This window comes from Acinetobacter sp. YH12126 (assembly GCF_013418745.1).
GTDB lineage: Bacteria > Pseudomonadota > Gammaproteobacteria > Pseudomonadales > Moraxellaceae > Acinetobacter > Acinetobacter amyesii.
In genome coordinates, this window is sequence record NZ_VPBM01000022.1 from 1 (window position 1) to 57,671 (window position 57,671).

Consider the following 57,671-nt stretch of genomic DNA (forward strand, 5'->3'; position numbering starts at 1 on the left):
AAAACTTTCAAAATCCTTGCCGAGCGATATCGTAATCGAGGAAAAAGACTGGGCTTAAGATTCAATTTAATTGCAGGAATCTATAATTTAGAGCTGAGCAAAAAATGAATTATGAAAGAAGTCTAATGTAAATTAGCTAAATATAAACTAGAGTCTGAAATTCAAGTGGGAAAAAAACTTTGTGCAAATAAAGAGTACATCGAACTCGTTTACAAAACCCTTTTTGAAATTCCCGTCAAATTAACTCAAGTACTATGGAGAAAACAATTTCCAAAAGATATTGAAAAAGCAGATGACAGCTTAAGTGATATTGCATACGAACTATTAATTAGTGAAGAATATGAACTAGCGTCACTTTTATTAGACTTTGCATGTAATGTATTAAAAAAATGGAGTTCTGAGGGACAACGACTAGTTTTTGTTATAAATAGAGCTATTTCTTATAAATTTAGTGGCAAAGATTTTAATAAAATTCTTGATACTGAAGATTGGTCCGCATGTAAAACTTCATATCAATTATGCGTAGCTGTACTTAAAGAGGATTTTAAATTAGCAAAAAGATATATGATCAAAGTTGGTAAATCTGAAGAAGTTGGTGAAGTTTCTTTCCTAGAGTGGCCATGTTTCAGAAATTTCCGTGAAACTGATTATTTCAATGAAGCCTTTATTGAGATTTTTGGTAAAGAACCATCTTATATTGAAAGTATAAATACAGAAACAGAAACAGAAACAGAAACAGAAACAGAAACAGAAACAGAAACAGAAACAGAAACAGAAACAGAAACAGAAACAGAAACAGAAAATTGTAACTTGGCTCCACCAATTGAAAAGTATGCTTAAATCCCTCCTAACCTCCCTTTAAAAAAGGGAGGAACTACGCGAATCCACAATCATAATAATATTCGCGTGAAGTCCCCCTTTGAAAAAGGGGGATTTAGGGGGATTCATCAACCAACTGATCCAAACAACATTAGTAAACGACTTCTACCACATCATCAATCCCCCCCATCACCTGCCCATTATCAAATCTCAACACCTTTAACCAAAGCTGAGCCAAAGCTTCATCTCGAATTCGATCTGCCTCTAATTCTTCAGGCGAAAAGTGCTGACTACCATCGCACTAAAGCCTACATTCAAGCCCTCACCCCAGCCCTCTCCCAAAGGGAGAGGGAGCACCATCTAATTTAATAATCAGGTTAATTCAATAGTGAAAGTTCCCTCTCCTCTCAGGAGAGGGTTAGGGAGAGGTAAATCAGTCATGTTATTGCGTAAATCACGCGAGGCTTGTTTTAAATTTTTATTGTAGGGTTTCATTTTATTCTTCTATTTTAATATTTTTAATCCCTCCTAACCTCCCTTTAAAAAAGGGAGGGATTATCACGTAATTCATTTAATCACATGAAAAAGTCCCCCTTTGCAAAAGGTGAGAAGCGTAGCTTCGCAAGAGGGGGATTCTATCGAAGAATATATACAACTGAGACGTCAATTTTCCACCACACTCATCGATCAACTGCCCTTTTTTACACTTTTATGTCAGCAAACATTATGTTTTTCGATAATAATAAACTTTTTTACATTCTCCCCTATAAATACAGATTGGTACATCCATGAAAAAACTCATGAACGGTGCAGAAAACATCGTAATTGAAATGTGCAAAGGCTTCGTTCTTGCGCATCCTGAACTCGCATTTAACGAGTCACACAAAATCATTTCACGTAAAGAAAAACACAATAACGTGGCACTTATCAGTGGTGGTGGTAGCGGTCACGAACCTGCCCATGCAGGCTTTGTAGGCACAGGCATGTTAGACGCTGCCGTATGTGGTGATGTATTTGCATCTCCATCGCAAATTCAGGTCTATAAAGCCTTACAGCAAGTCGCAACTGACAAAGGCGTGCTGATGATCATCAAAAACTATTCTGGCGATATGATGAATTTCCAGAATGGCGCAGCCCTTGCAACTGAAGACGGCATTAAAGTTGACTATGTCAAAGTGGCAGATGACATTGCGGTTAAAGACAGCCTATATACAGTCGGTCGTCGTGGTGTTGCAGGTACAGTGTTTGTACATAAGATTGCAGGTGCAGCAGCATCAAAAGGTTTAGAACTTGCAGACGTAAAAGCGATTGTTCAAAAAGCTGCGGACAACGTCATTAGCCTTGGTTTTGCTTATAGCTCATGTACTGTTCCAGCCAAAGGCACGCCAACGTTTACTTTGGCTGATGACGAAATGGAATATGGCGTCGGCATTCACGGTGAACCCGGCATCCGTCGTGAAAAAATCTTGCCATCCAAAAAAATGGCACAGCGCATCGTGGATGACCTGTTCCTTGACCGTCCAGACATGAAAGAAGTTGCAGTCTTGGTCAATGGCTTTGGTAGCACACCGCTGCAAGAGTTGTATGTCTTTAACCATGATGTATGCGAACACCTTGCACGTAAAGGCATCAAAATTTACCGCACATTTGTCGGCAACTATATGACCAGTATCGACATGAATGGTGCATCTGTGTCCTTGCTTGCTGTCGATGATGAATTGAAAACCTACCTCGATGCAGCAGCCAATACCCCTGCATTTAAAATGGATGGTTCAGCAGCACAGCCTTTAACTTTTGTATCCAAAGATGCTTCAGCCGAAGCTGTAGTAAACACCCAAGTTGAAACACAGCCTGAACATGCGGTGATTAGCAATGAACAATTCACCATCGAAAACATGCGCTATGTGGTCGATGTCATGTCTGCCTGCATCATTAGAAATGAAGTGCCATTCTGTGAACTGGACGCGCATGCAGGTGACGGCGACTTCGGTATGAGCGTGGCGAAAGGCTTTAAGCAATTAAAACGTGAATGGCAAAGTCTGATTCAAGCGCAGCAGATGGATGAATTCATGCTGAACTGCTCAATGATCATTATGGAACATTGTGGTGGCGCGTCTGGCCCAATCTGGGGTTCAGCATTCCGGGCGGCAGCAAAATCAATTCAAGGCAAATCAGTTTTAACTGTCGCTGATTTTGCCGAGATGCTGCAAGCAGCGGTCAAAGACATTCAAACCACAGGTGAACGTTCATTTGGACGTGGCGCAGTGGTGGGTGATAAAACCCTAATTGATGCCCTAGTACCATGCGCAGATTCATGGTCTACCCATACCGACAAATCGTTTAAAGAAAACTTTGTCCTTGGTGCAAAAGCGGCGGTTCAAGGCGCTGAAAATACCAAAGAGATCGTAGCGCGTATGGGACGTGCCGGAACTGTAGGCGACCGTAGTCTTGGCTATCCAGATGCTGGCGCACATGGTTTAGGTGTAATCTTTACGGATATTGCAGAACATATTAAATAACTGAGCATCTTTAAAAATTGCCAGACCACATCAAAAGCATCGATTCGTCGGTGCTTTTTTTATGGCTATTTTAAAGCACTTTTTTTCATCAAATATCTCATGCATACAATACCGTTAGCATGAAATCCATTTTCAAATAATGCTTAAAAATTAACACAATTGAGCTGCTTTATCGCCTAGCGCTTTGCTAAGTTAAAACATATAACGATAAAAAAGGATGAGACATGGATTTAGCCCAAATATTCATCCATGACACCACATGGACTTTTGCTGCCGAAGTGATTTTGCGTAGCGTCATTATGTTCGTTTTAATCATCGTATTCTTACGCCTAACGGGCAAACGCAGTGTGCGACAGTTATCCATCTTTGAAGTTGCCATACTCCTTGCTTTGGGTTCTATTGCAGGCGACCCAATGTTTGAGGAGGAACTCCCCCTCTTACAAGCGCTTATTGTGATGACGGTGGTAATTGGTTTATACCGAGTTATCACTTGGCTCATGATGAAATACCAACCTTTTGAAGATTTAATTGAAGGCAAAGCCCTCTACATTGTGGAAGATGGTGAATTGGTCTTAGAAAAGATTAAGCAAGGTAAAATGTCACATGATGAATTCTTCTCTGAAATGCGTCAGCAAAATGTTGAACATCTAGGACAAGTTCGAGTTGGCTTATTAGAAAGTGATGGCAAATTTAGTATTTTGTTTTACCCACCTGAACAAGTGCGTTATGGACTGCCACTATTTCCGAAACCCTATAAAGCGGTTCGAGATATCAAAATGCATCAGCTGTATGCCTGTACGCACTGTGGCAAAACCATGTACATTCACGGTGCTCAGGATACCTGCCCGCGCTGCGGATGTTGTGACTGGGCTGAAGCGATTAATACACAGCGTTTAGCTTAAGCATTCAAGGCTAAAACTTTAAAATTCTTTGCCGCTTCAATTAAACACGTCATCAAAATACAGTAAGATCCAACGACCATCACCACAGACCCACCCTTCAATGTTTTATTCGCCATCTAAAAGTGCAGCAGCAGAGATTTCATTGGTTAATATCTGTGCATCATTTCAGTTCAGGCAAGACATCCAGCTTTCATCTTTTGAAGACCACAAGATGCTCAGACAAACTCCCAAAAATGTATCATGAGGAAATTTTCAGTTTTATTCTCGCACTAACATCTATCAATCAGATAAAAATACAAAATAATGAATTGCCCTGAATTAACTCAGAAATGGCGCTATTTGTTTTTCATTTTTTAAACAGATTCTAAAAACATAGTTTTTCACTTAATAATCATCCATTTAATTTTGTCATTGCAAATCATCATTGCACTATTTTAGTGCATTATCATCATACTCAAGCAAGTCTTTGCTTTATATCGAGTCTTCTACATTTTTTAGTTTTTTTAATCAAAATTTCCCTCTCTCACTCCTCTTTTCGAAATTATTCCGCTCGATATACTGAACTTCTTTTTGTGAACTAGCGCACTAAACTGGAACACCTTATGCAAAATATAGATCTCCTCTTTCTCCTTCTTGGTGCAGTCTTGGTTCTTGCCATGCATGCTGGCTTTGCATTTTTAGAATTAGGTACAGTACGACATAAAAATCAGGTCAATGCGCTGAGTAAAATTTTGACTGACTTTTCTATTTCCGCAATTGCATACTTTTTTGTGGGTTATTACATCTCTTATGGTCAGCACTTTTTCCATATTGGGGACACTTTAGCAGCCGATCATGGCTACAACTTAATGCGTTGTTTCTTCCTGCTGACTTTTGCCGCAGCCATTCCAGCGATTATTTCGGGTGGTATTGCTGAACGTGCAAAAATGCGGACTCAAGCGATTGCCACATTATTATTGGTCGCTTTGGTCTATCCATTTTTTGAAGGCATGGCATGGAATGGTAATTTTGGGCTACAAGCATGGTTAGAACGCACATTTGGCGCTGCCTTTCATGACTTTGCAGGTTCGGTCGTGGTACATGCCATGGGCGGTTGGATCGCTTTAGCTGCAGTACTTTTACTTGGCGCACGTCATGGACGCTATAAAAAAGATGGTCGTATCAGCGCACATCCACCTTCAAGTATTCCATTCCTTGCCTTAGGTTCTTGGATTTTAATCGTTGGCTGGTTCGGCTTTAACGTGATGAGTGCGCAACGTTTGGATGCCATTTCAGGACTGGTTGCAATTAACTCTCTCATGGCAATGGTCGGTGGTACGCTTGCAGCAAACTTTATGGGTAAAAATGACCCCGGTTTCTTACATAATGGTCCCTTAGCAGGTTTGGTTGCAATCTGTGCAGGCTCAGATGTAGTTCATCCTGTCGGTGCGTTGATTATCGGCGCTATCGCAGGTCTGATCTTTGTCAAACTATTTACATACACTCAAAACAAACTCAAAGTCGATGATGTACTTGGCGTATGGCCACTACACGGTGTTTGTGGTGCTTTCGGTGGTATTGCAGTGGGTGTATTTGGACAAAAATGGTTGGGCGGTTTAGGCGGTATTTCAATGATCTCTCAATGTATCGGTACGCTGCTCGCGATCGTGATTGCAGTGGCTGGTGGTTTTATCGTTTATGGTCTACTCAAAGTAACGATGGGTATTCGCCTAGATCAAGAAGAAGAATTCCGTGGTGCAGATTTAAGTATTCACCGTATTTCGGCAAACTCTGAAGAAAACATGTTCTAAACAACATAATCTAAAGCGGCATTTATGCCGCTTTTTTTTACCCTGAACTTCGCTTAAAGCTTGAGTTTAAATCACCTTATTTTAGAAAATCTAAGACCTGATCCAAATGCTGAATTTTATTCGGAATGCTGTGCTGTTGTTCAGCACTTAAAGTATGAAAGCCTTCAAGCAATACGGCAGACATCCCTGCTTGGCTCGCACCATAAATATCATTGACAGGATGATCACCAATAAATAAACACTCGGTTTCCGTCACGCCCAACTCACGACAACTGTACTGAAATATTTCAACTTTGGGCTTACTAATGCCTGCACTTTCCGAGCTGATGATCTGATCAAAATACGATGCAAAACCTAGTCCATTCAAAATATTCAGGCGTGTGGCATGTCCACCATTCGACACCACCGCCAGTTTATACTGCTGCTGTTTTAGTTGCTGCAGCAAGCTCAATGCTCCCGGCATCGCCACGGCGAACTGACCAAAGTGCTGAAACCAAAATTGTGTGAGCTCATCAAAATCGGGTTGATGTATCCAATCCAGCTCCGTTTGTAGAGCATAAGCGACAGATGCCCCAATACTCGGATGTGTAAGGAGTTCTTTTTTCGGATATCCTCCATTATCTATACGATTAATAATACGTTTAATCTGTACAAGGTCTACCTCCACCAGCGTCGACTGATAAGACTCGGCTAAATACTGCGTATAGGCCTGAACGCTGTGATCTCGGTGAGTCAAGGTATTATCTAAATCAAAAAGGACTGCACGTATGCTCATAAATCTTTATTACTGAGTTTTCAAAAACTTTAACACAATGCCTGTTCTGCTTTATGCACCTTCTTCACTATCGATATCAATACAGTTCAAATAGCCGATTAAGTCTGATTTAAGTTTTGTGGTTTCAAATAGCAGCATTCAAACAAAATAATTTCAGCACATCAAACGACTTATGCTCTCGAACCGTTCCTTTTTATTACGACAAGCCCTGCTGCTCACACTCAGTTTGGTTGGCCTCCTTTATGTTTTCCCCGTCGGTGGTTCGCTCGACCAAGCTTTTATTCAGCCTTGGGTCGACCTACATGGTAGTTTTCCTCATCGTAATGATTGGGCACTTGCTGTGCTGAACCATCGCTATATCAAGAATATCGTCATAGGCGTTTATGTTCTCTATATCGCAGCATGGATATGCAGTTTTAAATATCCTCATCTGAAAGCACGTAAGTTTGAATTCGGTTATTTTATCGTAGTGGCTCTACTCAGCACGGCAATGATTGGTTTGCTCAAATCACAATCTGCACATGCCTGCCCTTGGAATATGACTGTCGCCACAGCCCAAGGCTTTTCTTGGGATTTTTCAGCACGCCAAGGACACTGCTTCCCCGGTGGCCATGCTGCGACTGGTTTTGCCCTAATCACCGGATATTTTGTTTATCGAATACATCGACCTGCCCGTGCTTACTTCTTTTTATGTGCTGGGCTGATTTTAGGCTTTGCTTTTGGCTGGGCGCAAATGATGCGGGGTGCACATTTTCTCAGTCATAATCTATGGACAGCATGGTTTATTTGGGCCTTTAACACAGTCATTTATACATTTGGCTGTCGTTATCTACCCACAGAAAAAATCAAAACTGCTTAAACACTTTGAATGGATATAGGCTTTATTCGCAAGGAGTAAATTAAAATAATTAGGAGTTTAAAGGTCTTAGCGGAATCTGAATCGTTACTTTCAACCCACCCAGCGTTTCACTTTTCGCAAAATCTAAACGTGCACCAATGTGCGCAGCGGCTTTATCCACGATTGCCAGCCCTAAACCACTTCCAATTTCTTCATGATTATAAATTCGATAAAAGCGTTTTCGAATTTGCTCATATAAAGCTGGGTCGATGCCAGGCCCACTATCTTCAACCTGTACAACCGCCTGCCCCGCATGTTCAAAGACGGAGACATTAATCATGCCCTGTGCAGGGGTATATTTAATGGCATTATCAATCAAATTAAAAATGATTGAATGTACCGTTGGCTCAAGACTATATAAGGCAATGCTTTGTTGTTGCTCCATGCCAAGGTCAATATCTTTTTGCATAGCCAAATGTACCAGTTGCTCCACGCAATTGGTTGCGACTTGCTTAAGATCAAAATGTTGTTTGCGCTCAAGTTCAAAGACCGAGGCATCTTGTTTTGCCAAACTCAATAATTGACTGACCAAATGCTGAATACGAATTAAACCTTTACTCAAATTTTGTAGAGCGTCATCTTGTGGAAATTTTTGTAGCAAAATCTGCATTTGCAAATTCAGTGCGGTAATCGGGGTCCGTAACTCATGCGCTGCGTCAGCAATAAACTGGCGCTGTTCCTGCTGCGACAACGAAATTCGTTCAAACAACTGGTTCATTTCAATAATGGTCGGCGCAATTTCCTCTGGATAAGGCATTTGAGAGATTGGAGAAAGTTCAAAGGCATCCCGTTTTGCCAGTTCTTTTTTAAATTTTTCCAGTGGATTTAAACTGCGTTGAATCAACCATCCCAAAGCGATTAATGCAAAAGGTATAAAAACCAAATAGGGAATAAACATGCTACTGGCCAATTCTGCTGCAAGATGCTGTCGAACCGATTCTTGCTGACTGACCTGAATTTGCCGATCTGCGAGTGGCAAAATATAGGTATGCCACTCATCCTGTTGGGTACTGTGGGTATAAAAACCGGCTTTGGGCTGAGGCGCGACCAATAATTTTAATTGATGGGTTTGATGCGCATTGGATTGATAGGTCCATACATCGACAAATAAATCTTCTTCATGATAATGCTTATGTTGATCAAATGGGCTGCGGATCATGCTCTGCAACACGTTCCGCCAAATTTTGCATTTGCGCATCTAAAATTTCATTAATTTCTTCAAGTGCAATTCGATAAGCTGAAAACACCAAAAGACAGCCCAAAAGCATACTGAAAACAGACACATAAATAATTAGTCTCTTTTTCAGAGAATAAGGCTGCTGCATGGTCGATAATTCCTTTGCCTTAACCGAGTCGATAACCTAAACCACGAATGGTGCGAATAAAATCTTTGTCTAATTTTGTTCTGAGATGATGCACATACACTTCAATAGTATTACTGCTGATATCACTATCAAAATCATAAAGCTTATCTTCTAAATTAGCTTTCGAAAAAATCTTATTCGGATGCGTCACCAGTGGTATCAATATGGCCCATTCACGGTTAGATAAATCGACATATTGACCCTTATAGCGTGCAAGATGCTGCTCAATATCTAAAATCAATTCACCATGTTTTAAAATTTTCTGTGGTGCTTCGACTGAACTCAGCCCTGTGCGTCGAAGGAGTGCATGAATCCGTGCAAGTAATTCATCAAACTCATAAGGCTTAATCAGATAGTCATCTGCCCCATGGTTTAAACCATCTACACGATTTTGTAATTGATCACGTGCCGAGATGATTAACACTGGCAATTTAGGCTGCATTTGACGAATTTGTTTCAGGACTTGCATACCACCCATCATCGGCAAACCCAGATCTAGCAAGACGATATCAATCCCCCCTTGCATTATGAGCTTTAAGCCATCGATACCATTATTCACCCACTCGACTTCAAACTGTTGATAGTTCAACAAGGTTTTAGTCGATTCGGCAATCATGAAATCATCTTCAATAATAAGTATTTTGTGCATGGCTTAAGTCCTGCGCTGTACTGAAGTACATTGTTGCAACATATTGTTTTTTTCATCAATCACTTGAGTCTGCACATCGAGCAAACTCAATAGCGATGGAAATAGATTATCCTGACTTAATTTTTGGCTTTTTTGTGCCATTAAACAAGTATATTGCGCTGAATTATTTTTTTGCCACGCCGGTGAAAACCACATCAACATCGGTACATGGGTTTGCTGTGACGGTGCAATTGCGTATGGAGAACCATGTAAATATAAGCCATGTTCACCTGTCGACTCACCATGATCGGACAAATACCACAGTCCTGTTTGATAGTTATTAGTCACTTTTAAGGTGTTAATCAATTCACTCAGCACATGGTCAGTATAGACAATACTGTTGTCATAACTATTTATTAATTCTGTCGAGCTACATCCCTGTATGGCATTGCTATTACAGGTTGGCTTAAATTTTTGAAACGCTGTGGTACTTCGTTTGAAATAGGCAGGGCCATGACTGCCCATTTGGTGTAACACAATTAAACGGGGAGTTTGATCTGCTTTGGGGATCGACGCCAAATATGCCTTTAAACCATCCACTAAGATTTCATCATGACATTCGCCATCGGCATCACACCACTTTTTCTTCAATGCTTCAGGAAATTCATATTTTTCAACACGTGTGCATGTACCCTTACAGCCTGAATTATTATCTAGCCACGTCACCTTATAGCCTGCACGCTGTGCAATATCGAGTAAACCTTCGCGATGACTTGCAAGCTGTTCGTCATATTCGGTTCTCGGCATGCCCGAGAACATACAAGGAACAGACACAGCAGTTGCGGTGCCACATGAACTGACTTGGCTAAAATTGATAATATTTTGCTGACTGAGTTCAGGATTGGTATTTTTAGCATAGCCATTGAGTGAAAAACTTTCCGCGCGCGCAGTTTCACCAACCACTAAGACCATCAATTTTGGTAAGCTTTTGGCGCTTAGGTTTTCAACCATATGTGCATCTTCACCATAGCTCAGCAATGGCAAATTCTGTTTCGGTGCTTTTTTGTGATAATAGGAAAATGTCGAAGCGATACTGTTTTGTGGTGAGAGCATGCCTTTTAAGTCACGATGCTCACGAAAGATCGCTGCATAATCAACAAAATAAACAAACAGCAAAGCACCCAAAAGGATGAGCGATAGCACTATATGTAGACCCTTTTTGGCTACGACCGTGCTTAGGGCTTCTTTATGCAGTGGCAAAAGCCAGATCAATAGCACTGGCAAAATAACCAGTCCAAAGACCCAAATAAAAAATTGTGGCGAGATTAAATCCTGCACTTCCTTTACATCTGTTTGCATCATGTTCTGCACTTGGTCAGATGTAATGGTCACGCCTAAACTATTGACGAAATAAGCACTCAAGCCACCAATGATCAGCAAAACACTCGCCAAAAGTTTTGAATTCCATCGCCATTGCAGTAGTTGCATCAGCACATTATAAAGTGCCACTACCACCAGTACGGTTGCCGCTAAAAATAGTCCGGCCTTCAGCCCCGTATAAGGTGTGAGCTGCTGGATTTGCTGATAAAACGCGAGGTTCAAAACCATCCCAAGCCATAAGGCAAGCACGAGGTTAAATTGACTTAAACTAAGCCTTGGAATTTTTTGCTGTATTTTAGCTATGACCTGAAGCATATTGGCATCAATTATTGATCTTTGATGCCCTAATCTAAAAATTCAAACTTAAAAATCACTTAAAACTGATCAAAACCAAGCAAGAAAAATCAAAAAAGGCGATGTAAAACATCGCCTTTTGAACAACTTAAATCAAGGTCTTAGAATTTAAATTCTAGACCTGTACCTAGAACAGGTTGTTCACTTTCATTCGAACCTTTTTCAAGTGCTAAGTAACCTGCATAACCATAAGCTTTCACTTGTTTGCTAAATGCATAATCTGCACCTGCAATGAATTGCTGAGCTTCGTAATCCTCACCTGCTTTATAAGTCGTGGTATTTTGACTATATTGTGCTTTTACTGTCCAAGCTTTTGCAGAAGGTAGATTGTATTCTGCGCCGACTAACCAACCTTGAGCATCATCAATATTTGCTGCATTCTCTGCATTCGTGTTTGTGTCTTCTTTGCTTGAATATGGTGTTTTTTCTACTTCAGACGTTTGATATAAAGCTTTCAGTGCCAAACCACCCTCAAGATTTACACGACCGATCGCACGAACGGTATTTGCGGCAGCAAAAACTTTGGTACCTGTAACTTCAGGAGTTTGAGCATTTAAGATCCCTACACCACCAAAGTTCGATGGAATGGCTTTGTCATAGGCTAAACCTGCGACAACAACGGGGCTGTCATAGACAACAGACGCCGACCAAGCATCGCCAAGACCACGACCTGCAGTTTTTACTACACCTTTGTCGCTCTTGATTCCTGAAGATTCACCTGTTGCAAGCAATGCATTAACTTTAATTGCACCTTCCGCAATTTTAAATGCTGGTGATTCATAAACAACAACGTTATCGACACGATTTTCACCCGTCATGATGCCTGTAACATCAGCACGGTTACCCACGTAGTTGTTAAATGTATCCACCGGACTAGACAATTGTTTTAATGGTGTATCGTGTGCACCGACTTTCAATGTACCAAGTTTCGCATCTTTCAAACCAACGAAGCGGTTACGCTTAGACCAGTCATCGCCTTCGCCGTCTGAGTTAAATGCCCATTCAATTGCATAAACTGCGCTTAAACGGTCAGTCAGTTTTTCATCGCCCTTTAAACCCAAGAAAGAACTGTTTGAACTAATTTCAACGACATCTTTGTCTGAAACACCCGTTTTATTATCTTCAGGTAAATAATCAACAGACGCATCAATTTCACCGTAGAAGGTTGGTACTGCAAAGGTTGAGCCAGCCAAAAGGCTCAATGCGATAGCCGCTGCTAACTTAGTTTTCATCAAAAATTTTCCTTAAATTATTTTGTAACAGATATTACACACGGGAAACATATTACAAAATTATTAAAATAATATTTGCATTGCTCTTTTAGTGCTTTAGCTGATAAAAAACAACCAAAATCATGATTTAGAAGTGATTTTGGTCATTTTTTGATGCTTTTCCCCAAAATAGAATCGGGACTAAGCTCAATGCAGCCAAACCTGTGATCCAAAATAAATAAGTGCTATAACCCAACTGATCGGCCACTATGCCACTGATGCTATACAGCCCCCCACTCACCGTAGCCATAATGGCAACCTGAAATGTAAAGTCCGTTGCTGCAAATGCTTTACGACTATATTGCATCACCAAAGTTAGCATGATCACGAGCAGCATGGCTGAAATCATGTCTTCGGCAGCATTGATCCCATAGATCAGCCATTCATGGACGGGCCGTTTTGCCTCGAACTGCAAAGCCAGCCATACATAGGCCAATAAACTGAATATTTTCAATACCGAATAGAAAACCAAGGCTTGCGCCCGAGAAATATACTTCAAGCTAAGACCAGCAAGCCCTGCCCCAATTAAAGCAGCCACTGCACCTAGCATGGTGACATACAGACCAATTTGACTAAAACTCAATCCTAAATCCACCATCAGCGGCTTGAGTAAAGGACCTGCCAGACCATCTGCAAGCTTAAAACTCAATAAGATCATGAGCCACAGTGTGAGGGTTTTAGTTTGGGTAAAATAAGTCAAATACTGGCGAATGGCGTAGAACAAGCCTGAATTATGCTTATGGTTGTTATCATTCTCTGGACTAGATTTTATGTTGAGCTGTGGCTTTAAAGGTTCTCGATACAGAAAAATAGGAATCGTATTGATGAATACCAATGCCGCTAAAAATAGAAAGGTGGCTTGCCAATCCCACCAATCCAAGGCCCAAAGTACAGCACCACCGCCCACGATAAAGCCGAGTCTGGAACCAATCACCTGAAAAGTATTGCCCCAGTGCTGTTGGTCAGTTTTTAAAATATTGACAGCCAAGCCATCGGTTGCGACATCTTGAGTTGCACCGACCAAATTCATACTGAGTAAAGCCACAAAAAACAGCAGCAAATACATTGGTTCATTCAAGCTTTGGATCGGCAAAAAAGACAGGAAGACCAAGACCACCACGGACAACAACTGCATTGGAATAATCCAACTCCGATAGTGCCCTTTGGACCTTGAACCATGCCGATCAATCCACGGTGCCCAGAAAACTTTGATCGACCATGGCAGCATGAGTAATCCAAAGCCACCAATATGCGCCAAAGACACACCTTGCGCTCTTAAAATCACTGGTAAAGCATGCGTCATAAAACCGACAGGTAACCCTTGCGCCCAATATAAGGAAAACAGTAAAAGATAGAGCTGACGAAGCTGGATCATAAGTTCCTAAATGTTGAATGCGCTGAAGTTACATTTAGAGTAGTCAAAATACGGCTATTTTGCCAATGATCTAAAAAAATCATCGACCTAAGATAAAGGTCAATGCTGATGCCGTATTTTTAAAGTGCATCACGTCGAAAATGGATTTCACTTATATAAGAATATGCAATGAATCAAAAGACTCAATTATTTCCAGTTTTGCCCGATCAAGTTCCATCACGCGGCTCCCCCCTGAGCCGCGCTATTTTTAAAAAACTTTTTTTGGCACAAGGATGGAAATTTGACGGCGAATTTCCCAACCTTGCCAAAGCTGTAGCGATCATTTCTCCGCATACGTCTAATATAGATGCATGGCATGGTTTTCTCGCCTTGCTTGGAATCGGGATAAAAATAACCATTTTTGGTAAAAACACCCTTTTTGATACCCCCTTAAAACCACTTTTGGATTGGGTCGGCGTGATCCCTGTGCAGCGTGAAAACCCACATGGGCTTACGCGTGAAATTGCTGAGATTGTCCAAGCGACAGATCAAATTTGGATTGGAATGGCACCTGAGGGAACACGAAAAAAAGCCGATAAAATCCGCAGTGGTTTTTACTATATTGCCTATGAAGCACAGATACCTATTGTGATGTTTAGCTTTGATTATGCAAAGAAAACCATTCATTGCTTGGGTGTTTTTGAACCCAGTGGAGATTTTGAAACTGATCTCGAAAAAATTTTGAAGATTTATGATGGAAAATTTTCCCCGAAAAATCCCGAATGGTTGGCCTTGCCGTTACAAAAGCACTGGAAAAAGCCCTAGTCAAATGGCTACTTTTTTGATGTGATGTGCACTTTGTATATTTAACAATCAGATTTCACACATGAAACTTTTGCATTACCTGACTCCTAGCCTATTTGTATTGGCACTCGCTGGCTGTGATTCTGCAACCAAAACGCCTGCAACCACGACACCTACACCAACCAAAGCACGTGAACCGGTGATCGCGATTGCGCTCGGTGGTGGCGGTGCCAAAGGTTTTGCTCATATTGGCGTGCTTAAAGTACTCGAGTCACATGGTATTAAACCTAAAATTGTGACTGGGACCAGTGCGGGTAGTTTTGTTGGCAGCTTGTACGCCAGCGGTAAAACGCCTTATCAAATGCAGCAATTGGCCCTGAACTTTAAAGAGTCTGATATTCGTGACTTAACCTTAAATAGCCAAGGCATTATTCAAGGGCAAAAATTGCAAGACTTTGTTAATAAAAACGTCGGCAATAAATCAATTGAACAGTTTCCAAAGCGCTTTGCTGCTGTAGCCACCCGTTTGGATAATGGCAGTAAAACTGAATTTAACCGTGGTAATGCAGGCCAAGCGGTACGTGCATCGTGCAGCATTCCTAATGTATTTGTACCTGCGACCATTGCAGGGGTGAAATATGTCGATGGTGGCTTAGTCAGCCCGATTCCGGTGAAAACGGCACGTGATATGGGTGCAGATATCGTGATTGCAGTTGATATCTCTGCGCGTCCTGATGGTAGCAAAGCCGTAAGCATGTTTGGTTTACTCGATCAAACCATTAACATCATGGGACAACAAAGTATTAATGAAGAACTGAAAAATGCCAATTTCGTGATTCAACCTAAAGTGGGACATATCGGCACACTCGATTTGAAGTCGAGCAATGCGACGATTTTAGAAGGTGAAAAAGCCGCACAGCTCAAAGTGAATAGCATTATTAAGGCGATCGATAACTTTAAACAGTCCCCTGCGGCCTTTAAACCAGCACCAAAAGCGAAAATATAATTCAACGATTTTTTTTATATTCATTGAGTTATACATCTGCTACATTGATATAGATACTGGTTCATCTATATCAATTCACCCTTATATAAGAGTAGATGTATGGAATTTATTTTAGAACCTTGGCACTGGTTTGTATTGGGCGTCGCTTTGATGCTTTTTGAACTGATTTTGCCGTCTTTTGCTGCGCTATGGTTTGGCGTTTCTGCAATTTTGGTTGGGATCTTATATTGGATCTTTCCATCCATGGACTTTAATGTCCAAATTGTGGTTTGGATTATTTTTGCCGTGCTCTGCACATTTTTGTGGTTCAAATTTATTAAGCCTTTATCCATCGATAAAACCAAAGCAGGTCTGTCGCGTGAAGCAACGATTGGCCAAGTGGGTATGGTGATTCAAACCCAACTCAATCATGGCAGCGTTAAAGTTCGCTTCCCGATGCCTGTTTTAGGTTCAGACGAATGGCATTGCCGTACCCAAGATGCACTTCAAGTCGGCGACCGTGTTCGCGTGACCGATATTTTAGGCAATGATTTAGTCGTCCAACTGCACAGCAGCAACCACCCCACTGACAATCCATAAATAAGTGAGAAATGACATGTCTGGTGTTTCTATTGTTTTTTTAGCGCTCTTAGTTTTTGTAGCCGTCACCATTTTTAAAGGTGTCCGTATTGTTCCCCAAGGTTATAAATGGATTGTTCAGCGTTTAGGTAAATACCATACAACGCTCAATCCGGGGCTGAACTTTGTGATTCCGTATGTCGATGAAGTGGCTTATAAAGTCACAACCAAAGATATCGTGTTAGATATTCCCTCTCAGGAAGTGATCACACGTGACAATGCGGTACTGCTGATGAATGCTGTGGCTTATATCAACTTAACCACGCCTGAAAAAGCAGTTTATGGTATTGAAAACTACACATGGGCGATTCAAAACTTAGTTCAAACCTCTTTGCGGTCTATTGTTGGTGAAATGGACCTCGATGATGCACTATCATCGCGTGATCATATTAAGGCTAAACTTAAAGCTGCTATTTCTGATGATATCTCTGACTGGGGTATTACGCTTAAAACTGTAGAAATTCAAGATATTAAACCTTCTCATACCATGCAAGCTGCGATGGAAGAGCAAGCGGCCGCTGAACGTCAACGTCGTGCAACAGTCACCAAGGCAGACGGTGAAAAACAAGCGGCTATTTTAGAAGCAGATGGTCGTTTAGAAGCCTCTCGTCGTGATGCAGAAGCTCAAGTGGTACTGGCAGAGTCTTCTCAACGTGCAATTGAAATGGTGAGTTCAGCCGTCGGCGATAAAGAAATTCCAGTTGCGTACTTACTGGGTGAACAATACGTCAAAGCCATGCAAGATATGGCTAAATCTAATAATGCCAAAACTGTGGTATTACCTGCGGATGTACTGAATACGATTCGTGGTGTGATGGGACGTAATAACTAAATCTTCACATTAATTAAAATGGGTCGTGATATACGGCCCATTTTTATGCCCAAAACAAAAAAGAAGGCAAAGTTTGTCAATTTATGTTTAAATTTCACGTTATTTTTTTGACGTTTTAGGACTTATCGTTCGATTTCACCTACTTGGCTTAGGCAAATCCCATTGAGTCCCCTAATTAAACGCAATTGTCCAACGCCAAAGCGGATACCGTATGAGCTCCCTGAATCCCACCCTAATTACCTTTCTCTTTTATATTGTCGCCATGGTCGTGATCGGTTTACTTGCATACCGTGCGACCAGTAACTTTTCTGACTACATTTTAGGTGGCCGCCGATTAGGGAGCTTTGTCACTGCCCTTTCTGCAGGTGCATCGGATATGAGTGGTTGGTTGCTCATGGGTCTTCCGGGGGCAATTTACCTTTCAGGTTTATCTGAAATATGGATTGCAATTGGTCTGATCATTGGTGCTTGGCTCAACTGGTTACTTGTGGCAGGTCGTCTCCGTGTACATACCGAAGTTCAAAATAATGCTTTGACCCTACCTGACTATTTCTCAAATCGTTTTAACGATCAAAAGAAAATCTTACGTATCGTGTCAGCTGTGATTATTTTGATTTTCTTCGCAATTTACTGTGCTTCAGGCATGGTTGCAGGCGCTCGATTATTTGAAAGTATGTTTGGTATGTCGTATAGCACTGCGCTTTGGATCAGTGCCATTGCAACGGTGAGCTATGTGTTTATTGGTGGCTTCCTTGCTGTCAGTTGGACCGATACCATTCAAGCGGGCTTTATGATTTTTGCCTTGCTACTTACCCCTATCGTGGTCATGTTGTCATTCTCTGATTTAAGCCAGTTCACTCTGGCACTAGAAGCGGCACGCCCTCAAGCGATGAATGTATTTGCTGACTTAAGTTTTGTCGCAATCATATCTTTATTGGCATGGGGCTTAGGCTATTTTGGTCAACCGCATATCTTAGTCCGCTTCATGGCAGCTGATTCTGTTAAATCGATTCCCAATGCACGCCGTATTGGTATGACATGGATGACGCTCTGCCTCGGTGGCGCAGTTGCAGCAGGCTTCTTCGGTATTGCTTATTTCCAACAGCATCCAGAACTGGCAGGTGTCGTTACAGCAAACCCTGAAACGGTCTTTATGGAATTGACTAAAATTCTATTTAACCCATGGGTTGCAGGTATCGTATTGGCTGCGATTTTAGCTGCAATCATGAGTACCCTCAGCTGTCAGCTTTTAGTCTGCTCAAGTACCTTAACTGAAGACTTTTATAAATCATTCTTACGCAAAAATGCTTCACAAAAAGAATTGGTTTGGGTCGGCCGTTTCATGGTATTAATGATTGCCTTGCTTGCGATCTATATGGCGGCTAATCCTGACTCTAAAGTCCTTGGTCTCGTCGCATATGCATGGGCAGGCTTTGGTGCTGCATTTGGCCCACTGATTATCATGTCATTGTTCTGGAAACGCATGACACTCAATGGTGCTTTAGCAGGTATGGTGGTCGGTGCGGTTATGGTTATTCTATGGAAAAACCTCTGGGGCGATACAGGCGTTTATGAAATTATACCGGGCTTCATCTGCTCACTCATTGCAATCATCATTGTGAGCTTAATGGGCAAAGCGCCATCTGCTGAAGTCACTGAAAAATTTGAAGAAGCAGATCGTATCTATAAAGAAAGTATTTAAGACCAATAGCACTTAAATTTAATTTCTAAGTTTTAATATCTGCAAAAAAGGACGCTAGGCGTCCTTTTTTCTTTTTTATCATGTCATCCATTTAGCTATTCAGTAGATGGTTTATTGACTTCTGTTCCAAATATACAAAATATAAAAAAAGCCCACAACATATTACATGTGTGGGCTGAGGTCTTTTACTGCGTCATATTAACTTTGACGTTTTAATAAAAACTGCGTGATCTTGTGTAATTCTGCCGCATCTTCTGCAAAATAATCCAAAGCTTGAAGCGCTTGAGCATGTAATTCTTCTGCATAAGCTTGCGCTTGCTCGAGACCCATTAACGCAGGATATGTCGATTTATCCACTTGTTGATCTTTACCTGCTGTTTTACCCAATGCTTCAGTGTCAGCAATAATATCTAAAATATCATCTTGCACCTGAAAGGCTAAACCAATCGCTAGACCAAATTCGCGGAGTTTAGGAATAGCTTGGTCTGTACCATTAAATATCGTCACTGCCGCCATCATGATTGCAGCAGAAATTAAAGCACCAGTTTTATTTCGATGAATGTTTTCTAGTTCATCCTGACTGACATGCTTGCCTTCCGCTTGTAAGTCTAGGACTTGTCCATTGACCATTTTTGAAGTTGCAGTCGCTAAAATTTGCATTTGCTTCAAGATGATCGGCGCTTCAACGGCTGGGCCTTGATCAAAGAGACGGCTGCCTAAAACTTCAAAAGCCATCGATTGTAAAATATCGCCAGCAAGTAAAGCCGTATCTTCACCAAAAGCCACATGACAGGTTGGTTGACCGCGACGAAGTAAATCATTGTCCATACATGGCAAATCATCATGTGCCAATGAATAGCAATGAATAAATTCAATCGCCACAGCAGCACGGCGTACGGCTGCAAAATTTGTATTGGGTTTTAACGCTGCTGTTGCATAACAAAGTGCCGGTCGAACGCGTTTTCCACCCAACATCACAGCATGATACACCGCCCCTTTTAAGGGTTCTGGAATTGAAAATGCATCAAGCGCTGTCAGTAAATCCTGCTGAATACGCTGCTGCGCTTCTGTCAGGGCATGTGTGGAAACGTCTGTTAAAGAAGACACATTCACCTCAAATACTTTAAATATTTAACTGCTTCGTTCATTAGCAAATCGACTGCCAATGTTTTCTGTCAATTTTGACCTGTTGCATCATACTGCTTTCTCAAATCTTTCTCTATGTTACGGCCTAAATCTATGTGTTTTTCCCACAGTCTGATGGTTTTTTAAATGTCGTTTCCTCAAATAGCGCCACATTTTGTCCATCATTAAAACAGGTACAATTTTTCGAGCCTTTCTTGGCTTGATACAAAGCCTGATCGGCACGTGCCAATGTTTCAAAAAATGACTCTGTTCCATCCCACAAGGCCACTCCGCATGAGATACTCAGTTGTAGAGCCTTATCCGCATAATTCATCGAAGAAGCATAGATTTGCTCACAACATTGTTGTGCAATCGAACATGCAGTCGATATAGCCGTGCGTGGCAAAATCATTGCAAACTCTTCCCCACCCATGCGATATATTTGTGCATCTGCGTGTTGACTAATTTGCACCCTTAAAAGCTGCGCACTTTTTCTTAAAACTTCATCGCCAAACGCATGACCGTAGCTATCATTGATTTGCTTAAAATTGTCTAAGTCGAGCATCATCAAACATATTTCATCGGCTTGTTCAACCGCGAAGCTTTTTTGCCACTGAGAAAGGTCTAAATCAAATCCACGTCGATTTTTTATCCCTGTCAGATAATCAAAATAAACTTGTTGTTCGAGTTGTTGGTTATGTTTCAACAGCGATAATTCGAATTGCTTTAAATTTGTAATGTCCGCACAGCACAACAGTACATGTTCCAAATCGCCACTTTGTTGAAACTTTGGTTTGAGCGTGAACCAATAATGCCGTTCATTTTCACTATACATAAAGGGTTCAATGCTATCGTTCTCTAAACAGCGTAAATCAAACTCAGAACTTGTGGCTTTGGTTTTTTGCTGCATCACAGACACGTGATTTAATACGATCTCTTGTAAGTCTGACTGAAATCGATGTTTAAATATTTGATTGGCGCATATCAGCTCAGCTGTCGCAGAAAATAACGCAGCAGGCATTGGCAACGCTTCTAATACAGCCAATTGTTCAGTAGGTAGATCCGATTTTATTAAGTCTTTTTTAAGCATGGTTTCGCTACTTTTTTCAAGGTAAAGCTACGCAAAATGCTAACAAAATTAATCTGACATAAATCACAGAAACTTTCTAATATTAAATGCAGTTCATATTATATAAAAATATATACCAATTCATGATTTGCTTATTCATATAAAAGATAAAGGCAAAAAAAAGCCCCTGCAAAGCAGAGGCTGATTTCTAATTCGATGTTAAATGCTTAATCTAAACTATCCGCAGGAATACGCACCCAGCCTTCCATTAAGACACGCGCACTTCGGCTCATCACGGCTTTTTTAACGACCCACTGACCATTTTCATAAATTGCTTGCGCACCTACACGTAGCGTCCCAGATGGATGTCCAAAACGCACAGCTTCTCGCTCCCCACCACCCGCGGCTAAGTTCACAAGCGTCCCCGGTATCGCCGCAGCTGTACCAATGGCAACTGCCGCTGTGCCCATCATGGCATGATGCAGTTTCCCCATTGATAAGGCACGAACCAATAAGTCCGTATCTTGTTCTGAAATTTGTTTAGAACTCGAAGATGTATAGGCTTTCGGCTTTGAAACAAATGCAATCTTTGGGGTATGTTGACGTTGCTCTGCTTCTGCAATATCTGAAATCAAACCCATTTGCTGCGCACCATAAGCACGGATTTTTTCAAAACGGGCCAATGCCTTGGCATCACCATTGATCGCATCTTGCAGTTCAGTGCCGACATAACCAATATCTTCTGCATTTAAGAAAATGGTTGGAATGCCTGCATTAATAAATGTTGCAGGGAAACTGCCTTCATCGGGTACGGTTAAGGTATCGACCAAATTCCCTGTAGGGAACATAGCGCCGCCATCTTCACCATCATCTGCGGGGTCTAAAAATTCAATTTGAACTTCGGCTGCTGGGAAGGTCACACCATCTAGTTCAAAATCACCAGTTTCTTGTACTGCACCATCAGTAATAGGTACATGCGCAATAATGGTCTTTTGAATATTGGCTTGCCAAATACGAACCGTACACAAACCATTCTCAGGAATACGTGATGCTTCAACCAAACCATTTGAAATGGCAAATGCACCAACCGCTGCCGTTAAGTTTCCGCAGTTACCACTCCAGTCGACAAATGCTTTATCAATCGACACTTGTCCAAATAGATAATCTACATCATGCTCAGGCTGTGAACTTTTTGCCAAAATCACGGTTTTACTGGTACTTGAAGTCGCTCCACCCATCCCATCAATTTGTTTGCCATAAGGATCTGGACTGCCAATCACACGTAATAAAAGTTGGTCGCGAACTTTTCCAGCTTGTTGTGCTGCAAGCGGTAAATCATCTAGCTTGAAAAATACACCTTTACTAGTACCACCACGCATATAAGTCGCTGGAATCTTAATTTGGGGAGCAAAACTCATTTTTATTGAATCCTTAATCTTTATCATTGTGTTTTGGCAGAGCTTTCTTTTCTGCGCTTTTGTATCATACAATGTTTAATTGAAGTTTTAACAATCACATGACTTAAGTATAAAAAAACAACATTTGATACCTTTTCCATATAAAGCCAAGTATCAGAATTTCAATTAAAATAAAATTAATCTATTGATTCATAAATTTTTAATTCAGCATTTAAAACAAAAATTAGGTTATTAAACTTATAAATATTTTTCATAAATTTTGAGCTACTAGGCTATTCATTCTCTATACATTACAATTACCAAAATTAAACCATTCTCGGGAAGAGTAACTTGACTACCAATTCCTCCGAACTCAAGCGTGGCTTAAAGAATCGTCATATTCAATTGATTGCCATGGGTGGTGCAATTGGTACAGGCTTATTCTTGGGCTCAGCGCATGTGATTCAATCTGCTGGACCATCCATTATTCTCGGCTACGCCATTGGCGGTCTGATCGCCTTTCTAATTATGCGTCAGTTGGGTGAAATGATCGTCCATGAACCTGTAGCAGGTTCATTTAGCCATTTTGCATATAAATATTGGGGGAAATTTCCAGGTTTCTTAACAGGTTGGAACTACTGGATTCTCTATATTTTAGTGGCAATGACAGAACTCACCGCTGTTGCGAAATACATCAATTACTGGTGGCCTCATATTCCAGCGTGGGCATCTGTACTGTTCTTCTTCGTGATCATTACTTTAGTAAACTTAGGTAATGTGAAGTTTTATGGTGAATCAGAGTTTTGGCTGTCGATTATTAAAGTCACTGCGGTTATTTCTATGATCGTATTCGGTTTGTATTTGCTACTGACTGCAGATGTTAACTCAACAGCATCATTTACCAACTTATGGAGTCAGGGCGGCTTTTTCCCAAATGGTTTTGAAGGCTTATTCTTCATGCTGGCATTCTTGATGTTCGCCTTCGGTGGTATTGAACTGATTGGTATGGCGGCAGCGGAAGCTGAAAATCCAAAAGAAACTATTCCAAAAGCAATTAACCAAGTTGTATTTCGTATTTTGATTTTCTACGTGGGTTCTTTGACTATTCTATTGTCACTTGTGCCATGGAATCAGCTTGAACTAGGTGGTCTAGACAAAAGTCCATTTGTGATGATCTTTAGCCAACTGGGTATTGATTGGGCTGCACATTTACTGAACTTCATTATCCTAACTGCAGCACTGTCTGTTTATAACAGCGGTATGTATGCCAATAGCCGTATGCTTTACAGCTTGGCGAAGCAAGGTAATGCACCAAAAGTTTTCGCAAAAACTAACAAAAGTGGCGTGCCAATTCCAGCAGTATTACTTTCTGCAGTATTGATTTTCGGCTGTGTACTCTTAAACTACTTCGTACCTGAAGATGCACTTGGTCACTTAATGTATGTTGTTGTTGGTGCGCTTGTCCTGAACTGGGCGATGATTACCATGACTCACTTACAGTTCCGTCGTGCAAAACGTATTTTGAATTTTAAAACCTCATATCCTGCACTTTGGGCACCAGTCAGCAACTACATCGTTCTGATCTTTATTGCTTTAGTTCTATTTATTATGTGGACTCAGGGCTTTATGGAATCAGTTCTAATGATCCCTGTTTGGATTACGGTCATGTTATTAATGTTTAACTATCTTAATCCCAAAGATTTGAGTGACATTGACCCCAATGAAGTTCATAAAGACTAAGTAATTTAAAAAGTTATTGTTTCGGCAATAACTTTTTTTTTAGCTAAAATAGGAGTACATTAGCCTCCGTCTTGCGCTCTTAGCTTAACCGGATAGAGCAGTTGCCTCCTAAGCGACCGACGTGGGTTCGAGTCCCGCAGAGCGCACCATTTTATAGTTTATTTTGGTCTACAGCATGCCAAACCAATAATTAAAATATATATAATTCAATAGAATAACAAACACAAAGTCTAAGTTAATCTTATAAATTCTCTTGTGAGCTAATATTTTTTACAGTATAAATTACAGTACAAACTTTTATATGCAAAACTGTGTACTGTAAAAATGCCAAAAATAGTCAAAAGCCTTACTGATAGTAAGATCAAAAGCCTTAAAGCTGATCCAAACAAGCACCAACGAATTTCAGATGGTTTAGGTCTTTATTTGTTCATTCACAAAAATGGCTATAAATATTGGAAATTTGACTATAGTCGTCCTTACACTAAAAAACGCAATACCATTAGTTTTGGTATATATCCAACGACTAGCCTCGCTGAAGCACGGATTAAAAGAGATGAAGCTCGTACCCTTCTCTCTCAAAATATCGACCCACATGTTGAAAAGGTTAGAATTGAGAATGAGATATTAAATACGAATAATAATATTTTCAAAAATATTGCAAATGAGTGGATGGCAAAACAAGATTTTGCTGAATCAACAATTAAAGGACAACAACGCTTATTAGACGTCATTAATCAACATATTGGAAATATCCCAGTTCATGAAATTAAAGCTATGGATATCCTTAAAGTTTGTCGGATTTATGAAAAAGAAGAAAAATTAGAAACTGCTAAAAAGGTCAAAGTAAAATGTGGTCAGATCCTCCGTTATGCTGTTTCAATTGGACTTTGTGAACGTGATGTTACTCAAGATTTAAAAGGTGCAATCTCCCCTCCCAAAGTCAAACACATGGCAGCGCTTGTAGAACCTAAAGATTTTGCCTTGCTCCTAAAAGACATTGATCATTATGAAGGTTCAGCAATCACTCGATATGCCCTGCGCATTGCACCATTAGTTTTTGTTCGCCCAGGTGAATTAAGACATGCCAAATGGCAAGATATCGATCTTGAAAAAGGCTTATGGAGTTATACTCCTCCAAAAACAAAATCAAAGACAGGCGTTCAGCATATTGTCCCCCTATCAACTCAAGTCATTCATTTACTTTCTGAACTTGCTCAAATAACAAAAGCTAAAAGTGAATATGTATTCCCAGCAACGACGTCCAACTTAAAACCGATGTCAGAAAATACTATCAATCAAGCTTTGCGTCGCTTAGGCTATACCAGTGAGCAAGCCTGTGGACATGGCTTCCGCGCTTCTGCACGTACAATATTAGAAGAAGTTTTGGAGTTTCCAATTGAACTTATTGAGCAACAACTTGCTCATCAAGTAAAAGACATGCATGGCCGCGCTTATAACCGTACCAAGCATTTAGACAAAAGAAAAATAATGATGCAAAGATGGGCTGATTATTGTGATGAATTGAAGGCTTCTTCATAAAGAATAAACTAATACTAGCTCACTCAAATAAAAAGGCTAATTAACGGGGGTCTATGAGGAGGAGTAAATGAATCAAACCTCCTAATTATTAATACAATCCTAATAGAGTAAAAAAGCTAAGGGGGACTAAAGTTCATAATGGATTTATTATTTGAATCACAGACTTATGATATAAATAATTTATACAAGAATTTACTGACTTTAAATAGCATAACTTATGTACTTATCAAACATAAAACTTTGGAACTTTAGAAAATACGGTGAAGTTGCCACTACATTTGATCTAACAAAACCTAATTTAGACCTTAACTTTACAAAAGGTCTTAATGTGCTAATTGGTGAAAATGATTCGGGAAAAACAGCAATCATAGATGCCATTAAATTGGTTTTAAAAACTCATAGCTACGATTACATCAAGGTAGAAGATAAAGATTTTTTTGATGGCTCTACACGATTTAGAATTGAGCTTGAATTTTGTGGCTTAACTGATGATGAAGCTAAAAATTTTACAGAATGGTTAGGATGGAAAGGTACTGGAGCTGATACCCAAACATTTTTAAAGTTAAATTATGATGTTACGCGTAATAAAAACAAAATTAATCCATCAGATGTAAAGGCAGGTGCAGACTCAGAGGGTTATTTACTAACAGCCGAAGCTAAAGAATATCTTAAAATAACATATTTAAGACCTTTAAGAGATGCCGAAAATGAGTTAGTCTCAAAACGAAACTCTCGGCTTTCCCAAATTTTATTGGGCGATCCTACTTTTAAAAACAAAGAGCAAAATCATGAACTTGTTCATATGTTTGAAGGCCTGAATACAAATTTAAAAAAATATTTTAAAGGCGAAGAAATAAGTTTTATAGATAAAGATGGTAATACTGCAACAGAAACTTATGAAGATGGAAAAGCAATTAAAGATAAAATTGATGGTTACATTAAAGATTTCTATAACGAAGGTATTTTTACTGAATTTAATGTTTCTGCAACAGAACTAAAAAGTATTTTAGAGAAATTTTCTCTTTTTTTAGAATCACAAAGAAATGTAGGTTTAGGAACTTTAAATCGACTTTTTATGGCAGCGGAGTTGCTTCACCTAAATAAAGAAGATTGGCATGGTTTACGTTTAGGATTGATTGAAGAACTAGAAGCACACCTACACCCTCAAGCTCAAATGCAAGTCATTGAGGCTTTACAAAGACAAACAAATATTCAATTAATTCTTTCAACACACAGTCCTAATTTAGCATCAAAAGTTAAACTGGAAAATTTAATTCTATGTAACAAAAGTAATGCCTTTCCGTTAGGAAGTTCATATACGATGTTAGATACAAAAGATTATATATTTCTAGAAAAATTCCTTGATACAACAAAATCAAATCTTTTCTTTGCTAAAGGTGTAATTCTTGTCGAAGGATGGGCTGAAGAAATTTTAATTCCAAGTATTGCAAAAGCGATTGGTATTGATCTTACCGCTAAAGGTATCTCAGTTGTTAATATTGGTGGGGTTGGTTTTCAATACTATGTCAATATTTTTCTTCGAAAAAAAGAACCACACATGTTAATTCCTGTCGCCGTGATTACCGACTCTGATGTGAGAACTTATGAAAAAGTTGGAGAAGACTACAATCTCAAATCATCTAAAGTACTAGAAAGTGAAATTGCTAATAAACTTAAAGAAATTAATGAAAAATCGAATCAAAATGTTAAATATTACGCTGCTGAGCAATGGACTTTAGAATATTCTATTTTTAAATCCAAAAAACTTACATCCTCATTTCAAATACATGCTAAAGCGATTCATACTAAAACTTCGTGGGATAGTAATTTTGAATTAGAGCTTGCTAAAAAATTAATTAACCAAGGACTAAAAAAAACAGAAATAGCTTATCGTTTAGCACATGATTTAGATGTGGAAATGAAAAAAGAAAAATCTGTTAGAACTATAAATTTACACGAAACAGATACGACAGATAGTATTTATTATTTAATCGAGGCGATTCGATATGTCACAAACAATTAAAATCACAGATGAAGATATACAATACGCTGAAAATATTTTATTACCTCAAGGTAAGACCTTTGATGATGAACGGCGAAACTTTATCCGTAATTTATCTACGATAGATTTACAAGCTGTGCCAGGTAGTGGAAAAACAACTGCTCTTTTGGCAAAACTATTAATTTTAGAAACTAAGCTCCCTTTGCATGACGGCTCAGGAATTTTAGTCCTGTCGCATACCAATGCGGCAGTAGATGAAATTAAAGAAAGAATTCAACAGTACTGTCCAAAACTTTTTCGTTATCCCAATTTTATTGGAACGATACAAAGTTTTGTAGATGAGTTTCTTACAAAACCCTTTTTTCAAAATTATTTTAATAAAAAATTACTTTGGGTAGACCAAGAAAAGTATGAGGATGAAATTCTTCAAGAGTTTAAAAAGATTGCTTGGGCTGAAAAATATGAAAAACCAACAAGTCTCTTTTATAGAAGACATATAAATAAAGTACCAAAAGACAAGGTACAAACGTCAGAAGGAAAAACGTTAATACAACAATATATTGATAATGAAGTAAAAAACACCTATTTCAATTTTAATACAAATCAGATTGAAAATTTTACGTCAGATTTTAGTCTTAAAACACCCACAAATAAAAAATTTATTGGTCTTAAAAAGACAATATTTGAAGTACTCAATAAAGGCATTATTTCATTTGACTACGCATATATATTAGGTGAGTATCATCTTAATTCCAATACTCAACTCAAATCTTTATTACAAAAAAGATTTAACTATGTTTTTATCGATGAAATGCAAGATATAGATACTCATCAATATAATTTAATAGAAAAAATATTCTATGACGATAGGAGCAGCCAATCAATTCTTCAAAGAATTGGTGACAAAAATCAATCTATATATAGTTCAGTAAAAACAAATTCAATTTGGCAAGATAGACATACGGTTCTTTACCTTTCAAATAGTCAACGTTTAAGTAGTCCTATTGCAAATATTGTTAAAAATTTTGCTCTGTATCCTGAACATTGTACGGATATTCAAGGCATGAATGAATGTCAACTTAAACCACATATCTTATTATTTTCGAATTCATCCATTCAGAACGTTATCCCACACTTTTCTCAACTTGTGCAACAGTACAAAAATTCAGGTGAGCTTTGCACTTATCAGGAAAAACCTCTACAAATAAAAGTCATCAGTTGGAATACTGATTGGAAAGATGATGAAGATAGCCGTGCTAATCCTTCTAAGCTCAGATTAGAAGATTATCATCAAGTTTTTAAAAAGAATGAGCAAAAACCCAAAGAAGAATATAAATGCTTAAAGAGTTATCTTCATTTTTATGATAAAAAATACACTACTCTATCTATGATTAGAAAAAATATTTTTCATGCCCTACTTAAGATTTTAAGAATTGAAAATATTTCGACAAATGAAAATCGCCTTTATACTATTTCAAATTTAATTAACCACTTAAAGGTAAACTCAGAACTAAATTATGCAGATCTAAACTTAAAAGTTTATCAATTTTGTTTAAAAATAATTAGAAATGAAAAGAATCAGGCTTTGTACGACTTACAAACTTATATTCCTGTATTCATTTCTTATTTTAAAGAAAATCATAGACTTTCTTCAAAGTGCAGTGATTTTATCAATAATGACACAACTGGCATTGACCAAACTAGTCAGAATCATATTCCCGCTTCAAATATTATTGAAGAAAATGATCTAAAAATTGAAATTACTAGTGTACATTCTGTCAAAGGGCAAACACATGATGCAACACTATATTTAGAATCATATTATTATGAAGATGGAAAAGGCAGTAATACTAAATCTTATGAATCACAAAGACTTGCAAATCAATTTTTAGGAAATCCCTTTAATCTAACCACAGAAAGAGCGAAACAATCAACAAAAATGGCATATGTAGGGTTTTCACGAGCAACTCAGCTACTATGTATAGCGATTCACAAGGATAGGTTTGAACAATACCTGAACACAATAGATCGAGATATATGGGAAATTAAGGATATATCTAGTTAAAAGAATTGATTGTTATAATTTTATTGAGTTCTATGAATGCCAAGAATATCTTAAAATTTTATTTCATTTTCTACAAAAATAAGGGAGCCGAAGCCCCCACCTTTTATCGACTCGCCAACTTAGATTCAATCCATTGATTGATTTCCCAAGCTGACCATCCAACACGACCAACTGTTAAATTCGTCTGTTTGGGAAATGTTGGATCATATTGTTTATGACGCTCATCCATAATGTTATAAATCGTTGCACGACTTAACCCTGTAATTCGCATAACTTCTTTCAAGTTAATAATCTGATTCATCTGAAAAGTTTGACCTGTGAACGCATTCATGATGTTGACTCCTAATCATTGATGCGAGCGGTGATTCGCTCAGATAATAGGGCAGTCCAATAAAATTTTACTGAGTCCAATCTTGTCTAATCCCATCTAATTCACAGCTCGTACATTCTGCTGTAAGCCTTTCTGAATATCCTGCACAAAGTCTTGCCCCTGCTGAAATTTAGGCTTAGCCTTACCTTTAGGCTCAGACTGTACCTGTTCAGACTCAACAAGCTCATCCGTATAAAACTCCTCCACCAAATCCAATCCTTCTTCAGCATTCAATTCAAACTTAGCATTACCATACCCCTGCCGTGCAGTTTGATCTAAAGCATATTGATTAAATCCAGAAGCTTTGCTTTGTTGATCAATGTCTTGTGCCATTTGAATGGCTTGTTGAAGGTTAACCCCATCTCTCAAAGTTAAATCTACATAATACACAGGCGTTCGATAGCTTTGTGTGGTTGATTTTCCCCTAAGTGTGAGTTGTAAAGGTAGGCAGGACAGCAAACCATTCGATGCAGCATGGTAATAACTAAGTCTTGCTGCCAAAGTCCGAATACTATTAAAACCTGTGGTTCTAAAGATGAATGTGCCGAGTTCATCCGACTCATCCAAATTGACATGCAAACGTCCATAAGGTTTACATTTACCTCCTTGTGCCAAAGGACAGAGATCAGGTGAAAGACATGGGTGTTGTTCAATCCCTTGATTGGTCATTCGCTGACATGTTTCACCATTACCTACACAGATCGGTCGTCCCGTTTGACGATCAAATAAACTGTACTCTGCGCGTAAATTCAGTTCAGGATCATTGAAGATCATCCGCACTGGTATGGTTCTAAGTTTTTGGTTTTGCGCTTTGGCTCGAAGTTGCTCATCCAATGGATGTTTAATCCAGCCTTCTTTTCCTTGAATTTGACTGGTAATGGTGAATTGGTCATCTTTTTCAGGTAGGCGTTTGCCATTCTTTTCGACCACTTTACCAATACTGATTCGCCCTAAAATAGGCGGTGTGATGACTAAACCTTTGATCATTGTGTTTTCCTCTGTCGTTTAAATGTGCTGCTTAGTTAAAAGAAAATTTGCATAAAAAAATCCCATACGCTGATGTATGGGATTTGAGTTGTTGGGGGTGCAATGTTTTGCTTAGGCTAATCGGTATAAATATTGAAACGCCGTGAACCTTGCTTGCTTTGAGGGAACTGATTCAGATATTCAGGATGCTGTTTCAGTAATGCCTTACTGTCTAAGCTGATCGAATCTTTAGCCTTTTTCCACGTCACCGAGCCATTGATGAATGTTGCATGTTCAGCCTGTTGTATCTTGGCTTGTAACTGGTGTTTGAGTAGATCGAATTGCTCCTGATGCTTTTCAATTTGGTTGCGTGCTTGAAGCAGTTGCTCAAACTGTTGATTGGCTTGCGTATCTTCAGTGAGGTCTATGGTGCTGAGTGGTACATGTTCAGGATAGAGGAGCTGTAAGGCTTTAGCTGCCGATTCACTGGCATCCGCTTCAGGTGGGGTATCCTTTTCTACACATTCCCAGAAGTAACGCTCTGTATCGATGATGTGTTGAATCACCGATTCTGAACGAGTTACTTTAAAGATACGGGTTTCATGCCCACAAATGAGGACGCAAATATGGGCTGCTTGTTTGCCTGTCACCGCCAATTGATGCTGTACCTGACACAACACGTATAAAGGCACACCATCACGCCATAGTTTGGCGCCATATTCCCCTGCGGTTTTACACTCCAAGATTTGCACATCGGCATCACCCACCACCGAATAATCCAAGTTAGCTAACATGAAATATTTATCAGGTTCAGGGTGTTGTAATACGGCATTGACTCGACGAACTTTATAGTTGGTGTGCATGCTGTAGTATTCAGCCACTAAAGGTTCAAGCTGTTTACCCCAGTACAAGGGTGCATGTCCCTCGCTTTCATCTTCGATGTTTTGTTGAATCCGCCCTGTTTTAATCATCCACAGCTCCAGCATCGACATATAGGGATTCAGCCCACAAGCAGCAGCGCAATCACTACTACCGATGCCTTGCCGACGTACTTCTAACCACTCGGCTTGGCTAAGTTTCTTGGTATCCACAAAGCGTTTGGCGGTAAAAAGTTTGGGACGATTGGCATGGATATTAACGATTGGATTCGGTGTTACATTGAGAGGCGTGTTTAGTGCTGTATTCATAATGATTTCCTATTTTGTAAATTTCGGGCATAAAAAAGCCACATCCGAAGATGTGGCTGTGAGTTATCTAAGATGTATTGGTTAATTGATTTGTTGGGTTAGTTGGGCTTAAGTGTTTGAGCTCAGGCAATCATGCGTAAAGCCTGTTCTAAGCCACGTTGCTTTAAGCCTGCTCCTGCACCAAACCAAGCTGAATCGAGTCGATGATCCTGACTCATGGCTCGACGTTCATGGTCAGCAAATTCGGTGATACTGCATAGCAGCCCATACGCGGTGTCTTTGGCTGAACTTAGTTCTGCCCCACGTCCATGCCCGTTAAACATGGTCATGACTTTAGACATTGCTCGTCCATTGGGTTCGGCTTTTGTGGTCTCAGCTGTTGAGTTTGCATGTGTTGCAACATTGCGATAAAACTGAATAATGCTGTCATCCTGTTCAGCAATACTCAGACTGGTATTGTTAAACACGGCATCAAAGTAGGCTGCTGCTTCCTGTTGAGTGACTTTTCGTTGACTGAGTTGTTTCATTTCATACATGTGCTCTTCCCATGCACGCACTGAAATACCCAATTGCTGTTTAATTTTCTCTGCATCAAACTTGGTGCTGTGTGGCACTTTAACCACGCCTGCACTTGAACTTTGTCCTTTCAGGGCGATGGCTAGGGTGTTATTACACACCACTCGAATACAGGTGAATTGCGCTGTAGTCGCTAGAGTGCCATCACAAGCAGTTGCTAAGAGAATATAGCCATTGCTGACATCTTTACCCTTTAAGGCTGATGTTTGTCCTGTACGTGCCAATGCCCAGAACTTCTTGCCACCTTTGAGTACCCCTGCGGTTTCCAGTTCAAAGCCCGATTGTTCAGTCAGATCTTTGTAAAAGTGTAGAATCTCTTTGGGTTGCACTTCCTGATAGCGCTGGCTAACCACAGAAAGTGGTGCATGAGTATCGGAACGGTATAACACTCGTTGTTCTTCATAGGGCATGATGATGCTTTGTCCTCGTTCATTCTGCGCCATGTAGCTAACATTGGAAGATTCAATGCGCCAGTCCATGCCTGCCTGTTGTGCCCAGACTTCAATCGGTTGGTTTTGCGTGAGTTGGTTGCCTAAACCATGCCAAGGGGTTTCACCTACATACGCCATTTTTTCGATTTGATGTGCCATGAGTTTTGTCCTTATAAACAAAAAGGCTGCTGAACCCCATCCCTTGATTGGAATGAAGTCCAGCAGCCTGATTTAGATGGGTCTTGTGAATGTGCTTATTAAATCCTGTGTAATAGGCTCAATGAACACATTCAGTCTATTGATTCATCTTTATGTTATATAAGTGAAATTTCTTTCAATCCGCTCAAAAGCTTCAACAACTCAACAGTATAGTGAGTGGTGCATATGTAGAATAAATACAGCCCTCAGCCTACTGCGGTGACATCACAATTTCACGTCCATCCTTGAGTACTGCAACCACCTCTCTAACATTCCGTGGATCACAATTTAAGAAGAAACGCATGGATTTGCCGTACAGAATTGGATTGGCACCATCACGATAATCTGCTTTACAGTTACCCCGATTCACCACCACTCGATCCAGTGTAATGCTGTCGGACAATGAGATTAAATGGAGGTAGGCTGTTTCAACCTCATGCTTTCCACCAAAGACATGATTCTTGATTTCAATACGATATTGCATTGAAGCATCGCCTTGGTCGGATGGTGATTGTTGTGCGTCCTTCTCCGCTTCCTGTCTATTTAGTGTTTCCCATTCATCCCAGCCCTTAGCAATAAATTCGCGGATCTCTTCAACGGGTGTCACTTCCAAATTACTCAAATAATAGCCTGCGGTGGCTGCCGTTTCTTCACTTGGCGATTTTTCTAAGGACTCCAAGTCCTGTAGTTCTTTCTCAGTCAACTTGTCTGTTTGAGCCTTTGCTTTGACTTGCTCAGTTTGAACTGCGCTATTCTGTGCTTGTACTGCTTCTGGTTGCTTTTCACAACCGACCGTCAACATAGCTATGGTTGCCAACATCATGATCTTTTTCATCTTTCCCCCCTCTCCCCTCTATGCTTAGGCATTCACATCAAGGTGCTGGTCTATCCATGCACTGTTGGTAGTATTTATCTTTAAAGACTTGTTTGGTTTTTTCGAATGTCGCTGTACCACCTCGACTATATTCAAAGGCATCATGAATGATGGGTCTAAGTTGTTCTCTCAGCTCATCGTTATCGCCTGCAAGCATATACGTCGCTTCGGCAAAACCACCGTAGGTCAAGCGCGCCTGCATCACAGTTTCAGCCACATTGGCTTCTTCCTGACAAGCTTTCTCTTGTTTGGAGGTACAACCTGCAAGCAAAGCAACAGCAATAATCAGAAATATTTTTTTGTTTTGCATATTCCTATCCTCTGCATTTGCCCACGGTATAGCCTCTAGCAAAGTCCAGACGACGTCTGTCTTCATCATTGGTGATTGGTACAGTAAAGAATGGCTTGCCGTATTGTTCACGAATACTGTCATAGCGACAGGCACAAGCTTCTTCACTTTCCACTGCGGTTTTAATGGCAGCGTTTGGATACATGCATTGTTCGATATAGGCTTTACGGTCTTTGCTATCCGTAGATGAACAAGCAGATAAAACAGGTAAAAGGAATACAGCAAGCATGCTGAATGTTAGAATTTTCATAAAGCTCCCCTCTAATATTGTTCTGTATTGAAATCAAAATTTAAGACACAACGACGAACGCTCCCGAGTCAGGAAGATGTGCGAATTTGAATAAAATGAGACGAATAAATCCCATCAACTGCTTGGTAAAAAGTCAGTTGCTTGAAATAGAATTCAGTACAGCAAGGGGATGTTTTGAATTACCATGATGGACTCCTATATGCATAAGAAGTTCTACCGAATCACTGTCAATTGATTATGGTGGCAGAACGAAAAGGGGTTGACAGACTGGGCATATAGAACCAGCACGCGCGAACGCGTCCCCCTCCCGTTCTACCGCAAAGGGGGACGAGAAGGTTTCGCACAAGACTTATACTCAGGAAGAATATAAGTACCTGATACGCTATACGCTTGGTCTGTCAAAACCAACTGACAATGTAGGTCAGCATGCTAAGAATAATGGTGAGGTGGATTTAAGTCAATTCAGATGTTTAGAAATAGGGCTTGTTTTATATTTCAATATATCTATTGGTTAATTAGAAAACGGGGGAAATATAATAAACCATCAGAAAAGTCAATTAGCTAACACTAAGCAAGTTCCTAAAATCTTCAAAAATAACTCCATATACCATGTCATGCCAACTTTACGGAAATTTCTTAATCAAATTGTCATTTTAGCCACTTAAAGAATTGTAGAGTTACTTAATACAAATTATATTTATACGTAGCTAATTTATTTAAGGAATAGAATATGTTTTCTTGGAAAAATATAAAAGATACATTCAATGATAAAGTCAAGAATTCAGAATCAACAAAAGATAAAACTTTAGGCTTAGCAGAAGTAATTGGAAAAACAGTTGTAGCTGGAGCAACAAAATTAGCCCAAGAAGCCCCATCACTTCTTCTTAATTTAGCTGAGGCTAATAATGATCAAATTAAAAAAAATGCAAAAGAAGTAATAAATGATCCAAATGAAACAATAGAAAATAAGCAGAAAGCAAAAAGTTATCTAAATAACATAGAAAATATACAATCGGACATAAATGAAAGGAAACAAGGTTTAGATAATTATAGAAAAAGTTTTAATTATGCTGATAGGCAAACAAAAGAGCAGAATAAGGAAGAAAATAAAGAATCTATTGAAAATAAAATTTCATCTTTAGAAGCCGTAAAGAAAACAGTTACTAAACGTATGAAAAACTTACGAAGAGATAAATTCGAGCTTAATCAATCTATTAAAAATTTTAAAAATATTGATGAAGAAAACTTAATTATTCAAAAAATTTCAGATATTGATACTAATTATAAAAATTACGAAAAAGAGTTATACAATTTAAACAAAAATTTAGAAAAAATAAAAAAAAGAATGATCAATAAGTAAGCTTCTATATTTTAAGTATGTAAAAAATTAAAGATTGGTTAAAACAAAAAGGCTCTTTAGAGCCTTTCACATAATCAGTATTAGTAAAAATTACTGTGGATTTGCAGAAATAATTTTTATTGATTTGCCTCTTTGCTTTGCTTCAAGCAGAGCTTTAGCTTCTTGCGCTGAACTCGCTTGAATAGGTGTGCTGATAACAGAAGATGGTGCTTTTGAATCAACCCATTTTACAATATACGCTGTTTTTGACATTTCGCTCCCCCTCTTAAAATTTTTAATGATATTATTTGCTAAGTGTAGATACATTGACATTATACCTATATTTTTTTATTTTTATCTATATATTTTAATATCTTATATTAATTTAAAAACAAAACATTTGATATTTCAAACAGTAACCCCAAATAAAGCATCTAAATTTTTCAGAATATTTAATTTCTGACTGTCTCAAAATTTTGCTTGATTCTAAATTAAGTTCTTTATTACACACTATCCAGCCATTCTAAGCGAGACTTTGCCATTTGGAAAGTTGCCATAAATCGCTTTAGTATCATGTTTGAAAAACGTGTAATTAAGTATTTTAATACTCTATTTACTCATAATTTTTTACACCCTCTTAAAAATAAATAAAAAATAAGCATCAATGATTAATACAGGCATTTAGCAGATACATACAGCCTTTTTCATCAATTGCTCAATACAACTGAACCAATCAAGAATGAGTTCCTAAAATTAAATTAAAATGCTTTTTAATATTATTAAGTTTTCTCAGATGCTACCTTTTTAATAAACTTCATATGATTTTTCACCTGTCGCATGATTTTCTTTTCCCCCATAACATCAGAAGCTAATTTCACGTAACTAATAAATGTTTTTTTATTAGAAACGTGGCTATATTTTTGGTAAATATCTCTTAAGTAAGGCGTTGATTTTTTTTCATTTTTAGATGCACGATATTTTACAGTATTAAGCTTTGATTTAAGTTTTCTATAGTATCTAGCAATACTGCTATGCCGTATGACTGTTCTTTTTCCATTAAAATTAAAGCCTAAATATTGCAACTCAAAGTTCTTTTCAGGATGAAGTAGATTTGTATAATCTAACCCTTCTTTGGCTACATAAAATTGAATAGCCTCAGTTTTACCTTCATTGATTTTTAAACTATTTCCAGCAGTTCTAACTAAAATTTCCTTAATAGTTGTAACAATATCTCGATAACAATTTTGACCTGGTAATATAACTAAGACATCATCACAATATCTTACATAATAGCCTTTCTTAGAAGCAGTATATTCAAATATTTCTTGATCAAAATCTATCATATATATATTAGATAGTAGAGCCGAAATAGGGGTTCCTTGTGGGATTCCAACCATTTTTTTATTATCTCTATTCGGATTTTTTTTAATAATCCATTCACCATTACTATCCTTATTACTCCGGATCTGCTTAAAACTAAAGAAAGAATCATCAGGGGTTAGCCCCTTTTTATAAAGGATAGAACTCCTTATTTCTCGAAACTCCTGAAGAGTCCAACCTAATTCACGAATTACTGAATCTTTATCAAAAAATGAATATTTCGTTAAAGAGTTAAGAACTTTTTCTTGATCTGGCCTAAATTTAGTTTGTCCTAATATTTTTAATGTATTTTGATATAAGATAGTGTGATCCAAAGTATCAAAGAAACTTGTTAGATCCATACATATGACAGTACACTCTCCTAATTCTTTGATTTTATTAAAAACCTTGTGAGCGAAATCAATATTATTTTTTTCTAGTGATCGGTATGCAATTGGAGAGTGATAGAAACTTTTATCACTAAGGTACTCCTCATATTGTTTATTAAACATGTAAGAATAATAAGTATAAATATATGCATCCCTATTAGAGGCATATCTAATAGGTCGATCTTTATTTTTTCTTTTTTTAACTACATTTCCTGGTTTATTCTCTTCTAGGTAGGTTCTTCTAATTGATAAGTTAAACCCAAGCATTGGAAGGAACCAATGTTTTTCAACATTCTCAGGATTAGAAACTAATTTAAATGCCTCTTTAGGCCCAAGAGCATAATCAAAATGTAATAAACTCTTTGGCTTTTTAACATTATTAACTACTTTTTCATGCTTCTTTGAATATATTTCGTCGTAATAATCTTCATATTTCATATAGTAAACCCCAGATAGCAAATATCTCGCGCCGATAAAAATCCATCTGGGGGAACGACTTAATCTAAGTTAAAACCAAAACGCATATAACAACTTAGTATAAACTCAAGGAGTACCTAATGATACCTAACAATAAAGTTAAACAGCTAAACCAACAACTTCTCACGAAGATTTACATTGTGCTGCAAGTACTTGATAAAGTACTTGACATCTTAAACATCCAACTCTCCGCAACGTCAGTTCGAAGGCAATCAAATTTTATGTGAATTTTCTTTAAAATACAATATTGATGCAAAAAATAAAGCCTCAAAACTTAGTTTAAAAAAGGACTACTTAGGCTAAAGACAAACTCCTGCTTTTCTTAGCATATAAATCTTTCATATAAAAAATAAAATACTAACTAAATTAGAGAGTCTAGATTTTACCTGTAGGAATTGAGCCAGTAGTGGCTCAATTCCTTATGATACCGACACAGCATTTTTAGCTAAAAATGTATAAGTCAAGAATTTTGGCTAGAATCACAACCCTGTTATTTCTTTAAGTTGATTTCTGAATTTATTTCTGAATATTGATACTATACAATTCATAAATAAGGCAATAAATATAGCCTTGTACTAAATTTTCAACGGTATAAGTTGTTATTAAAGTCAAATTGGATAAAGGTATGGCAATTCCAATAATAACCAAGCACTTCCGTGATTTCATCCATCTCTACTCTACCTACCCATCGAGCTAATTTGCAGTGATAAGTATAGGTAAATGCTGACTATCATGCAGGTTGTTCTATGAATTTTCTAATTTTTTGTTTTTTCTAAAAAGCTTAAAAACCTCTTTACCATACTTGGAATTAATTGATCAATTACATCATTTTTAAACAAATGCTTTGAATGGACTCTTGCGATTACAACTTTTTTAAGCTCACTCAGTCTAACAACAGAACTTGGAAAATCTAAAGTCTTTCCACTCTCTTTAATTACTTCTCGACCTAGTTCTAGTGCTGTATTCATGCAATCTACACACATAGGTTCGGCTCTATTATTAATTTCAAGTATCGTATCTGAAAATAATGGTGCTGATTTGATTTCTAGCACCCATGTATTTTTATTGGAAGGTCTAACACATTCATATTTTTTCCGATCACAACATGGACACCTCCAACTGTCATCATATCGTTCCCAGTACTTTCCTCTAGTAGAAATAAGATGGGACAACTCCTGTGCAGAGGGACGTTTCATTATGACTGGATTATTTTTCAACCGCCAAGAGTTATTTTTTCCTTTAAAGTGCTCAGTGTTATAAAGTATTTTTTCGGGCTCATATTTATCTAATTCTAATAAACCATTGTATTCAAACAACCATTTGGAACGTCTTTCTATTTGTTTTGATGTCTCTAATGAGGGCTGATACCAATCTTTTTTTTCTGCTGCGATCATCGCAAACTTTTCAGCCATTTCCATACGTATGTGAAATATTGGTTGTACTCTTTCCCATACTTGTTTTGCAATTTCTTCATTAATTTTATGTTCATGATTCGGAGAAGAAATTACAAATTCTGATATTTCTTTTGGAGAAAATGAAAAATAATTGTGCGCTTTCACTATTTTTTTTGCATCAGCATCAGCCTTGTTACAATCAAAACAAACAATAGTTTTGTCATATGCAGATAGTGAAAAGGCAGACTTAATTGCAAATCTTTCAGAAAGCTCATCAGCGATTTGCTGATTTCTAGCTATGGCATATTTTTCAAATAGCGTTTTTACTACTTCTTCCATATGGTCATGGTGTTCGTGTAACTGACATGTTAAGTAATTATTTTTATTTAAACGAACAATTTGGCCTTTTGTTCTTTTACAACAAGGACAAAACCAATCTACTGGAGTCATAACCCACCATCGATTCAGATGAGCACCCTCAGCACTAAATAAAGCAACTAGTCTCCTAGTAGAATAAGTAAACTCTGAATCCAGCCCTTTTAAATCTTTATCCTTTAAAGATTCTCGGAAATCATTAAATGTCATTAAACTTCTCGAAATATTGTTGTCCAAACAAGTAGTTTTTTCAAAAACTCGTATCTCAGGTCAAATTTGAAAATCTGAAATTATTCTTATAGACTGATACCATAATTTATCTATATAACTGTTTATTATCAATGTATTCCAAATCTTTGTAACACATATAGCAACCAATACCAGCTGGTATCATGCCCAAAACAAATAGACCTACCATAAACCAAATTCTGTGATTGAATACATATTCTTGGAATTGGGGTGACAAAGACATGAATGTATTAAGGAATAATGAAGCTCCTTGAAATAAAAGGTATGAAACACCTAAACCTAAGAATGCAACACCAATGGCTTTTGCTCTTCCACTTAGAATAAAATTGACAATCCAAACAAATACATTGTGAATTATTTCCATGATTCAAACCTAATTAATGACATTGATTGATTTTTATTCAAAATAGATTCTTTAATCAACATTCAAATGATTCAGTACGACAATCTGTGTCTCACAGGTTGTCTTATAATCAACGGGCTATCGCCCTTCAGATAATCAATATTGAAATAAGGTAGAGTTGCTTGTGACAATCTCTACCTATAATTTTGACTAATGTTCCCAAAGGCTTTTTTAGCTAATAATGTATAAGTCAAGAATTTTAACTTGAGTTACTTCTTGATCCCTCTACGCTTGCTATTCTCAAACTGCCCTTTCCCAAAAGTTTGCATGTTCCTAAAACACTTTACTCTGAGACGCTGTTCGTCCTTAGCGGGGTCTGTCAGATATTCAATTACGGTAACCACTCTTTCCCAGTCACCTTCGTTGTTTCTCGATACCATCCCGATACCGATATCACAGCCTGCCATGCGTAGCTTATTAATATAATCCTTGCTATGAAGGTTAAAATAGCTACCATGCCCTTGGGTAATTTGTTGCCATTTCTCCCCTACACGCTGCGCATAATAAGAGCCATTCTGTACTTTGGTTCCATCATACATAAGCAATAGATGTACGTGATAACCTCGCTCCTTCCCTTGCTCAATTGCCCATGAATATCCATGAAGATTACTAAAGAAGGTATCTTGGTTAGAAAGGCGATTACGCATGATTTCAAAATGCCGATAGAATTGCTCTATGGTGATTTGCTGTTTTGAATCGTTTAAATATCCTAAGTCAACACGAACAATTAGAAGCTTTGTATAGTGATTAAATAGCTCTTCAACATATTCCTTCAAGCTTTCTGTATTGTCCTTTTCTTGTAGCCTAAACTGATGTAGATCTCGCTCAATCTCACCTTTCAACATCTTGAGCATCTTTTTATAAAATGCTAGTTGCTCATCATCGAATTCTAAAACAAAATCATAACTATCAGTTTGCATTACAAGTGGATCAAAACGGATTTGGTCAATATACAACTTCAACATAATGAAAGCTGTAATATAATCACTGTAACAGTAATCTATATTGTAAATTGTATCAAATAGTTCAAGCAGCTCTTTAAACTCTTGTTTTTGAGAATGATTGAAACCAGCCAGATGAATATTAATAACAAAGTTTTCAACTGCAAATAGAATTTCAGTTTCAGAATAAGACTTGGTTTTAAATGTAGTGTTTTTCATGGTTACTCCTAAAAGTGTTTATAACCATGTCATCAGTCATTTCTGTTTTTTTTAATTATTCAACTTTCATCTTAAGTTGTTCAACTTATTGAAAGAAGCTAATAGATAAATACACCTTTAAAACTTCATATATAAAAATAGTCATAACTAGATAAAGGTCACTTATAAGGTAATAAGGCATGAGTAAATACACATACCTCGCTAGTGATACAAACCAAGATTTCTTGAAGATCAGTTTTAGGATGAATTAATAGTATAAGTAACCAACTTAGTACACTCAGAAATACAATAAGAATCATCAGAAAACAGCCATCTCCTCATCGACAATGTCTCATATACATAGAAATTTATCTAACACAAAGGAAGCTAAAGTCACCAATAATTAAAAATCAAATACTTATGATAAATTAAACTCAAAAAAATCACTAAAATATCATCAAAATATCACTAAAAACATATAAAATTATAGTAATAATTTTTCATAAATTATGCTTGATTTATCTTAAAATTTAATAATAATTAGAAATAAAAGTATATGTGAATCTAAGGTTTAAAATGAGTGGCTTTAACCCAGGAAGTAAATTAGTAATAAACGATATGTTCTATAACCTTTCCGAAGATCAATTATATTGGCTGCATGAATACTTATTTCCATATAAACATAGTGAAAGAAATATTGGAAATATTGAATCTTTACATAATGAATGTTTAAATTTATTGAAGCATGAACAAAATATACAAAGAGATATTTTAAATAAACTAGAGAACTTAAGAAAAATTTCAGAAACTTTTTTCAATTGGGTTCCTGATTCAGATATTAGGAATTTAATCTGGGTACAAAATAAACTTGACTTTGAATTGCTTAATAATACTCCATCACTATTTGGAATGAATAAAAATAATGATAAAATACGCTATAGCAAATTTAGATTATGTTTAACTTTTGATAAGATTGATTCAGTAAACCCTCAAATTAATAATCATTCACTCCTTCAATCTGCCTTAAACATGCAAGATAAAAAAGTTAAATTCATTGAGAATATTAAAATAGAATGGAATAACTGGATAATTCAAACAGACAAGTTTTCCCAGTGGTTAGTAAATTTAGATCAAAACATGCTTTTTTGGTGCTACAACTACATTTCAAAGAAAGAATCACACCCCCCAATCATCAATCTAGAAAAAAAAATTACACCGCTTATGGTATTGGTTTTAATTGATTCAATTAACTTTGAAACTACTGAATCTTATATAATTTACATAGAACGATTAAAAAAATCTTGGTCACAGTATAAATTTAAAGCCTCCAATAAAGTAAAAAGTAAATATCATTTACCATTAACTAAGCAAGCTAAAAGTTTTTTAGAGAAATTAGCTGAATTTAAAAATAAAAGTGAAGCTGAAGTCATGGAGGATCTATTAAAAAGAGAATATCAGGATCTCATGTGTGATGAGCGAGGAAATTTAAAATACTAAAAGGCCTCTCTAAATAAAACCGAGTGAATATTGAAAGCTAATTTCAATAGCTTATCTATTTGGTACATCGAAAGAAACAGCGTGTTAATCTTGGATTGACATGCTGCAATAAATGAGAATTGAATGGCACAGCGTGTACGAATAGGCAAAATAAGAAATTCAAGAACTATGCAATTTTTTTCGATTCAATAGATATCAAACCATACATTTTGAAGGCTCACTTAAATAAAAATTAACATTCTTCATCGCTATAAACATACATTCATAGACTGTACCCTAACACAAATGTATGAACAGGTTAAAAATAGTTACTAGATCATGCAGAGAAAAGCTTCGAACATAATATCAGCGCCTCACAATATCAAAAGGTTGCGAAAGTCTGTAAAGCAACAGTACCCCACCACTTGTCTGACTTGCTCAAAAAAGAGTGTATAATCTAGTTAGAAGGTCGTGGACGAAATACTCGCTATCAGATCAATGCTCAATTATAAAAATAGTACTTTTATTTTTTACGGTATATTTTGCGGTAAAACAAATTTACCCAATAAATTATCAATTTAAAATTCAATTAGATAGCACAATGTTTTGAGTCCCGCAGAGCGCACATTTTTTTGGACACCTCACCTCTCTGATTTTTTCAACTCACATTTATCAATAAAACTAAATTCAGAATTCTTAAATCTAAATTACAAATTCAAAATTCATCTCTGAATTTTTTAACTTAATCTTTGTTTTTACTGATATTACTCTTGAGAGTTTGTTTTTTAAGAAGAATTGGATAGCACTTTTAAATTCCCTAATCATCTATTTGTCAATGCAAAAAACGACACATGGCGTGGTCTATAAGGCCAAAAAAATCAATTTATGACTGCCCATATCAAAATATTTTCAATTATTTTTAGGTTTAGAAAATAATGCAGTAACTAAAAATATTAAATAATAATCAAAATGTTATATGTATTAATTAGTACATTTACTCTAAATAGTTCGTTTTTCAATCATATTTTTCAATCTAGAGCATTTACTCTTATTTTAATTGTGCTATTTTTGTCACATGGAGTAACAATTAAGCCCAAGAGTATTAAAAAGTTTTCCATAACGAATATATGCATTAACCATAAAAATCAAATTCGTATCTCAAGGAATGACGAAGAATGAAATTAAAAACTTTAGCTACAGCCATGATTCTTGCTTCAGTTCCAATGACAGGTGCTTTTGCAGCAGCAATGGACCGTTCAGGCCAATCTATGTCTGCATTCTTACAACCAGGAAATTATTTTGAAGCAGGTATTTCAGTTCTAGACCCGACAGTATCTGGTAAAGAAGCTGGTGAAACAGCTACACGTCGTAATATTGAAGACATGGCTGATGATTATTACTTCCCTTCAGCCGCATTAAAACTACAATTAACTGATAAGTTTTCATTCGGTCTTCTATATGACCAACCATTTGGTGCCGCTGCTGAATATAAAGGTAACAATGCTTTTGTTTCACAAGCTTCTGACACGGTATTACCTCAACCACTATTAGACAGCATGGTTCGAAATGAAGTTACTCAAACTTTAAATCAACTTACAAGTACACAAATTGTAGGTTTAGCAGCGCAAGGCTTGCTTGCACAACAAGGTATGTCTCCAACTAACCCAGCTTATAATGCTACTTTACAAGCAACAGTGACAGGTATTATCACTCAAGCAGGTGGTAATGTTGATACAGCTGCTGCTGCAGTACGTCCACAAGTTGAAGCTGGGGCATTTATTCAAGGTCAACAGCAATTACAACAACGTTTAGATAATGCAGGTGTTGCTCTAGGCCAAGGAAATACAAAAGTTTCTGTAGACACTCAGAACTTAGCTTTTGTTTTTGGCTTCCAACCTACGCCAAATTGGAACATCTATGCTGGTCCTGTTTATCAAACGGTTAAAGGTAGCGTAAGCCTACGTGGTCAAGGCTATAGCATTTTTAATGGCTATGACTCAAACATTAAAGAAACTGGTGATCTTGGTTGGTTGGCAGGTGTTGCTTACCAAATTCCAGAAATTGCACTTAAAGCTTCTTTAACATATCGTTCTGAAATTGACCATGAAACGACAATTCGTGAAACAATTCCAACTGCTGGCGCGTTAACGCTACTTGGTCAAAACCCTGCAGATGTAGTTGGAGCTAAGGGCACTTCGACGATTACTACACCTCAGTCTGTAAACCTTGATTTCCAATCTGGTATCATGGCTGACACCGTTGCATTTGCAAACGTGCGTTGGGTTGAATGGTCAAATTTCGCAATTCGTCCATACCAATTTGGTTTAATGTCTGAAGCAGTTGGACAATTACCAGCAGTTAACCGTCCGAACGGCTTTAACTTAGTTGAATATTCTGAAGACCAAATTTCTGCAACAGTTGGTGTTGGTCGCAAACTTAGTGAACAATGGGCTGGTAACGTATCCGTAGGTTGGGACTCAGGCGCTGGTAACCCTGTATCAACACTTGGCCCTACTGAAGGTTACTGGAATGTCGGCTTAGGTTTACAATTTAGTCCAGCACCGAATTACTTCATTGCTGGTGGCGTGAAATACTTCATGCTCGGTGATGCAAAATCTCAAACAGCTGCTCAATTTGGTGAAGATAGCCGTATTGTTGGTGAATTTGAGGATAACGATGCTTGGGCATACGGTTTAAAAATCGGTTACCGCTTCTAATTCTCGGTATTAGTAGATTGGAAATATATCCAATCTACTATTGTAAAAATAATTTAATTCAAATGTTCATAGATTGAGCATTTGAATTTTTTAAGTTCAAAGATAAACATTAAGTTAAATACTCTATTTTTTTATTTATAAATCATAAACATAAATAACACCTTCTAGAATAATTACTCTAGCATTGCTTATTTTTTAACTTATACAGTTCATTTTTAGAGTAGCAACTCTTATTTACTGTTTTTCTATTTATGTTACTTTCCACACATTGAAATAACATCAAAAGTTACAAACAGGGATAATGTATGCAACTCAACAGTCTTACAAAAGCCATCATCATCAGTTTAATGCCTGCAACTACAGCGATTGCTGGTGGTTTAGACCGTTCAGGCCAATCAATTTCTGCATTCTTACAACCTGGTAACTATGCAGAAGCTGGTATTTCAATTCTAGATCCAAATGTATCAGGACAAGACACTGATAAAAACAGTGCTTCAGATATGGCGGGTGATTATTATTTTCCTCATGCAGCACTTAAAATCCAAGCCACAGATAAAATTTCAGTAGGTTTAATCTACGACCAACCCTTTGGTGCAGATGCAGAATATTCTGGCCAAAATAACTTTGTTGAAAACCGTCCATTGCCTTTTCAAGGAAATACATCTGTTGTTGTAGATACACAAAATCTAAGTTTATTGGTGGGCTATCAACCCAATGAGAACTGGAACGTATATGCAGGTGCTGTATATCAAACAGTAGATGGCACAGTACTTCTACGTGGTAAAACATATTCTGCTTTTAATGGATATGATTTTAGAACAGGTGAAGATGAATCCGTTGGTTGGTTAGCGGGTGTTGCATATCAAATTCCAGAAATTGCGCTTAAAGCCTCTGTAACTTATCGCTCTGAAATTGATCATGAAATGAATGCCTATGAGCGTTTTAATGCTGCAGGAATGACTGGAAATGACGCTTTAAATGGTGCAATGACTGTTATAAACTCTGCAAAAGGTGAAACTGAGCTAACGACTCCACAGTCTGTAAATATTGATTTCCAAACAGGTATTATGGAAAACACTGTTGCATTTGCAAATTTACGTTGGGTAGATTGGTCAAAATTTAAAGTACAACCTTACAAGTTTGGAAAACTTAGTGAAACACTCGGTCAATCTGGTATGGTTCCAACTAAGCCAAATGGTTTTAACTTAATTGATTATAAAGATGATCAAATTTCTGCAAACATTGGTGTTGGTCGTAAATTTACAGATCGTTGGGCTGCAAATGTATCTATCGGTTGGGACTCTGGAGCAGGCAACCCTGTGACAACATTAGGTCCAACTGAAGGTTATTGGAATATTGGTACAGGTATACGCTTCTCTCCTGCTACAAATTACTTCATCGGTGCTGGTATAAAATATTTCTGGTTGGGTGATGCAGATGCTGTAACGGGCGCACACACCCCTGCAGGCACATTCACAGATAACCACGCAATTGCTTATGGTTTAAATGTCGGGTACAACTTCTAATACAAGTTATATTTTGTAATGTAAAAAAGCCCCATTTTGGGGCTTTTTTACATTCAACATGGATGTATTTCACAATTTATTATATTTATTAAGCAATAAATAGAGTGTTTTTTAGCCAAATAAATTATAAAAACTTTAATACTTAATTTAAAAGTATTTATTTGTATAACAGCAACTTAAATAAATATTTTAAAGTTTTAACTCTAAAATAAATAAAAACAATGACTTTTTTATACTATTAGTTCAATTTTAGAGTCTTTACTCTTTTTTCATTTATGATATTTTTCGCACATGGATATGATTAAAAATAATTTACATATCTCATATTTTTATTAACGCATTGACGCGTTTTTTATACTAGAAAAGTAGAAAAATGAACTTAAAAGCATTAACAAGTGCCATTTTATTTGCCAGCGTACCAATGACAGGGGCTTTTGCAGCAGCAATGGATCGCTCTGGGCAGTCAATTTCTGCATTTTTACAACCGGGTAATTATTTTGAAGCAGGGATTTCAGTTTTAGATCCAAACGTCTCAGGTGTAGATATTAAAGGCCAAGCTACAGGTGATATGGCTGAGGACTATTATTTCCCAGCTGCTGCATTAAAAATTCAACTGAATGAGCATTTCTCATTTGGTTTAATTTATGATCAGCCTTTTGGTGCAGAGGCTAAATATAATTCAAATAGCGTCTTTTCAGCAAAATCTACTGATTCTGTCCTAGGTGCACTAGACCACAAAACAGTCGCTCAATTTAACAGTAAGGCCACTGAAGTTACTGGTCAAACTGAAGTGGATGTAAAAACACAAAACCTTTCTCTTTTATTTGGTTTTCAACCTAATGAGAATTGGAATTTTTACGCAGGACCGGTATACCAAACTGTTGAAGGTAAAGTAAGTCTGCGTGGTGAAGCTTACAGCATGATGTCTGGATATGATGCAAATATCAAAGAAGAAGGTGATCTTGGATGGCTAGCGGGTTTTGCATATCAAATTCCTGAAATTGCCTTAAAGGCATCCCTAACATATCGATCTGAAATCGAACATGAAGTAAATGCAACTGAGTCATTCCAATCAATTGATAACTTCACTGGCTTAAGTGCACCAATCTTAAACATTATGCTTGGTCCATTGGGTGCCAAATTACCGAAAGAGCAACGTGATGCTGTAATTGCAGTAAGAAATGCATTAGTTGCATCTAATTCACTTCCAGAAGGTAAAACAAAAGTTACCACGCCACAATCGGTAAATTTAGATTTGCAATCTGGCATCATGGAAAACACTGTTGCCTTCGCAAATGTACGTTGGGTAGATTGGTCTAAATTTGCAATTAAACCTCATGAGTTTGGTATTAAAGCAAATATTTTAGATTCTTTAGTTGCTGGTTCTAACGGTATCGTTGGCTACACAGATGGTTTTAACTTAGTCGACTATTCTAAGGATCAATGGTCTGTAAATGCAGGCGTTGGCCGTAAATTTAATGATCAATGGGCTGGTACAGTCATGGTCGGTTGGGACTCTGGTGCAGGTAACCCAGTGTCAACTTTAGGCCCAACCGAAGGTTACTGGAGCGCTGGCTTAGGTGGACAATTTAGTCCAACACCTCAATCGTTTATTCAAGCTGGTGTTAAATACTTCTGGTTGGGTGATGCGACTGCACAATCTGGTTCACACTCTGTCCCTGGTAATGAAACAGCTGCAAATGTTGCTAACTTTAAAGACAACGATGCAATCGGTTACAGCTTAAAAATCGGTTACCGTTTCTAAGTTGCTTTAAAAACTTTGGATTAAACAAGAAAGGGCGCTATAAGCGCCCTTCTCTTATTCAGCATTTACAACAAATTAAGCTGGAATATCACGCACTGAAGCATTACGAATCGCTTCTTTTAGTGCTGCATAGCCATGAATTGGTGGGAACTGTGGAAACTCCGCAATCACATTGTCAGGCGCATCAAATAAGAAACCCGCATCCGCTTCACCAAGCATCGTCGTATCGTTATAAGAATCACCTGCTGCAATCACTCGGAAGTTCAATCCATGTAATGCTTGAACGGCTTTACGTTTTTGATCAGGTTGACGAAGCTTATAAGCGCTAATCATGCCATTTTCATCAGTTTCTAACTTGTGGCAGAAAATCGTTGGCCAACCAAGTTGTTGCATTAATGGATGTGCAAACTCATAGAACGTATCTGAAAGAATAATTAATTGAAAATGAGTACGCACCCACTCTACAAACTCTTTTGCACCTTCAAATGGCCCCATATCTGCGATTACATCTTGAATATCGTTTAAACCCAAACCGTGTTGTTTTAGGATATTTAAACGCTGAGTCATCAACACATCATAATCTGGAATGTCACGAGTCGTTGCTTCAAGTTCTTTAATGCCTGTTTTTTTCGCAAAATTAATCCAAATTTCAGGTACTAAAACCCCTTCTAGATCTAAACAAACGACTTCCATGCACTCTACCCTCTGTTAAGTGAAAAAATTTTTCAATATCATAGCGGAAGAATAAAAAAATGCATTGTTCTTTTTTAAATCTATTTTTTTCATAAGTATCTATTTTTTAGTGATAAGTGTGTTTTAGCATTTCCATTAAAATAGTTCTGAAATAAATTAATATAGGTGTTAACGTTCCAAGCCTATAGCCAGGACATTCATGACTACCATCCCTACTATTGACCTTGTCGATGCACTTGCATCCGAATATGCAGATAAATCACCTTCTGAGATTATGAAACTTGCGCTAAGCCAGCAAGGTGAAGTTGCGATTTCCTTTTCTGGTGCAGAAGATGTTGTACTGATAGATCTTGCATCGAACTTAGGGATTCCATTTCGTGTATTTAGTTTAGATACCGGTCGCTTACACCCTGAAACTTACCAATTTTTAGATACTGTCCGTAAACATTATAAAATTGATATCGAAATCTGTTTCCCAGAAAGTGATGCGGTACAAAAACTAGTAACAGAAAAGGGCTTTTTTAGCTTCTATCAAGATGAACATAAAGAATGCTGTGGTATCCGCAAAGTACAACCTTTGCGTAAAAAACTAGCCACTTTAGATGGCTGGATCACTGGTCAACGTAAGGACCAAAGCCCAGGCACACGTAATGAAATTCCAGTAGTACAAGCTGACCCAGGTTTTTCAGGTCCGGGCAAGCAATTAATTAAATACAATCCTTTGGCAAACTGGTCTAGTGCTGATGTATGGAACTATATCCGTCTAATGGAAATTCCATATAATCCACTACACGAACGTGGCTTTATTTCGATAGGCTGTGAACCATGTACTCGACCTGTTTTACCGAATCAACACGAACGTGAAGGTCGCTGGTGGTGGGAAGATGCAACCCATAAAGAATGCGGCTTACACGCAGGCAACATGAAAAAATAAAGAGCACAAAACCACTGCACAGCAGTGGTTTTTTCAACGCATCGATACACATAATTCCGTATCATTTCAACGTAAAAACGCTATACTGCAAATGACAATTTAATAATTCTAACAATGCTACTCATACATGAGCAGCTGTAGATATTGCAGTGAGGCAATCAACGCTATGCGTCCATTACATCCTATTGATTTCATATTCTTAAATTTAGAGAAACGGCAACAACCGATGCACGTAGGTGGTCTATTTTTATTTCAGATCCCTGACAATGCACCAGATACTTTTATTCAAGATTTAGTCGCAGATATTCGTAATTCAAAATCCATTCCTATTCCTCCTTTTAACAATAAACTCAACGGCTTCTTTTGGGATGAAGACGAAGAGTTTGATTTAGATCATCACTTCCGCCATATCTCACTGCCGCATCCCGGTCGTATCCGTGAACTTTTGACTTATATTTCACAGGAACACAGTGCGTTGATTGACCGCGCAAAACCACTTTGGACTTGCCATATTATTGAAGGCATTGAAGGTAATCGTTTTGCCATGTACTTCAAAATCCACCACGCGATGGTCGATGGCATTGCAGGTATGCGTTTAGTTGAAAAATCACTTTCGCATGACCCAGATGCTAAAAGTATTGTACCGCCATGGTGTGTGGAAGGCCCTCGTGCAAAACGCCTCAAGCAGCCTAAAGTCAGTCGTATGAAAGGTTTGTTATCGACCATTAAGGGACAACTTGACTCAACTCCACGAGTTTTGTATGAACTATCACAAACTGTAATGAAAGATATGGGGCGTAACCCAGATTATGTATCTAGTTTCCAAGCACCGAGTTCAATATTAAACCAACGGGTTAGTTCTTCACGTCGTTTCGCTGCTCAGTCTTTTGAATTTTCACGTTTGTCACATATTGCCAAGTCACTTGGTGTAACAATTAACGATATTGTGCTCGCAATTTGTTCAGGTGCATTACGTGAGTATTTAATTACACAAAATGCTTTACCTAAAAAGCCATTGATTGCCATGGTGCCTGCATCTGTTCGTACCGATGATTCAGATATGTCTAACCGTATTACTATGATTTTGGCAAACCTAGGAACCCATAAAGAAGATCCGCTAGAACGCTTGAAGATTGTGCGTCGTAGTGTGCTCAATGCCAAAGAACGCTTTAAGCGCATGAACTCGAATCAAATTTTAAACTACAGTGCCTTTGTCTACAGTGCAGCAGGTTTAAATATTGCATCAGGCTTTATGCCAAAACGTCAGGCCTTTAACTTGGTCATTTCAAATGTTCCCGGCCCACAAGAGCCGTTATATTGGAATGGTGCACGTTTAGAAGCGCTCTACCCTGCGTCCATTGTTTTGGATGGTCAAGCGCTTAATATCACCATGACCAGCTATTTAGATAAGCTTGAAGTGGGTTTAACGGCATGTCGTAATGCGCTGCCAAAAATGCAAAATTTACTGACGCATTTGGAAGAAGAAATCCAACGATTTGAAGCTATTGTGAATCAAGATTCCCCAAAGTTACAGGCGGTTAGCTAACCGCCTGCTTCACAACTTAGTATCAGTTCATCAGCAGATTGAACCATCAAAAATTAAAAAACCCGTCTAAATTAAACAATCTAGACGGGTTTTTTAGTATTTGAACTTTGATTAATTTTTTGGAGTAATTTATGTGTATAAGCTAAAATTTAGGTGAACAAATTCGTTGTTATTGTTTAATTACGACTTGTAGATACACACTGATAATTAAATTTATTTTCCATTCTTTATAAAATTTTAGCGCATTAAAAAATTTAGAATCGCGCGTTAGCACCTTAACCCTCTGGATTACATTATTATTTATATTTCAATATTTAAGCTTTAATTGCTCGGCACTGTTTAAGTAACTGATGACAAGCAGAGCGAATCATAGACGCTGTAATTTGAACTTCATTACCACGCTCATCCACGATATAACCTGAATGGATCGCTTTTGCTTCAACGACAGTTTTAAGACCACTTTTCATTACTGTTTTACTAACACCCATAATACACCTCTTTTTGCTAAGCCATTTTCAAGTTCATTACGGGAAAACGGCTTTGGCTATTTGATGTGTCTAGTATTCAAAATAACAGTTCAAAAGTAAAATCTCAGTTGTAACAAGTGTTTAACGATATTCTGTTACAATTTCAGCTCAGAATGATATCGTATTGCTCTTGCGTATATAAATTTTCCACTTGGAACTTGATCACACGGCTAATAAAGTGCTCTAAATCAGCCACTGCAGGTGCTTCAGCAGTTAACAATCGGTCAATCACCGACGGATGTGCCACCACGGTAAAACCACTTTGTGACTCATAAGCTCGTGCATATCTCAAGATTTCACGGAAAATTTCATAGCAAACTGTTTCAGCCGTTTTCACATAACCACGCCCCTGACAGGTCGGGCAAGAATCACAAAGCAGATGCTCCAGAGATTCACGGGTGCGTTTACGGGTCATTTCCACCAAACCCAGCTCAGACACTTGAGTGATCTTGGTTTTAGCATGATCGCGCTCGAGCATTTTCTCAAACTGGCTCATCACTTCTTCTCGATGATGTGCTTCTTGCATATCAATGAAGTCAATAATGATAATCCCGCCCAAGTTACGTAGACGGAGCTGACGTGCAATGACCTGTGTGGCTTCCATATTGGTTTTAAACACAGTGTCTTCAAGTGAACGACCACCAACATAGGAGCCAGTATTGACATCAATCGTGGTCATTGCTTCAGTTTGATCGATCATTAGATAGCCGCCAGACTTAAGTGCTACACGTGTCTGTAAGGCTTTCTGAATATCTTCTTCGACATTGTACAAGTCAAAAATTGGTCGCTCACCCGGATAATGCAATAAGCGATTTTGCATACTTGGTACAAATTCTTGGACAAACTCTTGCAATTTGCCATGTACTTCTCGTGAGTCGACCTGAATTTTAGACGTATCTTCATTGGCCAAATCACGGATGACGCGTTGCGGTAAAGGCAGCTCTTCAAAAATCAGAGAAGGTACGACAATACTGCGTTGTTTACGTTGAATATATTCCCACAGTTTTGCTAAATAAGCCATGTCCTGCGCAATTTCACATTCAGGAATACCTTCAGCAGCAGTACGAACGATGACTGAACCCGGTAAATTGTGTTTCTTTTGAATGTGTTCAATCATGCTACGCAATCGATCACGTTCTTCTTCAGACTCAATGCGCTGTGAAACACCGGTATGACTGCCATATGGCATTAAAACGAGGTAACGAGAAGGAATAGAAAGATCAGTTGATAGTCGTGCACCTTTTGTACCCAACATATCTTTCATCACTTGTACGGTGAGTACTTGCCCCGGTTGTAACAGCTCAAAAACGTTCGGGGTCGGTTGATTGCGTTGCCAGACCATATCATTGATATGTAAAAAAGCCGTTCTCGACAATCCAATATCAATAAAAGCAGCCTGCATACCCGGAAGCACGCGAACAACTTTCCCTTTATAAATATTGCCCACTAACCCACGCTTCACGGTGCGTTCAACAAATAATTCATTGACCGTACCGTTTTGAATCAACGCCACACGACATTCCATCGGTGTGACGTTAATCAACAACTCGTCAGACATATCAAAACTCAAAACATTATAAAAATTCTTGTGTTGCAGCAGTTAATTTAATGCCTTAACTGTCTGTAATAACTGTACGGTTTCATGCAAAGGCAGCCCAACGACATTGCTGTAACTCCCTTCAATACAAGGAATATAGCGCGCAGCAATTCCTTGAATAGCATAGGCTCCCGCCTTGCCGATTGGTTCACCTGTTGCCCAGTAGCTTTCCATGTCAGCTAGACTCAGCGTTTGAAATTCAACCTGTGTACGCACTACTATACTGTATATTTGATCTTTTGTACTGACACAAACACCTGAAAACACATCATGTTTTCGTCCAGAGATCATTTCCCACATAGAAAAAGCATGTGCTTTCGACGCTGGTTTTCCTAAAATGTGCTCATCTACGCCTACACTGGTATCGGCGGCAATAACGATAGCATCAGGGAATTGTTGTTGTACTGCGCAAGCTTTAGCACGTGCTAAACGCTCTACATAATCCGCCACAGGTTCTCCTTCCAACACGGACTCATCAATATCTGGACTGAAAATGTCAAATTCCAGTCCCAATTGTTGCAATAGTTCACGTCGTCGAGGAGAACTCGAAGCTAAAATTATATGCGCCATTTTCTCAGCAAGTAATACATGATTGGCCAGATGAGTAAGCTAGTAACAATTGGCTGCCAATGGCGAGCAAATGAAAACTGTGCCCCACCCATCACTTGAACAATCCACACAAACAGTAAATGCGCGAAAATTGCCATTGCAGCAATAATCCATAAATTACCAAATGTGAGAATACGACGTTCACGGGTCAAAAAGCGTGTCACAAATGCAATGACCACAAAACTCAGTGCGTTCATGCCAAATGGCGCATCAGTCAATAAGTCGGTAAATAGACCTGTGGCAAATGCAAACCAAACACCGCACCATGTCGGCTGACAGAGTACCCAAAATAGCATGATCATCATCATGAATAATGGGCGCCAACCCGATAGGTCATAAGAAAGCGGATACACCATCAGCACGGATGCCAAAATGATGGAAAAGATAATTGGAAATAATGGGTCGCGCTCTGTATGACGACTAAGCTTAGCGAGTGACATGCGGTTGCTCCATCGCTAAAGAATCGGAAAATAGCACAACCACATGATGACCACCTGCCAATTGGGCAGCAGGATTGATATCAATTTGGGCAAATTCACCGCTATTGTGACGACTGACTTTCGACACTGTACCCACCAAATAACCCGCTGGGAAATGTGCCCCTAGACCTGAGCTATAGACTTTTTCACCGACTTTGATATTCGCACTGGTTGGCACGTATTCCATCTTAAGTCGACCTAAGTCACCTGTACCCGTAACGATTGCGCGCATACCGGTATGCTCCATCCGCACGGATAAAGAGTGCTCTTTGTCTGAGAGCAACATGACACGGCTACTATGCGGGTAAACATTGATAATTTGCCCCATAATGCCCTTGTCATCGAGTACAGTTTGTCCCACTTTAAGCTGACTGCTGGCTCCACGGTTAATCACAATAATATGACGTAAGGGATCAGCATCTGTACCAATGACCTCGGCAATCTCCATACGGCCATCAATAATGAGTGGTGTATCGAGTAGTCCACGTAGTCGAGTATTTTCAGCAGAAAGTTCAGAAAGTTTCTGTAAACGGACTTGAGCCTGAATTAACTCTGCTTGCATCGCGGTATTTTCACGACGTAATTGAGCTTCAGACTTGGTTTGTTGATTCAGCCATTCTCGCGATAACACTGGATAGCTTGCTAGTGCATAAATTGGATTATATGCCGCATACAAGACGTCTCTGGCCGGTTGAATTACATGTGGCATGCGCCAATCAAAGAAAAGCACCACCAAGCATGTAATCACCGCAATGATAAATGAGCGAAAAGATGGCGGTTGTCTTGAAAACAGTTGCGTTTGCACCCGCCGAGTCCTTTTCTTAGCCTACAAATAACATGTCATGATTTGGGTTATCGAAGAATTCGAGAACCTTACCGCCACCACGTGTAACACATGATAGTGGATCTTCTGCAACCACTACAGGAAGACCTGTTTCTTTTGCAAGAAGCTTATCAAGATTGCGAAGTAATGCACCGCCACCAGTCAATACAATACCGCGTTCTGCGATGTCTGAAGACAACTCAGGTGGCGTTTGCTCTAGTGCAGATTTAACCGCAGCCACAATGTTTTGCAGTGGATCAGAAATCGCTTGAGTCACTTCATCAGAAGTTACGGTAATCGCACGAGGTACACCTTCAGCCAAGTTACGACCACGGACTTCGATTTCCAAAGGTTTTGCACCTTCTTCTGGAAGCGCCATACCAACTTCTTTTTTGATATTTTCTGCAGTGGTTTCACCAATCACACAACCATGTGCTTTACGCACGTAGTTAATGATTTGTTCATCAAATACATCACCACCGATACGTAGTGAGTCTGCATAGACACAACCTTGAAGTGAAATGATCGCGATTTCAGTTGTACCACCACCAACATCGACAACCATCGAACCACAGGCTTGCTCAACAGGCATACCTGCACCAATTGCAGCAGCCATTGGCTCTTCAATTAAGCGAACTTCACGTGCACCTGCATTGTATACAGCTTCACGGATTGCACGGCGTTCCACCAACGTCGATTTA

General features: G+C 38.3%; 48 protein-coding genes, 1 tRNA gene and 4 pseudogenes (1 of these 53 running past the window's edge). 24 read left to right on the forward strand and 29 right to left on the reverse strand.

Annotated features, from left to right (window positions below; translation table 11 throughout):
- Both FTU62_RS14575 and FTU62_RS14580 read left to right on the forward strand, forming a co-directional pair.
- Nucleotides 1-108, forward strand: a pseudogene (locus FTU62_RS14575) (IS5/IS1182 family transposase); the annotation flags it as partial.
- Between the two features lie 57 nt (nucleotides 109-165).
- A complete protein-coding gene (locus tag FTU62_RS14580) occupies nucleotides 166-840 on the forward strand; it encodes a hypothetical protein (protein WP_180103035.1) in 675 nt (224 codons plus the stop codon).
- A gap of 130 nt (nucleotides 841-970) precedes the next feature.
- Here the strand turns inward: FTU62_RS14580 and FTU62_RS17660 are convergent.
- Nucleotides 971-1,314 (reverse strand): annotated as a pseudogene (locus FTU62_RS17660) (endonuclease domain-containing protein).
- Nucleotides 1,315-1,607: 293 nt separating this feature from the next.
- Between FTU62_RS17660 and dhaK the strand changes: the two are divergent.
- The 3 genes from dhaK to FTU62_RS14600 all read left to right on the forward strand — a co-directional run bounded on the left by dhaK (nucleotide 1,608) and on the right by FTU62_RS14600 (nucleotide 6,030).
- Entirely contained in the window at nucleotides 1,608-3,338 is a 1,731-nt protein-coding gene (gene dhaK / locus FTU62_RS14590) for a dihydroxyacetone kinase subunit DhaK (RefSeq protein WP_180103036.1), read from the forward strand.
- Between the two features lie 224 nt (nucleotides 3,339-3,562).
- Complete coding sequence (locus tag FTU62_RS14595) at nucleotides 3,563-4,240, forward strand: DUF421 domain-containing protein (protein WP_180103037.1); 678 nt, start codon at nucleotides 3,563-3,565, stop codon at nucleotides 4,238-4,240.
- 602 nt (nucleotides 4,241-4,842) lie between these two features.
- On the forward strand, nucleotides 4,843-6,030 hold the full coding sequence (locus FTU62_RS14600) for an ammonium transporter (RefSeq protein ID WP_180103038.1): 1,188 nt from the start codon (nucleotides 4,843-4,845) through the stop codon (nucleotides 6,028-6,030).
- A 76-nt stretch (nucleotides 6,031-6,106) separates the two neighbouring features.
- Here FTU62_RS14600 and FTU62_RS14605 read toward each other — a convergent pair whose 3' ends face one another.
- On the reverse strand, nucleotides 6,107-6,805 hold the full coding sequence (locus tag FTU62_RS14605; RefSeq protein WP_180103039.1) for an HAD family hydrolase: 699 nt from the start codon (nucleotides 6,803-6,805) through the stop codon (nucleotides 6,107-6,109).
- Between the two features lie 172 nt (nucleotides 6,806-6,977).
- Between FTU62_RS14605 and FTU62_RS14610 the strand changes: the two genes are divergently transcribed.
- Nucleotides 6,978-7,664, forward strand: coding sequence for a phosphatase PAP2 family protein (locus FTU62_RS14610; protein WP_180103040.1), 687 nt, complete (start codon nucleotides 6,978-6,980; stop codon nucleotides 7,662-7,664).
- A 49-nt stretch (nucleotides 7,665-7,713) separates the two neighbouring features.
- Here the strand turns inward: FTU62_RS14610 and FTU62_RS14615 are convergent.
- The 5 genes and pseudogenes from FTU62_RS14615 to FTU62_RS14635 all read right to left on the reverse strand — a co-directional run bounded on the left by FTU62_RS14615 (nucleotide 7,714) and on the right by FTU62_RS14635 (nucleotide 14,075).
- Nucleotides 7,714-9,028, reverse strand: a pseudogene (locus FTU62_RS14615) (ATP-binding protein).
- Nucleotides 9,029-9,047: 19 nt separating this feature from the next.
- Entirely contained in the window at nucleotides 9,048-9,716 is a 669-nt protein-coding gene (locus FTU62_RS14620) for a response regulator transcription factor (RefSeq protein WP_180103041.1), read from the reverse strand.
- 3 nt (nucleotides 9,717-9,719) lie between these two features.
- Nucleotides 9,720-11,390: a phosphoethanolamine transferase gene (locus FTU62_RS14625; protein ID WP_180103042.1), complete on the reverse strand. Its 1,671-nt coding sequence runs from the start codon at nucleotides 11,388-11,390 to the stop codon at nucleotides 9,720-9,722.
- Nucleotides 11,391-11,530: 140 nt separating this feature from the next.
- A complete protein-coding gene (locus tag FTU62_RS14630; RefSeq protein ID WP_180103043.1) occupies nucleotides 11,531-12,661 on the reverse strand; it encodes a porin in 1,131 nt (376 codons plus the stop codon).
- Between the two features lie 127 nt (nucleotides 12,662-12,788).
- Complete coding sequence (locus tag FTU62_RS14635; RefSeq protein ID WP_180103044.1) at nucleotides 12,789-14,075, reverse strand: MFS transporter; 1,287 nt, start codon at nucleotides 14,073-14,075, stop codon at nucleotides 12,789-12,791.
- Nucleotides 14,076-14,243: 168 nt separating this feature from the next.
- On the opposite strand from FTU62_RS14635, the gene FTU62_RS14640 reads away from it, so the two are divergent.
- The 5 genes from FTU62_RS14640 (at nucleotide 14,244) to putP (ending at nucleotide 19,016) form a co-directional block, all read left to right on the forward strand.
- The gene (locus FTU62_RS14640; RefSeq protein WP_180077292.1) at nucleotides 14,244-14,879 is read left to right on the forward strand and encodes a 1-acyl-sn-glycerol-3-phosphate acyltransferase; all 636 of its coding nucleotides are present in this window, start codon (nucleotides 14,244-14,246) and stop codon (nucleotides 14,877-14,879) included.
- A 61-nt stretch (nucleotides 14,880-14,940) separates the two neighbouring features.
- Nucleotides 14,941-15,864 carry a patatin-like phospholipase family protein gene (locus FTU62_RS14645; RefSeq protein WP_180103045.1) on the forward strand — a complete coding sequence of 308 codons (924 nt, stop codon included), beginning with the start codon at nucleotides 14,941-14,943 and terminating at the stop codon, nucleotides 15,862-15,864.
- 99 nt (nucleotides 15,865-15,963) lie between these two features.
- Complete coding sequence (locus FTU62_RS14650) at nucleotides 15,964-16,443, forward strand: NfeD family protein (RefSeq protein ID WP_078189968.1); 480 nt, start codon at nucleotides 15,964-15,966, stop codon at nucleotides 16,441-16,443.
- Between the two features lie 16 nt (nucleotides 16,444-16,459).
- Nucleotides 16,460-17,314, forward strand: coding sequence for an SPFH domain-containing protein (locus tag FTU62_RS14655; RefSeq protein WP_078189969.1), 855 nt, complete (start codon nucleotides 16,460-16,462; stop codon nucleotides 17,312-17,314).
- A 211-nt stretch (nucleotides 17,315-17,525) separates the two neighbouring features.
- Nucleotides 17,526-19,016 (forward strand): sodium/proline symporter PutP, encoded by a 1,491-nt coding sequence (gene putP, locus FTU62_RS14660; RefSeq protein WP_180103046.1) that lies wholly within the window; start codon nucleotides 17,526-17,528, stop codon nucleotides 19,014-19,016.
- Nucleotides 19,017-19,214: 198 nt separating this feature from the next.
- Here the strand turns inward: putP and FTU62_RS14665 are convergent, their stop codons facing one another.
- The 3 genes from FTU62_RS14665 to prpF form a co-directional block, all read right to left on the reverse strand.
- Nucleotides 19,215-20,123, reverse strand: a complete 909-nt coding sequence (locus FTU62_RS14665; RefSeq protein WP_078193048.1) for a polyprenyl synthetase family protein — start codon at nucleotides 20,121-20,123, stop codon at nucleotides 19,215-19,217.
- A 130-nt stretch (nucleotides 20,124-20,253) separates the two neighbouring features.
- On the reverse strand, nucleotides 20,254-21,231 hold the full coding sequence (locus tag FTU62_RS14670; protein ID WP_180103047.1) for a GGDEF domain-containing protein: 978 nt from the start codon (nucleotides 21,229-21,231) through the stop codon (nucleotides 20,254-20,256).
- A gap of 206 nt (nucleotides 21,232-21,437) precedes the next feature.
- Nucleotides 21,438-22,628 carry a 2-methylaconitate cis-trans isomerase PrpF gene (gene prpF / locus FTU62_RS14675; protein ID WP_078193050.1) on the reverse strand — a complete coding sequence of 397 codons (1,191 nt, stop codon included), beginning with the start codon at nucleotides 22,626-22,628 and terminating at the stop codon, nucleotides 21,438-21,440.
- Between the two features lie 330 nt (nucleotides 22,629-22,958).
- On the opposite strand from prpF, the gene FTU62_RS14680 reads away from it, so the two are divergent.
- The 5 genes from FTU62_RS14680 to FTU62_RS14700 all read left to right on the forward strand — a co-directional run bounded on the left by FTU62_RS14680 (nucleotide 22,959) and on the right by FTU62_RS14700 (nucleotide 29,953).
- Nucleotides 22,959-24,347, forward strand: a complete 1,389-nt coding sequence (locus tag FTU62_RS14680; RefSeq protein ID WP_180103048.1) for an amino acid permease — start codon at nucleotides 22,959-22,961, stop codon at nucleotides 24,345-24,347.
- A gap of 73 nt (nucleotides 24,348-24,420) precedes the next feature.
- Nucleotides 24,421-24,496, forward strand: a tRNA-Arg gene (locus FTU62_RS14685).
- A 175-nt stretch (nucleotides 24,497-24,671) separates the two neighbouring features.
- Nucleotides 24,672-25,886 carry an integrase arm-type DNA-binding domain-containing protein gene (locus FTU62_RS14690; RefSeq protein WP_180103049.1) on the forward strand — a complete coding sequence of 405 codons (1,215 nt, stop codon included), beginning with the start codon at nucleotides 24,672-24,674 and terminating at the stop codon, nucleotides 25,884-25,886.
- Between the two features lie 217 nt (nucleotides 25,887-26,103).
- Nucleotides 26,104-27,909, forward strand: a complete 1,806-nt coding sequence (locus tag FTU62_RS14695; protein WP_180103050.1) for an ATP-dependent endonuclease — start codon at nucleotides 26,104-26,106, stop codon at nucleotides 27,907-27,909.
- A complete protein-coding gene (locus FTU62_RS14700) occupies nucleotides 27,893-29,953 on the forward strand; it encodes a UvrD-helicase domain-containing protein (protein ID WP_180103051.1) in 2,061 nt (686 codons plus the stop codon). The genes FTU62_RS14695 and FTU62_RS14700 overlap by 17 nt, the downstream gene beginning before the upstream one ends.
- A gap of 103 nt (nucleotides 29,954-30,056) precedes the next feature.
- Here FTU62_RS14700 and FTU62_RS14705 read toward each other — a convergent pair whose 3' ends face one another.
- From FTU62_RS14705 to FTU62_RS14735, 7 genes are all read right to left on the reverse strand, one after another.
- Nucleotides 30,057-30,284 (reverse strand): AlpA family transcriptional regulator, encoded by a 228-nt coding sequence (locus FTU62_RS14705; protein ID WP_004681576.1) that lies wholly within the window; start codon nucleotides 30,282-30,284, stop codon nucleotides 30,057-30,059.
- A gap of 96 nt (nucleotides 30,285-30,380) precedes the next feature.
- Nucleotides 30,381-31,310 carry a hydrolase or metal-binding protein gene (locus tag FTU62_RS14710; RefSeq protein WP_180103052.1) on the reverse strand — a complete coding sequence of 310 codons (930 nt, stop codon included), beginning with the start codon at nucleotides 31,308-31,310 and terminating at the stop codon, nucleotides 30,381-30,383.
- Between the two features lie 116 nt (nucleotides 31,311-31,426).
- Nucleotides 31,427-32,476 carry a YqaJ viral recombinase family protein gene (locus tag FTU62_RS14715; RefSeq protein ID WP_180103053.1) on the reverse strand — a complete coding sequence of 350 codons (1,050 nt, stop codon included), beginning with the start codon at nucleotides 32,474-32,476 and terminating at the stop codon, nucleotides 31,427-31,429.
- Nucleotides 32,477-32,598: 122 nt separating this feature from the next.
- Nucleotides 32,599-33,642: a DUF932 domain-containing protein gene (locus FTU62_RS14720; RefSeq protein ID WP_180103054.1), complete on the reverse strand. Its 1,044-nt coding sequence runs from the start codon at nucleotides 33,640-33,642 to the stop codon at nucleotides 32,599-32,601.
- Nucleotides 33,643-33,892: 250 nt separating this feature from the next.
- Nucleotides 33,893-34,516 carry a hypothetical protein gene (locus tag FTU62_RS14725; RefSeq protein WP_180103055.1) on the reverse strand — a complete coding sequence of 208 codons (624 nt, stop codon included), beginning with the start codon at nucleotides 34,514-34,516 and terminating at the stop codon, nucleotides 33,893-33,895.
- 37 nt (nucleotides 34,517-34,553) lie between these two features.
- The gene (locus FTU62_RS14730; RefSeq protein ID WP_009585624.1) at nucleotides 34,554-34,865 is read right to left on the reverse strand and encodes a hypothetical protein; all 312 of its coding nucleotides are present in this window, start codon (nucleotides 34,863-34,865) and stop codon (nucleotides 34,554-34,556) included.
- A gap of 4 nt (nucleotides 34,866-34,869) precedes the next feature.
- Complete coding sequence (locus FTU62_RS14735; protein WP_009585578.1) at nucleotides 34,870-35,154, reverse strand: hypothetical protein; 285 nt, start codon at nucleotides 35,152-35,154, stop codon at nucleotides 34,870-34,872.
- Nucleotides 35,155-35,884: 730 nt separating this feature from the next.
- On the opposite strand from FTU62_RS14735, the gene FTU62_RS14740 reads away from it, so the two are divergent.
- Nucleotides 35,885-36,514 (forward strand): hypothetical protein, encoded by a 630-nt coding sequence (locus tag FTU62_RS14740; protein ID WP_009585597.1) that lies wholly within the window; start codon nucleotides 35,885-35,887, stop codon nucleotides 36,512-36,514.
- A 90-nt stretch (nucleotides 36,515-36,604) separates the two neighbouring features.
- Here FTU62_RS14740 and FTU62_RS14745 read toward each other — a convergent pair whose 3' ends face one another.
- The 5 genes from FTU62_RS14745 to FTU62_RS14765 form a co-directional block, all read right to left on the reverse strand.
- Nucleotides 36,605-36,766, reverse strand: coding sequence for a hypothetical protein (locus tag FTU62_RS14745; RefSeq protein WP_009585603.1), 162 nt, complete (start codon nucleotides 36,764-36,766; stop codon nucleotides 36,605-36,607).
- Between the two features lie 506 nt (nucleotides 36,767-37,272).
- Nucleotides 37,273-38,679, reverse strand: coding sequence for an antiviral reverse transcriptase Drt2 (drt2, locus tag FTU62_RS14750; protein WP_180103056.1), 1,407 nt, complete (start codon nucleotides 38,677-38,679; stop codon nucleotides 37,273-37,275).
- A 794-nt stretch (nucleotides 38,680-39,473) separates the two neighbouring features.
- Nucleotides 39,474-40,697, reverse strand: coding sequence for a hypothetical protein (locus FTU62_RS14755; protein ID WP_009585829.1), 1,224 nt, complete (start codon nucleotides 40,695-40,697; stop codon nucleotides 39,474-39,476).
- Nucleotides 40,698-40,803: 106 nt separating this feature from the next.
- Nucleotides 40,804-41,100: a hypothetical protein gene (locus tag FTU62_RS14760; RefSeq protein WP_180103057.1), complete on the reverse strand. Its 297-nt coding sequence runs from the start codon at nucleotides 41,098-41,100 to the stop codon at nucleotides 40,804-40,806.
- A 248-nt stretch (nucleotides 41,101-41,348) separates the two neighbouring features.
- Complete coding sequence (locus FTU62_RS14765; protein WP_009585820.1) at nucleotides 41,349-42,299, reverse strand: inovirus-type Gp2 protein; 951 nt, start codon at nucleotides 42,297-42,299, stop codon at nucleotides 41,349-41,351.
- 555 nt (nucleotides 42,300-42,854) lie between these two features.
- On the opposite strand from FTU62_RS14765, the gene FTU62_RS14770 reads away from it, so the two are divergent.
- The 5 genes and pseudogenes from FTU62_RS14770 to FTU62_RS14785 all read left to right on the forward strand — a co-directional run bounded on the left by FTU62_RS14770 (nucleotide 42,855) and on the right by FTU62_RS14785 (nucleotide 49,762).
- Nucleotides 42,855-43,775, forward strand: coding sequence for a hypothetical protein (locus FTU62_RS14770; RefSeq protein ID WP_180103058.1), 921 nt, complete (start codon nucleotides 42,855-42,857; stop codon nucleotides 43,773-43,775).
- Nucleotides 43,776-44,083: 308 nt separating this feature from the next.
- Nucleotides 44,084-44,215, forward strand: a pseudogene (locus FTU62_RS17505) (DUF4172 domain-containing protein); the annotation flags it as partial.
- A 714-nt stretch (nucleotides 44,216-44,929) separates the two neighbouring features.
- On the forward strand, nucleotides 44,930-46,471 hold the full coding sequence (locus FTU62_RS14775; RefSeq protein ID WP_180077302.1) for an outer membrane protein transport protein: 1,542 nt from the start codon (nucleotides 44,930-44,932) through the stop codon (nucleotides 46,469-46,471).
- A gap of 305 nt (nucleotides 46,472-46,776) precedes the next feature.
- The gene (locus FTU62_RS14780; RefSeq protein ID WP_180103059.1) at nucleotides 46,777-47,997 is read left to right on the forward strand and encodes an OmpP1/FadL family transporter; all 1,221 of its coding nucleotides are present in this window, start codon (nucleotides 46,777-46,779) and stop codon (nucleotides 47,995-47,997) included.
- A 373-nt stretch (nucleotides 47,998-48,370) separates the two neighbouring features.
- Nucleotides 48,371-49,762: an OmpP1/FadL family transporter gene (locus FTU62_RS14785; protein ID WP_180103060.1), complete on the forward strand. Its 1,392-nt coding sequence runs from the start codon at nucleotides 48,371-48,373 to the stop codon at nucleotides 49,760-49,762.
- A gap of 75 nt (nucleotides 49,763-49,837) precedes the next feature.
- On the opposite strand, the gene thrH is transcribed toward FTU62_RS14785, so the two are convergent.
- Nucleotides 49,838-50,455 (reverse strand): bifunctional phosphoserine phosphatase/homoserine phosphotransferase ThrH, encoded by a 618-nt coding sequence (thrH, locus tag FTU62_RS14790; RefSeq protein WP_078189978.1) that lies wholly within the window; start codon nucleotides 50,453-50,455, stop codon nucleotides 49,838-49,840.
- Between the two features lie 199 nt (nucleotides 50,456-50,654).
- On the opposite strand from thrH, the gene FTU62_RS14795 reads away from it, so the two are divergent.
- Nucleotides 50,655-51,389: a phosphoadenylyl-sulfate reductase gene (locus FTU62_RS14795; protein WP_168379034.1), complete on the forward strand. Its 735-nt coding sequence runs from the start codon at nucleotides 50,655-50,657 to the stop codon at nucleotides 51,387-51,389.
- Between the two features lie 166 nt (nucleotides 51,390-51,555).
- A complete protein-coding gene (locus FTU62_RS14800) occupies nucleotides 51,556-52,935 on the forward strand; it encodes a wax ester/triacylglycerol synthase family O-acyltransferase (protein ID WP_180103061.1) in 1,380 nt (459 codons plus the stop codon).
- A 314-nt stretch (nucleotides 52,936-53,249) separates the two neighbouring features.
- Here FTU62_RS14800 and FTU62_RS14805 read toward each other — a convergent pair whose 3' ends face one another.
- From FTU62_RS14805 to FTU62_RS14830, 6 genes are all read right to left on the reverse strand, one after another.
- Nucleotides 53,250-53,423, reverse strand: a complete 174-nt coding sequence (locus FTU62_RS14805) for a PA1571 family protein (protein ID WP_168379036.1) — start codon at nucleotides 53,421-53,423, stop codon at nucleotides 53,250-53,252.
- A gap of 142 nt (nucleotides 53,424-53,565) precedes the next feature.
- On the reverse strand, nucleotides 53,566-55,020 hold the full coding sequence (gene rng, locus FTU62_RS14810; RefSeq protein WP_180103062.1) for a ribonuclease G: 1,455 nt from the start codon (nucleotides 55,018-55,020) through the stop codon (nucleotides 53,566-53,568).
- 42 nt (nucleotides 55,021-55,062) lie between these two features.
- On the reverse strand, nucleotides 55,063-55,629 hold the full coding sequence (locus tag FTU62_RS14815) for a Maf family nucleotide pyrophosphatase (protein ID WP_180103063.1): 567 nt from the start codon (nucleotides 55,627-55,629) through the stop codon (nucleotides 55,063-55,065).
- The gene (gene mreD, locus FTU62_RS14820) at nucleotides 55,617-56,108 is read right to left on the reverse strand and encodes a rod shape-determining protein MreD (RefSeq protein WP_180103064.1); all 492 of its coding nucleotides are present in this window, start codon (nucleotides 56,106-56,108) and stop codon (nucleotides 55,617-55,619) included. The genes FTU62_RS14815 and mreD overlap by 13 nt, the downstream gene beginning before the upstream one ends.
- Nucleotides 56,095-56,952 (reverse strand): rod shape-determining protein MreC, encoded by an 858-nt coding sequence (mreC, locus tag FTU62_RS14825; protein WP_078189984.1) that lies wholly within the window; start codon nucleotides 56,950-56,952, stop codon nucleotides 56,095-56,097. Before mreC ends, mreD begins: the two co-directional genes overlap by 14 nt.
- Nucleotides 56,953-56,968: 16 nt before the next feature.
- Nucleotides 56,969-57,671: the 3' portion of a rod shape-determining protein gene (locus tag FTU62_RS14830; protein WP_086178633.1), read on the reverse strand. Its footprint extends 344 nt past the window's final position; the window shows 703 of its 1,047 coding nt (coding positions 345-1,047); its start codon lies off the right edge, out of view; it ends in the stop codon at nucleotides 56,969-56,971.

Bases quoted from the DNA above. Each gene is read 5' to 3' on its own strand.
- FTU62_RS14780 (WP_180103059.1), top strand. From the start codon at position 46,777: ATGCAACTCAACAGTCTTACAAAAGCCATCATCATCAGTTTAATGCCT.
- FTU62_RS14730 (WP_009585624.1), bottom strand. From the start codon at position 34,865: ATGCAAAACAAAAAAATATTTCTGATTATTGCTGTTGCTTTGCTTGCA.
- FTU62_RS14805 (WP_168379036.1), bottom strand. From the start codon at position 53,423: ATGGGTGTTAGTAAAACAGTAATGAAAAGTGGTCTTAAAACTGTCGTT.
- FTU62_RS14670 (WP_180103047.1), bottom strand. From the start codon at position 21,231: ATGCTTAAAAAAGACTTAATAAAATCGGATCTACCTACTGAACAATTG.
- FTU62_RS14705 (WP_004681576.1), bottom strand. From the start codon at position 30,284: ATGAATGCGTTCACAGGTCAAACTTTTCAGATGAATCAGATTATTAAC.
- FTU62_RS14650 (WP_078189968.1), top strand. From the start codon at position 15,964: ATGGAATTTATTTTAGAACCTTGGCACTGGTTTGTATTGGGCGTCGCT.
- FTU62_RS14765 (WP_009585820.1), bottom strand. From the start codon at position 42,299: ATGAAAAACACTACATTTAAAACCAAGTCTTATTCTGAAACTGAAATT.
- FTU62_RS14630 (WP_180103043.1), bottom strand. From the start codon at position 12,661: ATGAAAACTAAGTTAGCAGCGGCTATCGCATTGAGCCTTTTGGCTGGC.
- FTU62_RS14785 (WP_180103060.1), top strand. From the start codon at position 48,371: ATGAACTTAAAAGCATTAACAAGTGCCATTTTATTTGCCAGCGTACCA.
- mreD (WP_180103064.1), bottom strand. From the start codon at position 56,108: ATGTCACTCGCTAAGCTTAGTCGTCATACAGAGCGCGACCCATTATTT.
- rng (WP_180103062.1), bottom strand. From the start codon at position 55,020: ATGTCTGACGAGTTGTTGATTAACGTCACACCGATGGAATGTCGTGTG.
- FTU62_RS14605 (WP_180103039.1), bottom strand. From the start codon at position 6,805: ATGAGCATACGTGCAGTCCTTTTTGATTTAGATAATACCTTGACTCAC.
- FTU62_RS14645 (WP_180103045.1), top strand. From the start codon at position 14,941: ATGAAACTTTTGCATTACCTGACTCCTAGCCTATTTGTATTGGCACTC.
- FTU62_RS14760 (WP_180103057.1), bottom strand. From the start codon at position 41,100: ATGGAAATAATTCACAATGTATTTGTTTGGATTGTCAATTTTATTCTA.
- FTU62_RS14755 (WP_009585829.1), bottom strand. From the start codon at position 40,697: ATGACATTTAATGATTTCCGAGAATCTTTAAAGGATAAAGATTTAAAA.
- FTU62_RS14735 (WP_009585578.1), bottom strand. From the start codon at position 35,154: ATGAAAATTCTAACATTCAGCATGCTTGCTGTATTCCTTTTACCTGTT.
- FTU62_RS14610 (WP_180103040.1), top strand. From the start codon at position 6,978: ATGCTCTCGAACCGTTCCTTTTTATTACGACAAGCCCTGCTGCTCACA.
- FTU62_RS14745 (WP_009585603.1), bottom strand. From the start codon at position 36,766: ATGTCAAAAACAGCGTATATTGTAAAATGGGTTGATTCAAAAGCACCA.
- putP (WP_180103046.1), top strand. From the start codon at position 17,526: ATGAGCTCCCTGAATCCCACCCTAATTACCTTTCTCTTTTATATTGTC.
- FTU62_RS14720 (WP_180103054.1), bottom strand. From the start codon at position 33,642: ATGGCACATCAAATCGAAAAAATGGCGTATGTAGGTGAAACCCCTTGG.
- FTU62_RS14775 (WP_180077302.1), top strand. From the start codon at position 44,930: ATGAAATTAAAAACTTTAGCTACAGCCATGATTCTTGCTTCAGTTCCA.
- FTU62_RS14715 (WP_180103053.1), bottom strand. From the start codon at position 32,476: ATGAATACAGCACTAAACACGCCTCTCAATGTAACACCGAATCCAATC.
- drt2 (WP_180103056.1), bottom strand. From the start codon at position 38,679: ATGAAATATGAAGATTATTACGACGAAATATATTCAAAGAAGCATGAA.
- prpF (WP_078193050.1), bottom strand. From the start codon at position 22,628: ATGAGTTTTGCTCCCCAAATTAAGATTCCAGCGACTTATATGCGTGGT.
- FTU62_RS14625 (WP_180103042.1), bottom strand. From the start codon at position 11,390: ATGCTTCAGGTCATAGCTAAAATACAGCAAAAAATTCCAAGGCTTAGT.
- FTU62_RS14700 (WP_180103051.1), top strand. From the start codon at position 27,893: ATGTCACAAACAATTAAAATCACAGATGAAGATATACAATACGCTGAA.
- FTU62_RS14725 (WP_180103055.1), bottom strand. From the start codon at position 34,516: ATGAAAAAGATCATGATGTTGGCAACCATAGCTATGTTGACGGTCGGT.
- FTU62_RS14740 (WP_009585597.1), top strand. From the start codon at position 35,885: ATGTTTTCTTGGAAAAATATAAAAGATACATTCAATGATAAAGTCAAG.
- FTU62_RS14815 (WP_180103063.1), bottom strand. From the start codon at position 55,629: ATGGCGCATATAATTTTAGCTTCGAGTTCTCCTCGACGACGTGAACTA.
- FTU62_RS14795 (WP_168379034.1), top strand. From the start codon at position 50,655: ATGACTACCATCCCTACTATTGACCTTGTCGATGCACTTGCATCCGAA.
- FTU62_RS14690 (WP_180103049.1), top strand. From the start codon at position 24,672: ATGCCAAAAATAGTCAAAAGCCTTACTGATAGTAAGATCAAAAGCCTT.
- FTU62_RS14710 (WP_180103052.1), bottom strand. From the start codon at position 31,310: ATGATCAAAGGTTTAGTCATCACACCGCCTATTTTAGGGCGAATCAGT.
- FTU62_RS14620 (WP_180103041.1), bottom strand. From the start codon at position 9,716: ATGCACAAAATACTTATTATTGAAGATGATTTCATGATTGCCGAATCG.
- FTU62_RS14655 (WP_078189969.1), top strand. From the start codon at position 16,460: ATGTCTGGTGTTTCTATTGTTTTTTTAGCGCTCTTAGTTTTTGTAGCC.
- FTU62_RS14600 (WP_180103038.1), top strand. From the start codon at position 4,843: ATGCAAAATATAGATCTCCTCTTTCTCCTTCTTGGTGCAGTCTTGGTT.
- FTU62_RS14595 (WP_180103037.1), top strand. From the start codon at position 3,563: ATGGATTTAGCCCAAATATTCATCCATGACACCACATGGACTTTTGCT.
- FTU62_RS14695 (WP_180103050.1), top strand. From the start codon at position 26,104: ATGTACTTATCAAACATAAAACTTTGGAACTTTAGAAAATACGGTGAA.
- FTU62_RS14770 (WP_180103058.1), top strand. From the start codon at position 42,855: ATGAGTGGCTTTAACCCAGGAAGTAAATTAGTAATAAACGATATGTTC.
- thrH (WP_078189978.1), bottom strand. From the start codon at position 50,455: ATGGAAGTCGTTTGTTTAGATCTAGAAGGGGTTTTAGTACCTGAAATT.
- FTU62_RS14640 (WP_180077292.1), top strand. From the start codon at position 14,244: ATGAATCAAAAGACTCAATTATTTCCAGTTTTGCCCGATCAAGTTCCA.
- dhaK (WP_180103036.1), top strand. From the start codon at position 1,608: ATGAAAAAACTCATGAACGGTGCAGAAAACATCGTAATTGAAATGTGC.
- FTU62_RS14800 (WP_180103061.1), top strand. From the start codon at position 51,556: ATGCGTCCATTACATCCTATTGATTTCATATTCTTAAATTTAGAGAAA.
- FTU62_RS14635 (WP_180103044.1), bottom strand. From the start codon at position 14,075: ATGATCCAGCTTCGTCAGCTCTATCTTTTACTGTTTTCCTTATATTGG.